The organism is Laspinema olomoucense D3b (genome assembly GCF_025370785.1).
Taxonomy (GTDB): domain Bacteria; phylum Cyanobacteriota; class Cyanobacteriia; order Cyanobacteriales; family Laspinemataceae; genus Laspinema; species Laspinema olomoucense.
Genome location: NZ_JAMXFA010000015.1, coordinates 57,672 through 114,978 on the forward strand (window position 1 = coordinate 57,672; position 57,307 = coordinate 114,978).

The 57,307-nt window shown below is 48.0% G+C and carries 57 protein-coding genes and 1 pseudogene (2 of these 58 only partly in view); 30 read left to right on the top strand and 28 right to left on the bottom strand.

The window, feature by feature from the left end; all coding sequences use genetic code 11:
- Positions 1-1,626, bottom strand: the 5' portion of a protein-coding gene (locus tag NG792_RS13030) for a protein phosphatase 2C domain-containing protein (RefSeq protein WP_261235674.1). 291 nt of this gene lie to the left of the window's left edge; 1,626 of the gene's 1,917 nt are visible here — the first part of the coding sequence; its start codon is at positions 1,624-1,626; the stop codon falls past the left edge of the window.
- Positions 1,627-1,648: 22 nt separating this feature from the next.
- Between NG792_RS13030 and NG792_RS13035 the strand changes: the two genes are divergently transcribed.
- The 3 genes from NG792_RS13035 (at position 1,649) to NG792_RS13045 (ending at position 3,483) form a co-directional block, all read left to right on the top strand.
- Positions 1,649-1,912 (top strand): hypothetical protein, encoded by a 264-nt coding sequence (locus tag NG792_RS13035; RefSeq protein WP_261197049.1) that lies wholly within the window; start codon positions 1,649-1,651, stop codon positions 1,910-1,912.
- On the top strand, positions 1,902-2,375 hold the full coding sequence (locus NG792_RS13040; protein ID WP_261197048.1) for an NfeD family protein: 474 nt from the start codon (positions 1,902-1,904) through the stop codon (positions 2,373-2,375). Before NG792_RS13035 ends, NG792_RS13040 begins: the two co-directional genes overlap by 11 nt.
- A gap of 154 nt (positions 2,376-2,529) precedes the next feature.
- Positions 2,530-3,483 (top strand): SPFH domain-containing protein, encoded by a 954-nt coding sequence (locus tag NG792_RS13045; RefSeq protein WP_261197047.1) that lies wholly within the window; start codon positions 2,530-2,532, stop codon positions 3,481-3,483.
- 113 nt (positions 3,484-3,596) lie between these two features.
- Here the strand turns inward: NG792_RS13045 and NG792_RS13050 are convergent, their stop codons facing one another.
- Positions 3,597-3,998 carry a Fur family transcriptional regulator gene (locus NG792_RS13050; RefSeq protein WP_261197046.1) on the bottom strand — a complete coding sequence of 134 codons (402 nt, stop codon included), beginning with the start codon at positions 3,996-3,998 and terminating at the stop codon, positions 3,597-3,599.
- A gap of 279 nt (positions 3,999-4,277) precedes the next feature.
- Here NG792_RS13050 and purS point away from each other — a divergent pair, with 279 nt between their 5' ends.
- The 3 genes from purS (at position 4,278) to NG792_RS13065 (ending at position 6,827) form a co-directional block, all read left to right on the top strand.
- On the top strand, positions 4,278-4,562 hold the full coding sequence (purS, locus tag NG792_RS13055; RefSeq protein WP_015150774.1) for a phosphoribosylformylglycinamidine synthase subunit PurS: 285 nt from the start codon (positions 4,278-4,280) through the stop codon (positions 4,560-4,562).
- 4 nt (positions 4,563-4,566) lie between these two features.
- A complete protein-coding gene (gene purQ / locus NG792_RS13060) occupies positions 4,567-5,268 on the top strand; it encodes a phosphoribosylformylglycinamidine synthase subunit PurQ (protein ID WP_261197045.1) in 702 nt (233 codons plus the stop codon).
- 542 nt (positions 5,269-5,810) lie between these two features.
- On the top strand, positions 5,811-6,827 hold the full coding sequence (locus tag NG792_RS13065; protein WP_261235675.1) for a tetratricopeptide repeat protein: 1,017 nt from the start codon (positions 5,811-5,813) through the stop codon (positions 6,825-6,827).
- Positions 6,828-6,988: 161 nt separating this feature from the next.
- On the opposite strand, the gene NG792_RS13070 is transcribed toward NG792_RS13065, so the two are convergent.
- A complete protein-coding gene (locus tag NG792_RS13070) occupies positions 6,989-7,744 on the bottom strand; it encodes a gamma-glutamyl-gamma-aminobutyrate hydrolase family protein (protein WP_261197041.1) in 756 nt (251 codons plus the stop codon).
- Positions 7,745-7,943: 199 nt separating this feature from the next.
- Positions 7,944-8,090: a hypothetical protein gene (locus NG792_RS13075; protein WP_261197039.1), complete on the bottom strand. Its 147-nt coding sequence runs from the start codon at positions 8,088-8,090 to the stop codon at positions 7,944-7,946.
- A 276-nt stretch (positions 8,091-8,366) separates the two neighbouring features.
- On the opposite strand from NG792_RS13075, the gene NG792_RS13080 reads away from it, so the two are divergent.
- From NG792_RS13080 to NG792_RS13105, 6 genes are all read left to right on the top strand, one after another.
- Positions 8,367-9,533 (top strand): DUF4336 domain-containing protein, encoded by a 1,167-nt coding sequence (locus NG792_RS13080; RefSeq protein ID WP_261197283.1) that lies wholly within the window; start codon positions 8,367-8,369, stop codon positions 9,531-9,533.
- A 178-nt stretch (positions 9,534-9,711) separates the two neighbouring features.
- On the top strand, positions 9,712-10,515 hold the full coding sequence (locus NG792_RS13085; RefSeq protein WP_261197037.1) for a glutathione S-transferase family protein: 804 nt from the start codon (positions 9,712-9,714) through the stop codon (positions 10,513-10,515).
- A gap of 210 nt (positions 10,516-10,725) precedes the next feature.
- The gene (locus tag NG792_RS13090) at positions 10,726-12,462 is read left to right on the top strand and encodes a helicase HerA domain-containing protein (protein WP_261235676.1); all 1,737 of its coding nucleotides are present in this window, start codon (positions 10,726-10,728) and stop codon (positions 12,460-12,462) included.
- 297 nt (positions 12,463-12,759) lie between these two features.
- Positions 12,760-13,026, top strand: coding sequence for a DUF4160 domain-containing protein (locus tag NG792_RS13095; protein ID WP_261235677.1), 267 nt, complete (start codon positions 12,760-12,762; stop codon positions 13,024-13,026).
- The gene (locus NG792_RS13100) at positions 13,019-13,489 is read left to right on the top strand and encodes a DUF2442 domain-containing protein (protein ID WP_261235678.1); all 471 of its coding nucleotides are present in this window, start codon (positions 13,019-13,021) and stop codon (positions 13,487-13,489) included. The genes NG792_RS13095 and NG792_RS13100 overlap by 8 nt, the downstream gene beginning before the upstream one ends.
- A 619-nt stretch (positions 13,490-14,108) precedes the next feature.
- The gene (locus NG792_RS13105; RefSeq protein ID WP_261197030.1) at positions 14,109-14,735 is read left to right on the top strand and encodes a hypothetical protein; all 627 of its coding nucleotides are present in this window, start codon (positions 14,109-14,111) and stop codon (positions 14,733-14,735) included.
- 120 nt (positions 14,736-14,855) lie between these two features.
- Here the strand turns inward: NG792_RS13105 and cobO are convergent, their stop codons facing one another.
- On the bottom strand, positions 14,856-15,533 hold the full coding sequence (gene cobO, locus NG792_RS13110) for a cob(I)yrinic acid a,c-diamide adenosyltransferase (RefSeq protein ID WP_261235679.1): 678 nt from the start codon (positions 15,531-15,533) through the stop codon (positions 14,856-14,858).
- 407 nt (positions 15,534-15,940) lie between these two features.
- Here cobO and NG792_RS13115 point away from each other — a divergent pair, with 407 nt between their 5' ends.
- Positions 15,941-16,186 (top strand): DUF7219 family protein, encoded by a 246-nt coding sequence (locus NG792_RS13115; RefSeq protein WP_261197026.1) that lies wholly within the window; start codon positions 15,941-15,943, stop codon positions 16,184-16,186.
- Positions 16,187-16,358: 172 nt separating this feature from the next.
- On the top strand, positions 16,359-17,609 hold the full coding sequence (locus NG792_RS13120) for a molybdopterin molybdotransferase MoeA (RefSeq protein ID WP_261235680.1): 1,251 nt from the start codon (positions 16,359-16,361) through the stop codon (positions 17,607-17,609).
- 154 nt (positions 17,610-17,763) lie between these two features.
- Here the strand turns inward: NG792_RS13120 and NG792_RS13125 are convergent, their stop codons facing one another.
- The 5 genes from NG792_RS13125 to NG792_RS13145 all read right to left on the bottom strand — a co-directional run bounded on the left by NG792_RS13125 (position 17,764) and on the right by NG792_RS13145 (position 22,138).
- Positions 17,764-18,546 carry a hypothetical protein gene (locus NG792_RS13125; RefSeq protein ID WP_261235681.1) on the bottom strand — a complete coding sequence of 261 codons (783 nt, stop codon included), beginning with the start codon at positions 18,544-18,546 and terminating at the stop codon, positions 17,764-17,766.
- A gap of 54 nt (positions 18,547-18,600) precedes the next feature.
- Positions 18,601-18,807, bottom strand: a complete 207-nt coding sequence (locus NG792_RS13130; RefSeq protein ID WP_261235682.1) for a hypothetical protein — start codon at positions 18,805-18,807, stop codon at positions 18,601-18,603.
- Positions 18,804-19,640, bottom strand: coding sequence for a DUF4276 family protein (locus NG792_RS13135; RefSeq protein WP_261235683.1), 837 nt, complete (start codon positions 19,638-19,640; stop codon positions 18,804-18,806). Before NG792_RS13135 ends, NG792_RS13130 begins: the two co-directional genes overlap by 4 nt.
- Positions 19,634-20,914, bottom strand: a complete 1,281-nt coding sequence (locus NG792_RS13140; RefSeq protein WP_261235684.1) for an AAA family ATPase — start codon at positions 20,912-20,914, stop codon at positions 19,634-19,636. The genes NG792_RS13135 and NG792_RS13140 overlap by 7 nt, the downstream gene beginning before the upstream one ends.
- 621 nt (positions 20,915-21,535) lie before the next feature.
- Entirely contained in the window at positions 21,536-22,138 is a 603-nt protein-coding gene (locus NG792_RS13145) for a hypothetical protein (RefSeq protein WP_261235685.1), read from the bottom strand.
- A 712-nt stretch (positions 22,139-22,850) separates the two neighbouring features.
- Between NG792_RS13145 and NG792_RS13150 the strand changes: the two genes are divergently transcribed.
- Positions 22,851-23,783: an alpha/beta fold hydrolase gene (locus NG792_RS13150; RefSeq protein WP_261235686.1), complete on the top strand. Its 933-nt coding sequence runs from the start codon at positions 22,851-22,853 to the stop codon at positions 23,781-23,783.
- A 121-nt stretch (positions 23,784-23,904) separates the two neighbouring features.
- Here NG792_RS13150 and NG792_RS13155 read toward each other — a convergent pair whose 3' ends face one another.
- From NG792_RS13155 to NG792_RS13165, 3 genes are all read right to left on the bottom strand, one after another.
- Positions 23,905-24,435, bottom strand: a complete 531-nt coding sequence (locus NG792_RS13155; RefSeq protein WP_261197017.1) for a DUF4330 domain-containing protein — start codon at positions 24,433-24,435, stop codon at positions 23,905-23,907.
- A gap of 356 nt (positions 24,436-24,791) precedes the next feature.
- Complete coding sequence (locus tag NG792_RS13160) at positions 24,792-25,025, bottom strand: hypothetical protein (protein ID WP_261235687.1); 234 nt, start codon at positions 25,023-25,025, stop codon at positions 24,792-24,794.
- Positions 25,026-25,270: 245 nt separating this feature from the next.
- Positions 25,271-25,705: a QcrA and Rieske domain-containing protein gene (locus NG792_RS13165; RefSeq protein ID WP_261235688.1), complete on the bottom strand. Its 435-nt coding sequence runs from the start codon at positions 25,703-25,705 to the stop codon at positions 25,271-25,273.
- Positions 25,706-25,877: 172 nt separating this feature from the next.
- Between NG792_RS13165 and NG792_RS13170 the strand changes: the two genes are divergently transcribed.
- From NG792_RS13170 to NG792_RS13185, 4 genes are all read left to right on the top strand, one after another.
- The gene (locus tag NG792_RS13170) at positions 25,878-27,086 is read left to right on the top strand and encodes a NupC/NupG family nucleoside CNT transporter (protein WP_261235689.1); all 1,209 of its coding nucleotides are present in this window, start codon (positions 25,878-25,880) and stop codon (positions 27,084-27,086) included.
- Positions 27,087-27,481: 395 nt separating this feature from the next.
- Positions 27,482-28,225, top strand: a complete 744-nt coding sequence (locus NG792_RS13175; protein WP_261235690.1) for a DUF1995 family protein — start codon at positions 27,482-27,484, stop codon at positions 28,223-28,225.
- Between the two features lie 123 nt (positions 28,226-28,348).
- Positions 28,349-29,107 (top strand): metallophosphoesterase family protein, encoded by a 759-nt coding sequence (locus NG792_RS13180; protein WP_261197007.1) that lies wholly within the window; start codon positions 28,349-28,351, stop codon positions 29,105-29,107.
- Positions 29,108-29,286: 179 nt separating this feature from the next.
- Positions 29,287-30,279, top strand: coding sequence for a glycosyltransferase (locus NG792_RS13185; protein WP_261235691.1), 993 nt, complete (start codon positions 29,287-29,289; stop codon positions 30,277-30,279).
- A 250-nt stretch (positions 30,280-30,529) separates the two neighbouring features.
- On the opposite strand, the gene NG792_RS13190 is transcribed toward NG792_RS13185, so the two are convergent.
- The 5 genes from NG792_RS13190 to NG792_RS29165 all read right to left on the bottom strand — a co-directional run bounded on the left by NG792_RS13190 (position 30,530) and on the right by NG792_RS29165 (position 33,854).
- Positions 30,530-31,378: a M48 family metallopeptidase gene (locus tag NG792_RS13190; RefSeq protein ID WP_261235692.1), complete on the bottom strand. Its 849-nt coding sequence runs from the start codon at positions 31,376-31,378 to the stop codon at positions 30,530-30,532.
- A gap of 465 nt (positions 31,379-31,843) precedes the next feature.
- Positions 31,844-32,131 (bottom strand): NfeD family protein, encoded by a 288-nt coding sequence (locus tag NG792_RS13195; RefSeq protein WP_261235693.1) that lies wholly within the window; start codon positions 32,129-32,131, stop codon positions 31,844-31,846.
- A gap of 202 nt (positions 32,132-32,333) precedes the next feature.
- Positions 32,334-32,543 carry a hypothetical protein gene (locus NG792_RS13200; protein WP_261197001.1) on the bottom strand — a complete coding sequence of 70 codons (210 nt, stop codon included), beginning with the start codon at positions 32,541-32,543 and terminating at the stop codon, positions 32,334-32,336.
- Between the two features lie 413 nt (positions 32,544-32,956).
- The gene (locus tag NG792_RS13205) at positions 32,957-33,172 is read right to left on the bottom strand and encodes a hypothetical protein (RefSeq protein ID WP_261235694.1); all 216 of its coding nucleotides are present in this window, start codon (positions 33,170-33,172) and stop codon (positions 32,957-32,959) included.
- A 472-nt stretch (positions 33,173-33,644) separates the two neighbouring features.
- On the bottom strand, positions 33,645-33,854 hold the full coding sequence (locus NG792_RS29165; RefSeq protein WP_494337301.1) for a four-helix bundle copper-binding protein: 210 nt from the start codon (positions 33,852-33,854) through the stop codon (positions 33,645-33,647).
- Between the two features lie 353 nt (positions 33,855-34,207).
- Between NG792_RS29165 and NG792_RS13210 the strand changes: the two are divergent.
- Positions 34,208-34,922, top strand: a pseudogene (locus NG792_RS13210) (IS1 family transposase).
- Between the two features lie 465 nt (positions 34,923-35,387).
- Here the strand turns inward: NG792_RS13210 and rbp are convergent.
- Positions 35,388-35,708, bottom strand: coding sequence for an RNA-binding regulator (rbp, locus tag NG792_RS13215; RefSeq protein WP_261199329.1), 321 nt, complete (start codon positions 35,706-35,708; stop codon positions 35,388-35,390).
- A gap of 991 nt (positions 35,709-36,699) precedes the next feature.
- Between rbp and NG792_RS13220 the strand changes: the two genes are divergently transcribed.
- Positions 36,700-37,587 carry a tetratricopeptide repeat protein gene (locus NG792_RS13220; RefSeq protein WP_261199328.1) on the top strand — a complete coding sequence of 296 codons (888 nt, stop codon included), beginning with the start codon at positions 36,700-36,702 and terminating at the stop codon, positions 37,585-37,587.
- Positions 37,588-37,692: 105 nt separating this feature from the next.
- On the top strand, positions 37,693-38,790 hold the full coding sequence (gene cbiD / locus NG792_RS13225) for a cobalt-precorrin-5B (C(1))-methyltransferase CbiD (protein ID WP_261199327.1): 1,098 nt from the start codon (positions 37,693-37,695) through the stop codon (positions 38,788-38,790).
- Positions 38,791-38,795: 5 nt separating this feature from the next.
- Here the strand turns inward: cbiD and NG792_RS13230 are convergent, their stop codons facing one another.
- On the bottom strand, positions 38,796-39,251 hold the full coding sequence (locus NG792_RS13230) for a YidH family protein (protein ID WP_261235695.1): 456 nt from the start codon (positions 39,249-39,251) through the stop codon (positions 38,796-38,798).
- A gap of 107 nt (positions 39,252-39,358) precedes the next feature.
- A complete protein-coding gene (locus tag NG792_RS13235; protein WP_261199325.1) occupies positions 39,359-39,850 on the bottom strand; it encodes a YajQ family cyclic di-GMP-binding protein in 492 nt (163 codons plus the stop codon).
- A 9-nt stretch (positions 39,851-39,859) separates the two neighbouring features.
- Between NG792_RS13235 and NG792_RS13240 the strand changes: the two genes are divergently transcribed.
- Positions 39,860-40,042, top strand: coding sequence for a hypothetical protein (locus tag NG792_RS13240; RefSeq protein ID WP_261199324.1), 183 nt, complete (start codon positions 39,860-39,862; stop codon positions 40,040-40,042).
- A 132-nt stretch (positions 40,043-40,174) separates the two neighbouring features.
- On the opposite strand, the gene NG792_RS13245 is transcribed toward NG792_RS13240, so the two are convergent.
- A complete protein-coding gene (locus NG792_RS13245; protein WP_261199323.1) occupies positions 40,175-40,681 on the bottom strand; it encodes a DNA recombination-mediator protein A in 507 nt (168 codons plus the stop codon).
- Between the two features lie 80 nt (positions 40,682-40,761).
- Here NG792_RS13245 and NG792_RS13250 point away from each other — a divergent pair, with 80 nt between their 5' ends.
- Positions 40,762-42,201: a carotenoid oxygenase family protein gene (locus NG792_RS13250; RefSeq protein WP_261235696.1), complete on the top strand. Its 1,440-nt coding sequence runs from the start codon at positions 40,762-40,764 to the stop codon at positions 42,199-42,201.
- A gap of 84 nt (positions 42,202-42,285) precedes the next feature.
- On the opposite strand, the gene NG792_RS13255 is transcribed toward NG792_RS13250, so the two are convergent.
- From NG792_RS13255 to ebsA, 3 genes are all read right to left on the bottom strand, one after another.
- The gene (locus tag NG792_RS13255) at positions 42,286-42,666 is read right to left on the bottom strand and encodes a hypothetical protein (protein ID WP_261235697.1); all 381 of its coding nucleotides are present in this window, start codon (positions 42,664-42,666) and stop codon (positions 42,286-42,288) included.
- 239 nt (positions 42,667-42,905) lie between these two features.
- A complete protein-coding gene (locus NG792_RS13260) occupies positions 42,906-44,009 on the bottom strand; it encodes a phosphotransacetylase family protein (protein ID WP_261235698.1) in 1,104 nt (367 codons plus the stop codon).
- A 179-nt stretch (positions 44,010-44,188) separates the two neighbouring features.
- Positions 44,189-44,569 (bottom strand): type IV pilus biogenesis protein EbsA, encoded by a 381-nt coding sequence (ebsA, locus tag NG792_RS13265; RefSeq protein ID WP_261235719.1) that lies wholly within the window; start codon positions 44,567-44,569, stop codon positions 44,189-44,191.
- 632 nt (positions 44,570-45,201) lie between these two features.
- Between ebsA and NG792_RS13270 the strand changes: the two genes are divergently transcribed.
- Positions 45,202-46,623, top strand: a complete 1,422-nt coding sequence (locus NG792_RS13270) for a glycosyltransferase family 2 protein (RefSeq protein WP_261235699.1) — start codon at positions 45,202-45,204, stop codon at positions 46,621-46,623.
- An 85-nt stretch (positions 46,624-46,708) separates the two neighbouring features.
- On the opposite strand, the gene dnaX is transcribed toward NG792_RS13270, so the two are convergent.
- Positions 46,709-50,869, bottom strand: coding sequence for a DNA polymerase III subunit gamma/tau (gene dnaX, locus NG792_RS28955; protein WP_317619508.1), 4,161 nt, complete (start codon positions 50,867-50,869; stop codon positions 46,709-46,711).
- A gap of 510 nt (positions 50,870-51,379) precedes the next feature.
- Here dnaX and NG792_RS13290 point away from each other — a divergent pair.
- Positions 51,380-52,684: a tetratricopeptide repeat protein gene (locus NG792_RS13290; protein ID WP_261235700.1), complete on the top strand. Its 1,305-nt coding sequence runs from the start codon at positions 51,380-51,382 to the stop codon at positions 52,682-52,684.
- Between the two features lie 123 nt (positions 52,685-52,807).
- Here NG792_RS13290 and NG792_RS13295 read toward each other — a convergent pair whose 3' ends face one another.
- Positions 52,808-53,215 (bottom strand): PadR family transcriptional regulator, encoded by a 408-nt coding sequence (locus NG792_RS13295; protein ID WP_261199314.1) that lies wholly within the window; start codon positions 53,213-53,215, stop codon positions 52,808-52,810.
- A 540-nt stretch (positions 53,216-53,755) separates the two neighbouring features.
- Here NG792_RS13295 and NG792_RS13300 point away from each other — a divergent pair.
- Both NG792_RS13300 and NG792_RS13305 read left to right on the top strand, forming a co-directional pair.
- The gene (locus tag NG792_RS13300; protein WP_261235701.1) at positions 53,756-53,956 is read left to right on the top strand and encodes a hypothetical protein; all 201 of its coding nucleotides are present in this window, start codon (positions 53,756-53,758) and stop codon (positions 53,954-53,956) included.
- Between the two features lie 608 nt (positions 53,957-54,564).
- Entirely contained in the window at positions 54,565-55,167 is a 603-nt protein-coding gene (locus tag NG792_RS13305) for a DUF3611 family protein (protein WP_261199313.1), read from the top strand.
- A 49-nt stretch (positions 55,168-55,216) separates the two neighbouring features.
- Here NG792_RS13305 and NG792_RS13310 read toward each other — a convergent pair whose 3' ends face one another.
- The gene (locus NG792_RS13310; protein ID WP_261235702.1) at positions 55,217-56,248 is read right to left on the bottom strand and encodes a helix-turn-helix domain-containing protein; all 1,032 of its coding nucleotides are present in this window, start codon (positions 56,246-56,248) and stop codon (positions 55,217-55,219) included.
- Positions 56,249-56,289: 41 nt separating this feature from the next.
- Here NG792_RS13310 and NG792_RS13315 point away from each other — a divergent pair, with 41 nt between their 5' ends.
- Together NG792_RS13315 and NG792_RS13320 are read left to right on the top strand one after the other, a co-directional pair.
- Positions 56,290-56,544 (top strand): hypothetical protein, encoded by a 255-nt coding sequence (locus NG792_RS13315; RefSeq protein ID WP_261235703.1) that lies wholly within the window; start codon positions 56,290-56,292, stop codon positions 56,542-56,544.
- A 262-nt stretch (positions 56,545-56,806) separates the two neighbouring features.
- Positions 56,807-57,307, top strand: partial view of a DUF3727 domain-containing protein gene (locus tag NG792_RS13320; protein WP_261199310.1) — the 5' portion only. 81 nt of this gene lie beyond the right edge of the window; 501 of the gene's 582 nt are visible here — the first part of the coding sequence; it begins with the start codon at positions 56,807-56,809; the stop codon falls past the right edge of the window.

A 57,307-nucleotide genomic window follows, 5' to 3' on the forward strand; every position in this document is an offset into this window, starting at 1 on the left:
AATGCGGCAATAGGAGAGCACCACCGAAACGTTATCGTGACCGTTCTTTTCATTGGCGAGGTCCACCCACCATTGGGCCGCTGTTTCTACGGAAATTGCCCCGCTAAACAGATCCTGGGCGCACTCAAACCAAAATTGCTCCACGCGATCATTATCGCTCAATCCGTCTGAACACAGGAGCAGCAACCCATCTTCTTCCAGTAGAAACCGCTGAATCTGGGGGCGCAGTAAGTCCCCTTCTCGGGTTCCTAGGGCTTGGGTGAGCGCCCCACCATCTCGGCGGCGGATGGCTTGGGAATAAGGGGCGCGACCGAGGCGGACCTCTCGGGAGGCGACGTCATCATCTACGGTAAGTTGTTGGCAATAGTTGGGAGTAATCCAGTAGGCGCGACTGTCGCCAATATGAATAACATAGAGTTCATGGGCGTTGGCAAATTCTTGACCACTGGGGGTGGTGACTTTTTGGGGCAGTTGCAGGGTCATGACTAGGGTGGTCCCCATGCGCTGTCGCAGAGCCCGTCCTTGTTTGTCATTTTGGGCGGCGATCGTGTTGTTGACGACGCGCAGAATAGCTTCTAATTGTTCGCTGACGACTTCAGGCATGGCGAGGCCCGGTTCTTCAGCGATTTCCCGCATGAGGGCTTGAATGGGCAGTTTGAGGGCTTGGACGGCCAGTTGACTGGCGACTTCCCCGCCTTCATGTCCTCCGACGCCATCGCAGACAATGGCTAAATGATTAAGCAGGGGATGGGTATGGGGTTTATCGATTTGGGCGATGTCGTTGAGGGTGGGGTAGCAGGAATCTTCGTTATGGTGGCGATTGGGTCCTGAGTCGCTGACTCCGGCGACGCGCACACGCAGGGGTAATTGGGCAGTGAGTTCGAGGAGGAGTTGGTTGACTTGAGGGGCGACTGCCTGTATTTCGGCATTGGGACGGCGCATTTGTTTGCCAATCTCTTGGAGGCGATCGCCCACTGGGGCAGCCACTTTTCCCGCCCAAGTTAACCAGTGATATCCTAAATCTTGTAAATCCGGTTGGGTAATTAAACTGGCATCGCCATAAAGTTCGCGTAACCAGACGCGCGAACCCTGGACCCGGATATTATCGGCTTTGAGTAAACTGGAGGCGACGCCCAATTCTCGTAAGGGTGTCCAGAGTTGCAGAATTTGCCATAACCAATAGACTTGGCGGACTGGGGGAGTTTGGGACCAGAGTTCCAACATTCCCGGATAGAGGGTGGCGGTTTTGCTATCAATGGGGACATTCTCCAGTAATAACAAATTGGCGGCGTTGGGTCCTTCCCCGAGGGGACAAAACCCATAGACCTCGGGAATATGAAGGCGATGGGGATATAATTTAAGGTAGCTCAGAATCGCCTCGGGTAATGTCTCTGGAACGAAAGGGGCCAAGGCGGGTTGAGTATCGAGCCAAATTTGGGGACTGACTACGCGGTAGCGATCGCCGATGATCTCGCCGATGGGATACCGGGCTGCTGCGGAACCCACCGCCCACAAGTAGCGATACAGCAAGGGGGTTTGACAAGCATCACAGAACCGATTTCCTACGGGGTTTTCGGGCTGGGTACAGGTTGGATTTGGACAATAGAGTGGCTCAGAACTGCTCATAATCTCTGCGTGCAATGACAGTATGAAAAGAAGTCGATCGTTCCTGGCGATCGGTCCAAAGCCAGCCTACACTGGTTGTAGCTACTCCAAACAGCCTCGACAGTTACAGTGCCGCCAGTCGGGGAACGCCAATGGCGAGATTGATGGGATTGGATGGACCAAGGGTCCTGGATTGGCGAGGAAGACGCCATTCATTTTATCCCGAACCCCGTCAAATCGGCGATCGCGACCGGAACACAATCTCGTAATCTATCTTAACCTTGGAAGAAGACGCTATGGCACTTGACCCCATCTCTGCCATTCTCCTGTTTTTCAGCCAGCTTAATCCGGCGGTTTTATGGTTAGCAGTTGGCATCATTCTCTGTGGGATGGAACTGGTTCTCCCCACTGCCTTTGTGGAGTTTTTGCCCGGAGTCAGCGCCTTAATTGTGGCGGGACTCTCTTTATTTATCCCGAATTTTTTCATTCAGGTGGTGTTATGGGTGGGACTCTCTGCTGCCTTTATTGTGCTGTCTAGGCGGTTTTTGTCCCAGCAAAAAATTCCCCGGTCCCTCGCGGAGGCACAGGAGGCGCAAACCTTAACCGCAATTCCTCCAGGAGAGGCGGGACGGGTGATCTACGATGGGAACTCGTGGCGGGCTAAATGTTCAGATCCCGAACAGGCGATCGCCCCCCATCAACCTGTGTTCGTTGTCGGACGCCAAGGGAATACTTTGATTGTCATTCCGGAGCATCTTTTACAGTCATAAATTCAGCGCAAAGGCACAGGCTGAGATTTTCAATTTAACCTGTAGCAATCCGTCCGCACTATTTAGAGGAGAGTGCTTGATTTTATCTTTAATTTTGCCCCTTGTTTGATGTTTTAAATTTGAGCCAGCTTCAACTTTAACTAGGAGGTTTACGGTGGAACAATTCATCTTTATTATATTTTTGGCCCTCGGGGGTTCTGCCCTAGCGGGTAGCGTCAAAATTATCAATCAAGGAAATGAAGCCTTGGTTGAAACCTTGGGGAAATATAACGGCAGAAAACTAGAACCGGGACTACGATTACTCACCCCATTTCTGGACAAAATCGTTTACAAAGGAACGATTCGGGAAAAAGTATTAGACATTCCACCGCAACAATGTATTACTCGGGATAATGTTTCGATTAGTGTCGATGCGGTGGTTTACTGGCGGATTATGGACATGGAAAAAGCCTACTATAAAGTAGAAAATCTCCAGTCTGCAATGGTCAACCTAGTTTTAACTCAAATTCGGGCAGAAATGGGTAAACTAGAACTCGATGAAACCTTTACCGCCCGGTCCGAAATTAACGAGATTTTATTGCGAGAATTGGATATTTCGACAGACCCTTGGGGGGTGAAAGTCACCCGGGTAGAATTGCGGGATATCGTCCCCTCCAAAGCGGTGCAAGAGTCGATGGAGTTGCAAATGGCAGCGGAACGTCGTAAACGGGCCGCAATTTTAACTTCTGAAGGGGAAAAGGATGCATCGGTTAATAATGCCCGAGGCAAGGCAGAGGCGCACGTTTTAGATGCGGAAGCTCGTCAAAAAGCAGTCATTCTCGATGCAGAAGCGCAACAAAAAACAATTGTTTTGAAAGCTCAAGCGGTACGCCAAGAGCAAGTTTTGAAAGCTCAAGCAACCGCAGAAGCCCTGCAAATTATTGCAAAAACCCTCAAAACTGACCCAGATGCCCGGGAAGCTTTACAGTTTTTAGTCGCTCAACAATATATGGAAATGGGGTTAAAAATTGGGGCGAGTGACAGCAGTAAAGTGATGTTTATGGACCCGCGCACCATTCCTGCCACTTTGGAAGGAATGCGATCGATTGTTAGCGAACAAGAACGGTAAGGTTAGAGGGAATAGTTTTGAAAAATAACCCCTGAAGGGGTTACTACGAACAAAGAAGTTAAATTTACAATGTTTGTAGTAACCCCTTCAGGGGTTTTCCCCAAGAATTTAACTTAAACTCCGCCATTTTGTTGCAATACATGACACTTAGTGCACAGACCAAAAAACTCTAAGGTGTGGTAAAATATCTTAAATCGGTGAGCCTTTTGTAGTTCCACTTCTAACTGATGAACCGGACATTCATCGAGGGGAATTGATATCCCACATTGTAAACAAGTCAGGTGGTGCCGGTCCTGCTTTAGGCAGCTATAAAGGGACTCTCCATTTGCCAAGGTCCGCACCTGGACCACCCCTTCCAACTTCAACGCTTCCAAGGCGCGATAGACGGTGGCAAGACTAACGCTTTGGTTGCGATGGCGCAACTCAACATAAATATCCTGCGCTGAAATGGAATCGTTGAGGGTTTTGAGGAAATTGAGAATGCGTTCTTGAGACCGGGTGCGTTTGACTGTCATGATTAGATTAACATCGGTATGGGTTCGTCTGGTCTACATTTCTGAAGTTAGACGAGGTTGAGGGTTTATCCAAGCTTAGGATGCCGGTTCACAATGAGATAGAGAGGACAGGAAACCAGGTTTTTGGACCAGATTTGTTGCTAATGAGCAGAGATTTTCTAAAAAACCCGGGTTTGTAACCTGTACTATACTGACGTCCTCGGGTGTCAGTTTGGGGATTAAAATAAAAGATGCTGTGGCATCTAATGGCATTATCACCAGAAGTTAGGGCGGATTGTTGTGACTTTAAAGAAATATCAGGCTCATATCTATGTTACTCTGCGGCCTTCAGTTTTGGATCCGGCAGGAACTGCTGTGGAGTCGGGACTGCAAAAAATGGGCGATCGCAATGTGGAAGGGGTCCGCATTGGCAAATATGTGGAATTGACGATTACTTCGGAATCCCCTGAAGCAGCAACGAAGCAACTCGATCGCATCTGTGACCAACTTTTAGCCAATCCGGTGATTGAAAACTATCGGTTTGAGTTAGTGGAAGTAGCAACCATGATGAAGGCGGGGGCATAATACGGTGAAATTTGGAGTTGTAGTGTTTCCGGGTTCAAATTGCGATCGCGATGTGGCGTATGTCACCCAAGGATTACTCCACTGTCCCACCCGGTTAATCTGGCATCAGGAAACAGATATTTCAGATTTGGACGTGGTGGTGTTACCCGGAGGGTTCAGCTATGGGGATTATTTGCGCTGTGGGGCGATCGCGCAATTTTCCCCCGTCATGCCGGAAATCATCAAACACGCCGAACAGGGTAAATTAGTCCTGGGAATTTGTAATGGGTTCCAAGTCTTAACCGAAGCGGGACTACTCCCGGGGGCCTTAATTAGAAATCGCGACTTGCACTTTATCTGCGATCGCGTCCCGATGAAGGTGGAAAATACCCGTCTGCCTTGGACTTCTCAATACCAATCCGGGGAAATCATCAACCTGCCGATCGCCCACGGGGAGGGCCGCTACTATGCCGATGCGGATACCCTCGCCCAACTGGAAGACAATGGACAGGTGGTATTTCGCTATTGCAGTCCCCAAGGGGAAAGTAACCCGGAGAGTAATCCCAATGGGTCCTTAAATCAGATTGCCGGAATCTGTAATTCCCGAGGGAATGTCCTGGGGATGATGCCTCATCCTGAACGGGCATCGGACCCCATTTTAGGCGATACCGATGGCATGAAATTGTTTGAAAGTGTGTTATCTGCTGCGATCGCTGGAGTCCGATAACGCTTTGGAGTGAACTAAGGGGTTCTCCGAGCCCTCCCCTGTGTCTTGGGGAGGGTTGGGTGGGGTCTAGCCATTCAGCAACCCAACGACCTTTGATACCCGGATTGGCTTGAAATCCTCATGGGGTAAAGGATTAAACCTTTGAAAATTCCGGGGGACTGGACCCCACCCTAACCCTCCCCAAGAATCAGGGGAGGGAACCGGAAGTGTCTTAAAATTAGAGACTCGATTTTTGTCACTTGGATCTCAATCCTATACTGATGCTTTCAATTAGAATAACAATTCCCCGAATCGTACCAATGGAAATGGGATCTCAATTGCGATAAGCTAGGATTGAATTTCCCTCAGACAGGAATGGGGAAGGGGGTGCATTTGGACCGGGCGAAAAAATAGGATTGTAAACGTCATTTTTACGGGAAACCGCATTCACAACAGATTAAATCGTGAAACAAATCCAGGGAAACCCAGTTGTTCAGACGAAAGAATGGAGGGAGAACGTGAGGTCACCTAAATTAATGGGATGGCTGTTAGGGTTGTGTGTGATGATAACACCTCAGTTAGCTGTGGGACAATCTATTGAAGAACTCTCGCAACAAGGCAATACTGCATTTACGGCGGGAAACTATGCCCAAGCGGAACAGATTTGGCGTCAGGTTGTCCAAAATGATGCGAATAATCCAGCAGCCCATGTCTGGTTAGGGTTATCTTTATTTTATCAGGATAAGGTGGATGAGGCGATCGCGCAATATCAACAAGCGTTGGCATTGGACCCGAATAATGCGAGTGCGTATAATAATTTGGGGAATGCCCTCACCGATCGCCAAAAACCGGAGGAGGCGATCGCCGCCTATCAGCAAGCGTTACGCCTGAATCCAGATCAAGGGCAGACTTATTTTAATCTAGGGGTTGCCCTAACTGCGGTGAAGCGAGGGGATGAGGCAATTGCGGCGTATCGTCGCGCAGTCGCACTTGATCCCAATGATGCAGAAGCGCACGTAAAAATTGCGAATTTGCTGGTTCGGCAGAATAAGTTAGACGAGGCAGTCGCTGCGTATCGGATGGCGATCGGACTCAATGCCAATGATGCGCAGGCATATCTGAATTTAGGGTTAGCGTTAGCGAGTCAGGATAAAGTAGAGGAGGCAGTCGCCGCCTATCGCCAAGCGTTAGATATCAATCCCAATCTCGCCGAAGTGCATAATAATTTGGGCGTGATGTTGCGACGACAGAATAAGTTAGAGGAAGCGATTGCAGCGTATGAACGAGCGATCGCCATCTCACCGAATCTAGCTACAGCGTATAATGGGTTAGCTGGAGTATATCGCGAACAGGGCAACCTAGACGAGGCAATTGCCACTTATCGCCGTGCTTTAGCCTTACCGGATCGACCCGCAAATCCAGCCAGTGCGCATACTTTGGCGCATAATGGATTGGGACTAACTCTGCAAGAACAAGGCAACCTTGCGGAGGCGATCGAGCAATTCCAACGGGCGATCGAACTCTCCCCCAATTACGCCCCCGCGCAATACAATCTCACTCAAGCCCAACAAGCAAATTAATTCACCCTAGGGACGCGGCATTCCCGCGTCCTTTTGAACAGGTGAGATTTCCCTACTTTAATTAAAATTGGTCAACCTTCCCTGATGAGGGGAAGCTATCTTATCAAGTCCGGTTAATTTTATCAGAATTCCTGGCGGTGGTGTTTTCCGGACTTGAATTTTTAGGCGATCGCATCCTGAATCGGCACGACTTTCCGAGTTCCTGCTGCCTTCACCAACGCCTGAAAAATCCGCTGATGAGAAATATCCTCCGGGGACAATTCAGGATGCCACTGGACGGCGATCGCAAAGGAACAGTGCTGATGTTCCACTGCCTCAATCACATAATCCCCCACCGACTCCGCCACCACCCGCCAACCCGGGGCTAAATTTCTCACTGCTTGATGATGCCAGGATACCACCTCAATCTCGGATTTCCCAATAATTGCACCGAAGCGACTGCTTGAGAGAATTTTCACGGGATGCTTTGCGGGATAAAGATGCCCCGGTGCCGGGACTAAGCGATGTTGAACCTCCATCCCGTACTCATCGGGAACATGAGTCACCAAAGTTCCCCCACAGGCAACGATCGCCACCTCCATGCCGCGACAAATCCCCAAAAACGGCACATCTTTTTCCAAGCACAACCGCGCTAATGTGAGTTCAAATTCATCCCGTTCTGAGTCAATATTATAAATACAAGGATGAGACGAACCCTGATAGGCACTCGGGTCAATATCCCCACCCCCCGATAAAATTAATCCGTCTATCCGTTCCAAAACTTCAGCGGGATTGGGTTCTCCCGGTGGCAGGAGTACCGGCATTCCACCTGCCGCGCGGACTGCATCAACGTAAGTCGCAGCGAGGGAAAAAGCGCTGGTCCCGTTTCTGCCATAAGTGCTAATGCCAATTAGAGGTGCTTTCAGAGATTTAGTCATAACAGGAAAGTAGCAACGTAGGAGGGTAGGAAAGATTCTCCTTTTATCTTCAACGTTTTAAGTAAAAAAGCAGTATAAAAAATTGCAGTTTAATTAAATAGGATAGAGCGTCCATTCTCGCCCTCGCGGCCCTCTTGCCACTCCTTAAAATCCGGTTAATCTCCTATTTTCAACCCAGGGGTTGAGGAGAGACATTGATTTAAGGGTCGTAGGCGAGAAGATCAACCGGCGATAGTTGATTCGTCTCTTCTTGTAGTGTACCCAGGAAAAAGCAAGCGATCGCCATCATGCAGAAAAAAATCAAATCCCCTTGATGGGCTTCTTTGCATTGGCATTGAACCAGCAATTTTAATGTTAAAATTGCTATGATATCGCCTTGCCCACTCCGTTGAAGTAGAGATTGTCTGAAGTGCCAGCATCTTGCTTGCGGTGGAGTTTTTCCCTGGGTACAGCCAGTTTTGCAGCAGGTTTGGTAAACTTAAAAGAGGCGATCGCCTTGCTCATCTGGTACCGTCAACCTCTAGGGATAACAACACAGAAAACAGTGGAAAGCGTAACCGATTCAGCACCCCTTAGTCCTAGTCTGCATCCCAGGGACCTGTCATGGCCGTTTTGGTGGGCGATGCCACTGTACCCTTATGGCAGAAGACGCACCCTCTGTCAAGAAGTGGTCAAAGATACCCTCTGGACTTTTGAGCAGATTCAAGGCATTCTTTATGTCGTGGTTCCCATTCGCATGACGGTGGTCAAATTGGAACGGGGGGGATTATTGGTTTATGCACCCATCGCCCCCACTCCGGAATGTGTGAGGCAAGTTCAGGCATTAGAGTTTCAACATGGTCCGGTTAAATATATTATCCTGCCCACGGTTTCCGGACTGGAACATAAGGTATTTGTCGGTCCATTTGCGCGGCGGTTTCCCCTGGCGCAAGTGTTTGTAGCGCCGTCTCAGTGGAGTTTTCCCCTCAATTTGCCCTTGAGTTGGTTAGGGTTACCGCAACGACGCACCCAAGTGTTACCCCATGATAGTAGCAAAGTCCCCTTTGCTGATGAATTTGATTATGAAATTCTGGGTCCGATTGATTTAGGATTGGGACGATTTGGGGAAGTAGCCTTTTTCCACCGATCATCGCGATCGCTATTAGTCACCGATTCTGTTGTTTCTATCCCCGAAGAACCCCCGGCAGTCGTGCAACTTGACCCTTATCCCCTGCTGTTTCATGCCCGGGATAATGCTGCCGATGTGCGACAAGATACTCCCGCTAATCGTCGCCAAGGATGGCAGCGTATATGTCTATTTGCATTTTACTTCCAGCCTAGCACATTAAATACCCTGAAACTCAGACAAGCGTTTCAGATGGCGCGACAGGTTAGCGATCGCTCCAAAAAAGCCTATTTTGGCATCTTCCCTTTCGACTGGCAACCGGACTGGAAACAATCTTTTGACCTCCTGCGCGCCGATGGGCGACTCTTTGTCGCCCCGATCCTCCAAACCTTGATTCTCAACCGTGCCCCCCAAGAAACTCTCACTTGGGCCGATACCGTTGCCCGCTGGCAGTTTGAACGAATTGTTCCCTGTCACTTAGACTCGCCCATTGCCGTCGGTCCCCAAGAGTTTCGGCAGGCATTTAATTTTTTGGAACAGCCGTCCGAGGGAAGTAACGACAGAATGGGCGAGAATTCATCTTTGAGCGATCGCGACTTTGCCACCTTGCGAACCATCGAGGAACTCCTCGATCACTGGCGAATTACACCCCCTCGTCAGCAGAATCCCTCTATTCAAAGCTGAAATGGCCAGCCGTCCCTGTCATCTATCTCAAGAGAGAGTTCCCCTAAAGCGCCGGAATTCTTAAGGTGCGATCGCCAAAAAATCTGCTTCTGACCCTATGGATCAAAAAACTTCATGAAGAATTGTAAAATTTTTAATACACTTTAGAGGGACAACAAAACAGCCAGAGGACCGTCTCATGCTAGAGTTATATCAATTTGAACTGTCGCAATACAGCGAGAAAGTCAGGCTCATCCTGGATTACAAAGGATTAGAGTACCGCAAAGTGGAAGTCACCCCAGGGGTCGGGCAAATCGAAGTTTACCAACTTTCCGGGCAATCCCAAGTCCCCATTCTCAAAGATGGGAGTACCGTGATTGCCGATTCCACCAAAATCGCCAAATATTTAGACGAAAAATATCCCGATCGCCCCATTATTCCCACCGATCCCAAAGCACGAGGATTGTGCCTGATGATGGAAGAATGGGCAGACGAATCCATTGGCACCAAAAGCCGAGTCGTCCTCTTCCAAGGAATCAGTCAGGATCAAAGTTTCCGCAGTGCCCTGCTGCCATCGAGTACCCCCGATTTCCTCAGAAATCTGATTGAAGCAGTGCCATCGGACCTCCTCCGAACCCTCGGTTCCGGTCTCGGGGCCTCCTCTGATGCGGTAAAATCCGCTCAAGACGCTATCAAGCAGGATTTAGAAGCCCTCTGCCTGATTTTGGAAGATCGTCCCTATTTAACCGGCAATCAGCCCACCCTGGCCGATTTAGCCGTGGCTGGATTATCCCTCCTACTCAAATTCCCTGCCGGACCTTATCTGGATATTCCGGAAAAATTGCGAGGCAAAGGCGTGATGGGAATTGCAGACAATCCCCTGTATGAACCCTTTTTCACCTGGCGCGATCGCCTTTACGCGGAATTCCGCAAACCCTTACCCTACGCCCCGGCTACTCCTATTGGTACAGGTCAAAAACCCACCTCCATTGAGATAGAATAAGCCATAACTCGGCTCAAAAAAGTATGTATGCTTTCAAAGCATACATACTTTTTTTGTGGCTTTTTAGGGGAGGCTCCATAAATTCTGTGCTATTTTTTTTTAAGGATGAACCATAAACTAACCTTGACGAGACTAAATAATGTAGAATTTTTCATCAAGGTGTTGAAATAGCAGCATTTCCTTTCCCTTTCCCTTTATAAAAATTGCCTTATGAATCCCGATCGCCCACTAGGTTCTGTTATCCAAGGTTCTCTGAGTAAAGGTTTAGAAGTCAAATTACATCCCGATGTCTCCGTCGAAGAGATGCGAGTCGGAAAATTTTTAGTCGTCCGAGGCGTGCGATCGCATTTCTTCTGTTTACTCACCGATGTCTGTTTAGGAACCACCAACGACCGCATTTCCATGAATCCTCCCCACCCGGAAGATACCTTCATGCAGGAAGTGCTTGCAGGCAGCAGCACCTATGGAAAAATTGAACTCTCCCCCATGTTAATGCTCACCCCAGAAGCAGACGAAGGGGGATGGAGTCCTAATTCCCTGCTTAAAACCTCCGCCAATAACGGACTTAAAACCAACGGATTGGCCTCTTATCAAGCCAATACCACCGGAGAAATGCAGTTAAGGCCGGTTAAAACCATTCCCAGTCACTTTTCCCAAGTTCACGACGCCAGCGAGAGGGATTTCCGCCTTGTTTTTGGCTGGGAAGATGACCCCCATCGCCGCAACTTTGCGATCGGTCAACCCCTAGATATGGAAGTTCCCGTTTGCATCGACCTCGATCGCTTTGTCGAACGCAGTAACGGCGTTTTTGGCAAATCCGGAACCGGCAAATCTTTCCTCACCCGCCTCCTCCTCTCCGGCATCATCCGCAAACAAGCTGCCGTGAATCTCATCTTTGATATGCACTCGGAATATGGCTGGGAAGCTGCCACAGAAGGCAAAAAATTCAGTACCGTCAAAGGCTTAAGGCAACTGTTTCCCAACGAAGTCGAAGTTTATACCCTTGACCCCGAATCCACCCGTAGACGAGGTGTCCGCGATGCTCAAGAATTGTATCTCGCCTATGACCAAATCGAAGTCGAAGATATCCGGTTAGTCTCACGAGAGTTAAATCTATCCGAAGCCAGTATCGAAAATGCGATTATTCTGCGCAATGAATTTGGCACCACTTGGATTACCCAACTCCTAGCCATGAGCAATGAAGACATCCAAATGTTTTGCGATGAAAAGCGCGGGAATAAAGCCTCAATTATGGCATTACAGCGCAAACTCGGACTGTTAGACGAACTCAAATATATTCGGAATAGCTGCCCCCAAAATTACGTTAAGCAGATTTTGGACAAACTGAATGCCGGTAAACATTTAGTCATTGAGTTTGGGTCACAGTCGAATATGCTGTCTTATATGTTGGTGACAAATGTCCTGAGTCGGCGGATTCATCGTGCTTATGTGGAAAAATCCGAGATTTTTTTACAAACCAAAAACCCCAGCGATCGGCCCCGACAATTAGTAATTACCATCGAAGAAGCCCACCGTTTCCTCGATAGCGCCACCGTTCGCCAAACCATCTTCGGCACGATCGCCCGCGAAATGCGGAAATACTTTGTCACCCTCCTCGTAGTGGATCAACGGCCCTCGGGAATTGATAACGAAGTCATGTCCCAAATCGGCACCCGCATCACCGCCTTACTCAATGATGAAAAAGACATTGATGCCATTTTCACCGGCGTTTCTGGGGGACAAAATTTAAAATCCGTTCTCTCCAAGCTAGATTCCAAGCAACAAGCCCTCGTCCTCGGTCATGCCGTTCCCATGCCCGTCGTCGTCCAAACTCGTGCTTATGATGCCAAATTCTATCAAGAAGTCGGCGATATGGATTGGGAAGGCATGGAAACCGACTTACTATTAACTGCTGCCGAATCAGCTAAATTGGATTTAGGGTTTTAGCACCCCAAGGGTTGAAAATTCAAGTCGTGAGGATCTGGAGTTTTTTCACTCCCTTTGGTCTTGCATCTACTGTACCGATGATTTATCCCTGTTCTGTCAAACCCGCTTGAAAGCCTGATCCCTCGTTGCCTGAAACGACGCTAAATCGTTCAAATCCGACGAGAGAGCTTTCCTATGTTGTCATTGACAAAAACCCAAGCGATGGGTTAAACTTGATTAAACTGAGATATTGCACCTGACGCAAGCATCCACAGATTAATCAATTATTTTTAAAATTTCTACTTATATAGAAATTTTATGCCCAAAATCTTCACGGATTCGCAACAGAATCTGAATGTCTATATTTACACCAACGATCACGATCCAGCCCATGTTCATGTTTTTCTCGGTACAAAACGTGAGCGTAAACCGGATATTAAAATTGCGATTGGCTCTGAAACTGAGCGACCGAGGATTATCATGAAACATCCAAGTATTGCTAATAAAGATGCAGTCGCTGCATTAAAGCTTGTGGCAAAACATCAAGAGCAGTTTTTAGAGGAGTGGTATAAATATCATGACTAAACCTTGGACAAAACAGTGGGAGTTTGATTTCACCGAAGAAGCCTTAGCTGAGGAATTAAAACACGCTGAAAATGCCGCGCTCGCCGCTGCGGAAAAGGGTCCTTGTGCTGAGAAAGTCTCCTACAATGTTGAAGAACATTTAATCACAATTCATCTGACCAATGGCGCGACTTTCTCCTTTCCCCCTGATTTAGCTCAAGGCTTAAGGGGAGCCAACCCAGAGCAACTCAGGGATGTTTGGCTGGATGCTGATGGCTTAAGCGTACATTGGGAAAGCCTTGATGCTGATTTTAGCGTCTTAGGACTATTACATGGCATTTTTGGCACCCGAAAATGGATGTCTGAATTAGGACGCCAAGGCGGAAAAATATCAACCGAAGCCAAACGGGAAGCAGCCCGTAAAAATGGGAAAAAAGGGGGACGACCTAAAGGTTCTAAATCATCCGCATCTCCTTCGTCCTAGGATATTAAGCCGAGCGGAAGTAAGGGAGCCAGATTAATTCCTTAGCCCTACAGCATCGCTTTGGTATGGGTTAGAAAGCGGGTTTCTTGTCCTATGGATTGAATCACTGTACCGCTGCACTAGGGGCCACTTAACCTATAAATGTTGTGCATTGAATCGCCGAGGGGATGACCCCCATTGGCAAACGCCCGATCGCCAGGATCTGTTAAGTTTTGCGATCGCTGGGCTGTAAGTTCTGGACTCTGGGCTCGATCCGGTCTACACTGATTCTTATAAGTTTGCTTGTCACTCCTCAATTTCACCGCTGTATTTAAAACAGTCAAACCGGGCATTTTTGTCGTGTTTTGGCAATCCTAACTCAATTAGAACTGTCCAATCAATCAGTTACGGCGATTTCACCCGGTTTAGAATGACTCATCTTCCTACAGAGGGATAGGCACTGGCCTGCTGCCTGTTTAGTATGGAAATTAAGGCGATCCCGAAGATTGTAAACAATTATAAACCAATTCGGTAATCCAGGAATGGGGTGCTGGATCTACTCAGTAGGAAATATCAATTCTTTTCTTTTCTCAAAAAAAATCATCGATTTAAAATTTCAGTATTTAGGGGGAAATGTAGGGTGCTTAATAAAATTTTTGGCTCGACTATTTCAGAAACTCAGCAGAACCCATCGACCCAAACCCTAGGGGTTCAATGCCTATCTGCATTGAATATGTGGGCTGCTGGCAGCGTTTGTACGTTAGTGGCTACAGCTTATTCCCTCTTTGGCGGAGGAAATCTTGCTGCAGTAGCCAACCCGGTAGCAGTGACAGAACAATCCGGTCCTTCTGCTACTTGGGTTGCGGATGCGGCGACGGTGACGAGAACCCACAATTTACCCGATGGGGTTTATCTCTATGGTGAATCCTCTGAACCGGACCAACTGGGACGAGCTTATCTGATTTTTGAGGTGCGTTCTGCTCAACTGATTGGTGCATTTTATATGCCCAGTTCATCCTTTGATTGCTTATACGGTACGGTGGAACCGCAACAGTTAGCCCTGACGATTGTGGATACTTACGAGAATAGTGAGTATTCTTACGCAGTGGGAATTGAACATTCTCCGATCGCCTCTGCTCAGAATCCAGCCCGAGATAATATCGTGCGCTTAGAAGGATTGCAATCTATCTCCACGGTTAGCGAGAATGATCAGCGGATTTTGAATGTCTGCAAAGAAAATTATCAGGAAAAAGTTTGGCCCCAATAATCTTCGGGAAGCAAAAAAACTGACACCCGATGGGGTGTCGTTACCGGAACTATGCTCTGCCTCCAGGCACAACCGTTCAAATAGCGGTTTCAAAGCCCGCTGGGTTGGATTATCGTGGGATTAATATTCAATCCCCGGTTGAGCTTTAACGCCTTGTTCCCGGAACGGATGCTTGATGAGAGTCATTTCGGTTACTAAGTCAGCGCGTTCGATCAGGGGTGCCGGTGCGCCTCTGCCGGTGAGGATAACATGAGACTCGTGGGGTTTTTGCTCTAAACCGGCGAGAACCTCCTCCACAGGCAGATAACCCAGCTTAAGTGCGACATTAATTTCATCCAGCAGCACCAGTTTATAGTCTGGGTTGGTGATAAAACTTAAGGCTTTTTCCCAAGCTTGACGGGCTTTTTGAATGTCCCGATCGCGGTCCTGGGTTTCCCAGGTGAATCCTTCCCCCATCGCGTGGAATTCCAGGAGATCGCTAAAGTGGCTTAAAATTTCCTTTTCTGCCGGTTCCCAAGCGCCCTTGATAAACTGAACGATCGCCACCCGGAATCCATGTCCGAGGGATCTCAACACCATCCCTAACGCCGCAGTGGTTTTTCCCTTGCCATTCCCGGTATTGACCACAATTAATCCCTTCTCAACCGACGCCAGGGCCACCCGTTGTTCTTGGACCTCCTTGCGGCGCTGCATCTTTTGTTGATACTGACTGTCACTCAACGAAGAGGAGAGGCGATCGCCCCGAGTCTCTCCCCCGGCTAAATTTTCCCCAGGCACTAAATTAGCTTTGGTTTCCATTGCTCATTGCTCCCTTGACTACCCCTCTTGCAGACTTGAGGAAACTCCCTCACCGGGTTACTCACCCGGACCCACGCTCCTCATTCATTAAAATGATGCAAGAAGTTTAATCTCTAGGGTAGATCCCTATGGGGAGATTTCATCGGAAGATTTCTAGTTGAAGCCCCTGATCTAAGGGCTCCACTGTATCATTCTCGGATTTCTGAGGTGGAAACATGGAGAAATGACGTTGAGTTTTTCTAAGATTAAGAATAGGTTAAAGGATGTAACTTAAAAAATAAACAGGTTAAACGGGGCTCAGAGGTTTAGACCTCTATCCCAGGATAACCCCTCACCAACGGCCCAGAAGAACACCCACCTGGATCCGCTTGGGTCAAAGCTGCTAATTGTTGATTCCGGAGGAAGCTATGACAGACAAATCGGATTTTCTCTATCCGCGCAGTCGATACTATGGTAAGTTTTCGCCTGAAAACTTGGCCTTTGATGCAAATTTACAGGAATTTGCTCAAAAAGTGAACTACATCTGTGGTTTGGAAACCGGCGGCAAAATCTCCCCGGATCAAGCCTACGAAGACATTAAGGGCCTCTGGAAACAGCTTAAAAAATCCAAAAAAGAGCTAGGGATCGGAGAACCCCCGATCCAACCGGAGTAAGACTGCCTGAGTGAAACAGAGGAATTGAGAATTAAATGTTAAAGAGTTAAAAAGTATTAATGATTAACAATTAATTCTTGATTCAGGTTTCCCTGACCCTGACTTGGGCAGGCATGGAGTCCCCAAACCCGATAAACTGACTTCATCCGTTTGAAGGGGTGATTGATTGTCCATGTTGCCGGTTAAACAAGCAGAAGAAGTCATCTTAGGGTTAGTGCAACCGATGGATCTGGTTCAGGATCAGGAACAGGTTGAGTTGTTATCCGCCCGGGGGCGAGTGTTGGCAGAATCCGTGGTGGGAACCTTAGATTTTCCCCACTGGGATAACTCCGCAATGGATGGATATGCAGTGCGCTACGAAGATGTCGCGGAAGTTCGTGGCGATCGCCCCATCCAATTGGAAATCATCGAAGAAATTCCTGCCGGGAAACCCCCCCAGAAAACCATTAACAAGGGACAAGCAGCCCGAATTTTCACCGGGTCCATGATGCCACCGGGTGCGGATACGGTGACAATTCAGGAAGACACCCAGCGGAAAGGCGATCGCGTGGAAATCTTATCTGCCCCCTCGCAACGGGGAGAATGGGTGCGCTATCAGGGTTCCTTTTACCAATCGGGAACTCCCCTCCTATCCCCAGGAATCGTCTTGAGTGCGCCAGATATTGCGGTTCTTGCCACGGCACAGATTACCCAAGTGCCGGTGTATCGCCGTTGTCAAATCGCTATCTTATCCACAGGGGATGAGTTAGTTGCTCCAGGCCAACCCTTAAAACCGGGACAACTGGTAGACTCCAATCAATATGCTTTAGCCGCTGCTGTCAGTGCCGCCGGGGGGGAACCCTTGTTGATGGGAATTGTGGGAGATCAACCCGAGGCACTGCAAAAGGCGATCGCCCATGCCTTAACGGTTGCCGATATTGTCCTGTCTACCGGCGGCGTCTCCGTTGGCGACTATGATTACGTCGAACAAATTCTTACCCAATTAAAGGGAACAATCCACATCAAAAAGGTGGGGATTAGACCGGGGAAACCCTTAACTGTTGCCAGTTTCCCTCGGGAAGAGTCTACCCACTCAGTCCTTTATTTTGGTTTGCCGGGAAATCCCGTTTCCGCCTTAGTCACCTTTTGGCGCTTCGTACAACCGGCTATGCGGAAATTCGCGGGATGGAAGCAGGGATGGGAACCTCAGTTTTTAACAGCGCGATCGCAGCAAGAATTACGCGGAGGAGGACCCCGAGAAATCTATCTCTGGGGGAAAATCCACTGCATCGATGGCATTTACGAATTTGAACCCGCAGGCGGCAGTCACAGTTCAGGAAATTTGATTAATCTAGCCCAAACTACGGCCCTAGCGGTGATTCCGGTAGGAGTCACCACCATAGCACCCGGTGACTCTATCCAAGTTCTACCTATCAACAGTTAAGGCGGTTTGGGACAGACAACAGGCGGGGGTTCCAACCCCCTGATCATAGCTAAAGTCGGTTAAAACCGACTTTAGCAACAACCTGTATTTGTTCGCTCTATTGTTCGTAGTAACGACTTCAGTCGTTCCCTCCCCCATAAAAAAACCGATCGCCCTATTCCTCGTATTCATAAACCCGAGGGCGTACTTTAACCGAAGTGCGCTTTTTCAAAGGGACTGCTAGAGGTTCCATTCCCACGCCTAGCTGTTTACCCGGTTCAATCGCTTGGAGTCCATCGAGAACCGCATCACGAACCAGGGGTTCAGTTTCCCGGGACAACAGCAGGCGAAAATAGTCAGCGATCGCCCGTCGTTCAGCAAGGGGGGTCATGGGTAGGGATTTAGTAATTTGTCGAACCGCAATCAGACGCTTGAGGGGGTCCGAATCGGTCAAATTCATCACCCTGGCATTGAGGTGAGTTGTCTGCGAACTCACTTGACGATTTAGCGCTTGCCAAACCAGTAATATTAAAGTTGCGAAGGTCATGATTCCCTGGGCGATCGCCGCTGTTGCTAACCAGGGACTGGGGGATTCCAGCCAGATCGAGACTGCCATGTAACTTCCTAGGGTGGCAAGTCCTCCTGTCCCCACAGCGATCGCCACCTGACGGTTTGCACCGCCAAGAGACTGATTCAAGCGCGATCGCACCTGATGCCAGTTCCATCCTTGGATCATGTAAGTCGCCAACATCACCAGGACCCCGGCCCCTGTTGCGACTAAGAGTTTCCAGTTCCAAATCAGCAAGGCGATCGTCACCGTCCCCCCCAACAGCCAAGTGCCGTTTAAGCGGATTCGCATCGGTGCGCCAGTTTTGTCAACAAAGCCCTGCTTCAGTAGAGGGGATGCCCTCCATAACTCGTTGACCCGTTGTTGCCACTGCGATAACCCCTTTGCCACGTTATTTTACCTATTTCGTCTGAGTCACAGAAACAAGATGGATATAGTTTACGCTCATACGGCATTTCTGGGAATATCTTTGGATAGAGATTGGGGAAATTGGGGAGATTGGGGGGATTTAATCCGACAGAGGAAAAGAAGCAGGACGGGTTTTCGTCTGACCCAATGCTGCAAGAGGCGATCGAGTCTTAGATTGTAGCGAGGTTCACAGAACCCGTGAGTTGCCAGTTTGAGGAGCAACCCGCCCCCTAATTGCTTCAATTGCCTAAACGTTGCAAAGACTGGTACATTGCTTTAAAAAGGGGGCAGATTTCTTGCACTCTTTGACCGGATATTTTTTCCAAAATTTCTGATGAATGTCGCGCTTTATTATAGCGAGAGGGTTGTTGAGCCTCTTGAGAAATCTGGGCTTGACTTGAGGCTTCGACAATTTGTTCCGAGAGCTTTACTTGACAGACTCCAGTTTCAGGATTAAATCCGCCATACAGTTCCGGATTTTCAAAATCTAACTGAGCAACGTCTCGCAACCATTGCTTCATCCGAATCCATTGGTGTTGAGGAAAATCTCGGTGCTGACAGTTTCCCCAGTCGGCAATAATCCAAGACTCTATTTCTGGAGATGCAAATCCTACAATAATTTGGGGGTTAAATTGCACTTCATCTAATCGATTTTTCATCCGCTCGTCCAACGGTTCTTTAGCCTGAATCAGACTCTGGGTGACTTGTTGAATATAATTATTTTGGATATGATGAAATCCTGGGGATTCTATATCATTACAGACTAACCCGTGCCATCGGCGGCAATCTAAATCATCAATGACGAGAATGGCGTCACATAAGCTATTCTTGAGCAATCGCTCTTCCAGCGATTTACGAGTTAAGAGAAACGATAGGCGTTCCGAGATAGCTCTGAGCAAATCACTTCCTGTGGTTGACCGGACTATAGGAACAGCACGATTAGGTTTTCCAATGGGTTTGTGAGCGAGTTGAGGAAGTTGCCGCTCAAAATGATAGTCAGGAAATTCCTTTTGCAAAAGTTTGACTAAGCCGCTATACTCCGGTGGTCCGCCTCCAGCAAACAACCAAATTACCACGGCCAGCCTCCAATGCTAGGATCCCCTACTCGATACAAATCACCTAACTCCCATCCTTCTTGCAAACGGGCTTTGAATTGCTCTTCTTGAATGCGATCCAGGGAGACCAATCCATCCGCCCTTAAGTTAAGAGAGATTACACAGTCAGAACGATCTGTAAAACAGTCTAATAAATCTGGACTATGAGTGGAAACAATTACTTTAGTTCGTTGAGCGGCATAGTGAATCCATCCTGCCAAGATTTTCATCCAAGCTACATGAATCCCCAATTCAGGTTCATCAATGACCAGTAGGGAGGGAAGTTTCGGTGACAATAAAATGACAGCCCAGCATAACATCCGCACGGAACCATCGGACATATCTCTGAGAGTCAAGCCCTTGCCTATCCCCTGGACCGACCACTCAATGGTTAGATTCAAAAGCCCTGCTCGCGTCGCACGAATGCGTCGCGTCATTGGAAATAATTGCTTGACTGCCTCGTTAAAGCGCTCCTCAAAATCAACACTGTCATTAGAAAGTTGCTCTAACACTGCCGCGAGATTTTCGCCGCTTTCTGATAAGTAAGTATTCAAAGAACCTGAACTTACCTTGGGTTCAGCGTTACGAATTTTTTGGGAATTCATGTGGTTGGCATTATAGAAACGCCACCCTTTAATTTCGTCGAGTAAGTGTTGACGGACTGCATAGATACTTGATTTGAGAAGTAGCTCCCGCACTTCTTCGTCTTTTTGAATGCGCTCATCGATACTCAAGAGTCCAAGGGAATCAACGGGAATATCAGAAATTCGTTGAAACCTCTGACTGCCATCGGGTTGTAAAATGGAAAGAACACCAGATCCGATGCTATGATCATGAAATTTATAGTAATAAAAAGGCTGATCCTCATCACCTCTTACAGGTGAATAGAGAAAATCTTCAGAAAGTTCTATCCGATTGCTGGATTGACTTACAAATAATTTAATATCTAAATGAATAGGCTGATTTCGGGTTTCTTCAATTCCAGTGAACTTGTATTTTACACTAACTTCTGAGGGTCGCTCTCTATTAAAATAAAGCAGATGAGAACCCCCTAAATAGTCACAAGCATATTCCAAACCTTTTATATCTTCCGAGTTTTGAAAAACCGAGAGATGGATGAGATTTAATAGACCCACTAAATTACTCTTTCCTGAACCGTTTGGACCCACCAATATATTGAGCGGCTTGAGTTCTAAGGGAGTGGAGTAAAAATTTAAGTTTTTATAGTCTTTTGCCCAAATTGAGAGAAGAGACATGAAATAATTTCATCCTTTTAGAAAAGTCTGGCAGCATCGAATTTTGGGGTTCCTGGGAGAACCGGAATATCCAAGTAGGATTACCTGAGGAACGCTGATATAGAGTAATTGCCAGATGAGAGCAGACATATTATATCCTTAAAAAGGATATAGTTTTGGATTTTTACCATAGTACCCCAAAAGGTGACAAGTCACCAGATTGAGCTTTACCTGGGCTATTTCTGGGACGCGGTTGCTGAGATAGTGATGAGGTTCCCATAGCCGCTTTGTCCTCGGGATGTTACACAAACCGGCTGTCCGGATTCCCCTGAGTCGGCGATCCTCTCCCCGGTTTCGGAAAGGATGGGCCTCACGCCAGTCCAAGAGGGGTTATCGATGGTCTGTCGCTACAAAATACACCGATTCGGGGCGTTGAGTAGAGGAGGAATTGGTTAAGATTTAAAAATCTAACTTCTATTCAGGGAAGGTTAACAATTAAACTCTCCCGAATAGATGGCTCAGTTTCAAGAGTATCATGCCAATGGGTTGGTTGGGTTAACGCCTGATAATTCGGGTTAAAAAACCGGGTCAAACTCAGAATAAAAGGGGCTAACCGACTCCAATTGAGAGGATTTTTCCCGACTAAACAGCAAAGGAAAATTCCGCTAAGGTGAGATGACCATCGAAGGCATAAAAGGTAACCCGATGAATGTTAGGAACATTGATGATGAGTTCAGCATTCGGGGGAATTAACGAGGGGGAACCGGCTAAATTTGGTCCGAGGGTTTCGACTTCGGCAATTTGTTCGCCTTTTTCATTGTAAGCGCAAAGAACAGTGCGGCGGGAACTGGTGACGAGGCTATTTACCAGGTGAACGGGTTGGAGGAAGGAGACTTCGATCGCCCCGCTTTTGGGTGCACCCATGATGACAATCCGGCCTGATTTGCTGGGAAAAGCCGGGTTAGAAGGGGCCAGCGCGATCGCATTGCTGAAAATGACTCCTTGGTGCTCAAATTGCCGTTCTACGACTTCAAAGCAATTTAAGGCTTCTAAATCTAAAATGATGCGCCCCAGTTCCGGTTCAACTAGACTCAACTCTACTGTTCCTGACTCTAACTTATCGGGAAAGGAGGTCAAGGTGGAAACTTTATTCAACTCGATCGCCGAGTCATGATTCCTCTTTTTCGGGATATCACGGCTATAGGAATTAAATTGCTCTACCATCACTGCACGTTGACGCATCATCTTATCACTCCCTATTAAAGTTACTTCTGGCTACTTCAGATGAACCCACCCTTGAGTGTTTGAACCCTAATCGGGAGATCGCCATCGTTTCCGCTGCGATCGTCGAACCCAATTAAGACATATCCCTGCAGTGACGCCCTTGCATCCCTTCACAAGGGACTCCATCACCCGTTGGGTTGCCACCAGGACTTTTCCCCTGTGGGGATTTGCCCGGTTGGTAAAGATGTTCACCCCAGAAATATTCTTTCGGGAAAAAATTAACCCTAATTTCCCAAACCGATCGCATGAGCTAAAACTACACCCTATATCCGTCTTGACTGGATAGCCCCATCCAGCCCTCGGTCATCAGAAGATTGGGTTACCGACAGTCCCGAGCAAGCATGAGGGGTGACACCCCACACCGTAAATTATGTATGATTGCGGCGATTTTAACAGCGCCCTGGGAAAATTATATTCAGAACTCAAACATCAACCAAATCCTTGCATGACAGGCGTTTTCACCCGATATAGCCGGACTCTAGCGGATCCGGAGCTTTATGGAAACTTTATAAAATTAGATTAGGCTTGATAAATCCTTTGCATTTGAAACCCGTTTTCAGAAAGATAGCCCAGGAGGGAGGGCCTAACTTAGTCAGGCGCGATCGCCTGGGGACGGTGGAGATTGTACAGTCCCAATGGAAGAATCATCATCTCGATATGAGGAGGTAAATTGATGTTTATACCCCCCGGTTTTGACCAGGGTTCAATTGTGACCTCCCTGGGTCGCATGGTTTACTATACCAACCGCCCGGAGTTTTGGCAGGGTGGACCCGGTGAAAGTGGCGATCGCCCCAACCAACCCACATTACTCTTCCTGCACGGATTTGGTGGGGGGTCCTCTGCTTATGAGTGGTCCAAAGTTTATCCTGCCTTTGCCCCAGACTACCGGATCCTCGCCCCAGACTTAATCGGATGGGGACGTTCGGAACATCCTGAACGCAATTATCAAATTGAAGACTATCTGAGTACCCTCACCGAATTTATCCAACAGACTTGTCCCGAACCTGTAGTGGCGATCGCCTCTTCCCTAACCGCTGCCTTCACCATTCGAGTGGCGATCGCCCATCCCGAGTTCTTTAAAAGCCTAATTTTAACCACCCCCTCGGGACTCTCCGACTTTGGGGAAAATTACAGCAACAGCTTTTTCGCCCAACTGGTGAAAACGCCCTTTCTAGACCAACTGTTGTATCGGACGGGAATCGCCACCGAAACTGGAATTCGCGGGTTCCTGCAAAGCCGACAATTTGCCAATTCCGACTTAATTTATCCCGAAATCGTCCAAGCGTACCTACAGTCAGCCCTAGAACCTAATGGCGAATATGCGGCCCTCTCCTTCGTGCGTGGGGACCTCTGCTTTGATTTATCCCGGGATATCCCCCAACTGACCACCCCCACCGCCTTTATTTGGGGACGCCAGTCCCAATTTACCGGACCCGAGCTCGGCAAGCGTCTCGCCAGTCTCAATCCCTCGGCAATCCGCGAGTTCATCCAGCTTGAAATGGTGGGATTAACGCCCCAATTAGAAGTTCCTGCGGTTACCATCGGTCTCATCCGCAGATTGCTGTTAGAACTAATTGAGCGATCGCCAGAATCTGCCCGGACTTAAGACATCAGTTTGAGGTCCCCAAACAAGAAACCGGGTTTCTGACCCCGATTTTTGACAGATTGTCAAAAATGGGGTGAAGAAACCCGGTTTCTAACCTTTTTAAAATTGAGGCGATCGCAGCTTATGGAATCCGCACGTCAATCACACTGGCATTAAAGTTATAAGTGGTGCCTTCTAGTTCCATCGGCGTGCCGATTTTGACTTTGCTATTGCCTAGAACTGGACCATCCTCGGTAATTTTGGCATTTCCCGCCACGGTCATCAGCAAATTAGCGCTAAACGACTCTTCCTGCCTCGGGTCTGGTAATGCCTTAACGGAACCATCAGGTTGAGGAACCGCTAGGGTTCGGGTGAGAAGCTGTACCGATTTGACGTCAACCTGACCATAAGGCTGATTGCGGATAATCACATTCGTTTTACCCTTTTCTTGAAATTCCCGAAGCAGGGCTTCCGGGTCCCGCACACTCAGTCCCCGAACAATCAAATCAACTTCAACAGGTTTCGTGGTTACCCCACCAATTTGGGCAACGGAACCGGAAGTACCGGGAAAGAAAAAGATGCCGATGACAACCAGGAGAATGACCAAGGCAGCACCCAGGTCAAGAATGCTGATTTTGCCAAATAAGCGGCCTTGGCGATCCAAAATCTTCATAAAATCAAGTCGTCCTACTTTAGCGAGACAGAACTGAGGGCTGAACTATTTTCCCTTTTCAACGGTTTGAGCCATCCTTCCGAATCCACTGGACAGAAAGATGGGGATAGGTGGATATCTGCTGTCAGATTATCATAAGAGTTAGAAGTCTATAACAGTTTTAAATAGCTTATGGAATGGGTTTTAGGTTGAAACCCTTGTAGGGTGAGCATCTGGCTCGCTTAATTTGTTACAACTAATTTGGGATTGCTAGAGGCGCGATCGCCTAGAATCTTTTACCCCCCGGATCATCAAAACAGGGCACAGGTAAGGGTTAAATTTCACCAGCTAGGGCGCAGGTTCTGCGCCCTTGGGGATTACGGGCGACAAGTAGCCCTAGGGAAGTGGACAATGGAGATAGCACTTAAATCGGTGGTATCTCGGCGATCGCCCTGGAGTTGGTCTGGCAGTCCAAACATTCCCGCCAGGGTAGTCTTGGCGCTATTTTTGGCGGCAGTGAGGATAGATTCAGCGAGTTTGTCCCGCGCCGAATTGGGAATAGATTGATTCGGACTGGCGGTGGAACAACCGGCTGGATCTAACGGTTGCATGAGGACTGGTAGCGAAAAAAAGAATAAAAATAGGCTAACCCTGCCTAAAAACTGGAGGTGCATCCCTGTTCTCCTAACTCGTTGGGTAGGCATGAACGCTATACGGATCCTCCTCTACAAAGTCGGGATTAATACAGGGAAATTTTTAGGCAGGGCGATCGCCTTTTGCGGCTCGTTGTTTTCCCCAGTTCAGGGATATCCATTGCCATGAATCGGCGTTGGAGTTGCAGCAGTAAACCTAGCTTTTAAATCGCTTGAACTAACACTTGAGCTCCTTCTATTTTGACTAAATACGGCGGGAGATTTTCTTGAGCTGGACCTTTGATCACCGTGCCATCGGGAGAATATTCGGCCCCATGACAGGGACAGATGTATTTGCGTTCGGCGGCATTCCAATCTACCAGACAGCGGTTATGAGTACAAGTCGGATTCACGGCATAAAGGAGTTCAGAATCTTCAGGATTGCGCGTTACCGAAATGGCTCCATTTTTAAAGTTTTCATTCAGAATTTGACCCTCTGCCTCTAATTGCGAGACTGTCCCGACTGCTTCAAAGCTATCTGGGGTATTGGGTACTTCTGCTGTAGATTCTCCTGCAGGGGTACAGGCAGCGATCGCCATTGGCAAAAAGCTGGCAAGCCCACCAACACCCACCCAGCTTAAAAACTCTCGACGCTTCATAGGCTTAACTCTTGAAGAGATAAAGAATATTTCTATAATAGACCTCTTGACAAAATCTACCCAGGTCCTCGCTTTCTAAAAGAGGGTTTTGGGGATCACGATTTCTGGCGATCGCTTTTGTCTAGCCGACTTGATATGATTTGACTATTCTGGCGCTTTGGGGGGGACAGTCATGGAACGCTTAATTTCTCTGTTGGGATTAATTACATTTGTGGGGATCGCTTATGCTTTTTCGGTCAACCGCCAAGCCATCCGATGGCGAACGGTCCTCTGGGGAATTGGGTTGCAACTGTTCTTTGCTCTGTTTATTCTCAGGACGAGTCCCGGTTTCGTCTTATTTAAGTTTTTAGGCGATCGAGTCAATAACTTTCTGAATTTTGCCGATGTGGGAGCTATTTTTGTCTTTGGCGAAAACTTCAAAGAACACTTTTTTGCCTTCAAAATTTTGCCCACCATCATCTTTTTTTCCGCCTGCATTAACCTGCTCTATCACTACAGAATTTTACAGCGGGTCGTCGAGGGTATTGCTTGGGTGATGATGCGAACTATGAAAACTTCCGGGGCCGAATCCCTCTCCTCTGCGGCGAATATTTTTGTGGGACAAGTTGAAGCCCCGCTGCTGATTAAACCCTATATTGCTGCTATGACAAATTCCGAACTTCATGCGGTGATGACTGGAGGATTTGCGAGCATTGCCGGAGGTGTATTAGCGGCCTATATTTCCTTTGGAATTCCGGTGGAACATTTGTTGTCGGCGTCGGTGATGTCTGCACCGGCATCTTTGGCGGTTTCTAAGTTATTGTATCCGGAAACTGAAAAATCTTCTCCTGTAGGGGAAATAGAAGTTGACAGAAAAAGTCCTTATGTCAATGCCATTGATGCCCTAACTTCCGGGGCAATAGAAGGGTTACAATTAGCGTTAAATGTAGCAGCAATGTTGATTGCTTTTTTGGGATTGGTCGCTTTATTAAATGCAGTATTGGGATGGATGGGTAGTTGGGTGGGAATTCCTTCCCTGTCTTTTGAGTTGATTTTATCCTATTTAATGGCTCCGGTGGCTTGGTTGATGGGAGTTCCTTGGGCCGATGCGGAAGCGGTGGGAATGCTGCTAGGGAAAAAAACAATTTTAAATGAGTTTATTGCTTATTTAGATTTAAAAAAATTGATTGAAACTCAGGCAATTTTCCCGCGTTCCGTGGTGATTGCAACTTATGCGTTATGTGGATTTTCTAACTTGGGGTCGATCGCCATTCAAATTGGTGGCATCAGCGCGATCGCACCCAATCGTCAAGGGGATTTAGCTCGATTAGGAGTAAGGGCCATGTTCGCCGGTTCCATCTCCTGTTTTATGACGGCTTGCATTGCCGGATTGTTGATATAAGTCCCCGGTGGACCCCACCCTAACCCTCCCCTTGCAAAGGGGCGGGAACCGGAAGTGCGGTTAATTTAGTGAGGCAAATGACCCGGAACGTAAGAAAGCTACTCTTGTAAGGGGTCACGGCGGGGGTGAAACGGGAAGGAATGGAAGGCAGGGGAGTGCAGGAGGAATCAAACCCAATTCGATTTACAATGAGGGGGACTGGGGCATCGGTACAGGAGGTGATTCCCAGGACCAGAAACCGGGTGTTTTGCCTAAATTGGGGCAGATCCCACAGAAACTTTGTGAAAAAACCCGGCTTGTCTTGCCATGACTGTCCCGATCGCCTAGACAGAAGAACCCGTGATTCTGTCGAACCCTGAAGCGTAAACACAAACCCGTTGACAATTGAAAGATTAATGCCTGAACTACCCAAAGATTTAGATGAGGCGATCGCCCAAGCGAAAACAGCCACGAAAGCTGCCCTAGAGGATGGATACCGGCTGGTGCAAGTCGAAATCGGGATTCCGGAACTGAAAGTTCAACCGATCGCCGAAGAATTTCTCCCCATATTTGAGGACTTGTTTGGCGATCGCTTTAAAGTGTACTTTCCCGATGCTGGGGCCGCTGCCTTAGCCCGTCGTGATTGGGGAGAAAGACCCTATATCATTCGCGGATTGAGTGAACCCAAAGGTCAAATGCAACCGGAAGACGAAGGATTTCTCTTTGTGGAACCTTCGGCGGTGGAAGTCAATACCCTGGAGAAAATGTGCGAACAAGCAGGCGATCGCCCGACGGTGATCCTGCTGCCGAAGTTGGAAAATGTCGCAATTATTGGCATTGGTTTAGCCGGAAGACAACTTAGAGAACGATTTCTCTCCACCATTGAATCCTGCTACTACATCCAACCCAGCGAAGGATACGCTGTCTTTCGCTGCTATCCCAGTCCCTGGCAAGTCTGGCTGGAAAACGGCGACACCTACGAACTCATTTCCGAAACGGCTACTAAACCCGTGGGTGACGACTTAGAACGGTTAATTACTCAAGCTACCAGTCCGGCTGAAAAATCGCCGGAGGAAGACACCCACAAGCCTTTAGCTGCACCGAAAAAACCCGGCTTAATGACAAATATGAAGCGCTTTTTACGGGCATTAAGTCAATAATCGGGGAATAATAGGAACATGACTCCAGTGCGTCCGAGTCTTAATTTATAGATAGGGACGGACTGGCGTCGTTTTATTTACCCTACAGCAGGAATAGCCCAGCTTGTTTACCCAGGCAACTCCATGAGCAAAATTAACTACCGACGCATTGCGATCGGGGATGTCCACGGTCATTATGACGCACTCGTGAAACTCCTAGAGGCGATCGCCCCCACCGCAGACGATCGCCTCTACTTCCTCGGCGACTTAATCGATCGCGGTCCCGATAGTGCCTCCGTGGTTAAATTAGTCCGGGACAATAAATTTACCTGCCTCCTAGGTAACCACGAACATCTTCTCATCAACGCCTGTGGTAACGGCAAAGTCAATCAAGCCGCACTCCAAGCTTGGCGCTACAGTGGTGGACAAAATACCTTAACCAGCTATCCCAAACTCTACTCCCATCCCAGCGAAGCACTGTTAGAGGATGTCGCCTGGATGCAGACTCTCCCCCTCTATATGGATTTGGATGACGCCTGGTTAGTTCATGCAGGAGTTCATCCCGATCTTCCCCTACAGGATCAAGGTGCCGAAGACTTTTGCTGGATTCGCGCACCCTTCCACAATATCCGCAAGCCCTACTTTCCCAATAAACTCATCGTAGTCGGCCATACTATCACCTTTACCTTTAAAGGGATCAAACCCGGACAACTCGCCAAAGGGAACGGTTGGCTTGATATTGACACTGGGGCTTATCACCCCTTGAGTGGCTGGTTATCCGCCTTCGACCTCACCCACCGTCAAGTTTACCAAGTTAACCTGTTCAAAGGCAAAGTGCGAAAACTGCCTCTACAAGATGCGGTAGTTTCCATTCACCCCAAGCAAGGGGCTATTTGTCCCTAATCTTCACCCTTTGATCCCTTTGCGTCTTAAAATAAATGAACCGATGAAGGGATGCCCCCATTAGGACTTTGTAAGGTTTTAGCCCCCAAGGACAAGAAACCCGGTTTCTAGCCCGTCTGTACCAACGCCCTAGGCGGGTTACTCCTCTTTAGTTCTCCCATCCATTCATCGATGCTGTAATGGACTCTCGATTTTCCGATAACATGACGCAACCCAGTATCTATTTTGTCTGCTACCCAGACACCAACGTACCGATTGGCGGGGTAAAAATGCTCTATCGTCACGTTGATGTTTTAAATAAAAATGGATTTTCCGCTTTTATCATGCATGATGATGAAGGCTTTCGCTGCGATTGGTTTGAAAATAAAACCCAAATCGCTTATCTTTCCAACATCAAACTTAAAGCTGATGATTTTTTCGTAATGCCAGAAACGGCAACGCCCAAAAGTGGCAACCTCTTACCGGGCATCCGCAAAGTGATTTACAATCAAGGATGCTATAATACCTTTTATGAATATTCTTTCGACAAACATCAATTAGAAACACCCTATCGCTCTCAAGACGTGGTTGCAGTCCTCGTCGCCTCGGAAAATAGTTTGAATTATTTAAACTATGTCTTTCCCCAAACCCGACTCTTTCGGATTCATCATTCTATCGATGCGGACCTGTTTTACTATCATCCTGTTAAAAAGAAACAAATTTGCTGGATGGACCGAAAAATGCAGCGAGATGCTCAACAGGTCATTAATATCTTAAAATTTAGAAATGCTTTAAATGGATTTGAGCTAATCCCCATCGAAAATAAACCTCAAAAAGAAGTGGCCCAAATTTTTAGAGAGTCTTTAATGTTTTTGAGCTTTTGTTATGCCGAGGGCTTTTCTTTACCTCCCGCTGAAGCAATGGCTTCGGGCTGTTTAGCAGTCGGATATCATGGATGGGGTGGGAAGGAGTATTTTTTACAGGATTTTGCGTTTCCTGTAGAAAGTGGAGATATCCTTGGATTTGCTCACCGGGTGGAAAAGCTAATTGCGACTTATAATACTCAACCCCAACTTTTAATGGAAAAGCATAAAAAAGCAGCGGATTTTATCAAACAAAATTATTCGGCAGAACAAGAAGAACGGGATATCGTTACGGCTTGGCGGGAGATTATTAAACTCCACAAAGGATAAGCTGTTGGGCATTTACATGGGGTACTCTCAACGAGCAAGCTGACCGTGAGCCTCTATCCTGGAAAGCGTCGTTTTTTGCTGCAATAAATTATTCTAATTTTGGGTGTTCAAATACCTGTTAATTTAGAGGAGATTGATGAAATAAAGGGAAAACCCTACGGGCTTAATCAATTTTTTTCAAGGATTTTTTTAGAAAAAACCGGGTTGCAAAACCCGGTTAATCTGAATTGAAAAATAAATAATTGGGTGATTAGAGCAGCGGACGGATTCTTTCTCGATAGGCTGCTCCATCTAACCCCATTCCTTGATTAGCTTGAGCTGCAGGAATCATTTGTTCGAGTGCTGCAATGCGATCGCTACTGGCGGGGTGGGTACTTAAAAAGGTCGGTGGAGAGGGTTTGTCGAGGAGTTTTTCAAAAAATTGAACCAGACCCAGAGGTGAGTAACCTGTGTTCAAAAGAATAGCTAAGGCCCCGCGATCGGCCTCATATTCATGTTGGCGACTCCGGGGTAAACGGAGGGCTAATTCTACCCCAAGTTGGACCGCAATATTGCTATCCACACCGGCAGCACCTGCTAACCCTCGGGCGATGATTACTTCACGCATTTGCCGGATGGAATGTTTGGAGACAATATGGCCGATTTCATGACTCATCACCCCCGCTAATTGAGCTTCATTGTCCATAGCTTGGAGGAGACCTGTGGTAACATAAACAAAACCGCCCATTGTGGCAAAAGCATTAATGCTGTCATCCTCCACAACCTGGAAGGTATAGGGAAGGTTTGGGCGATCGCTTTGAGCCACTAACCGATCGCCTACCTCGGTCACGTAGTTATTAATTTGAGTATTTCCATACCGCCTAAATTGACGACTGAGAATTTGTTGGTTGATTTGTTGCCCCAGGGCAACTTCCTGGGCATCGGACATGGTACTGAGTTGGAGCACCTCAAGTCCTGGCCCAATTAACCTCCGGACGCTAAATGCGGAGCTAGGATAGGAGGAACTGACAACTAAGGCGATCGCCATAATTGCAGAAATGAGCGGGTAAATCCAGCGACGATTAACTCGATGAGAAAGCCAAGCGTAAGGGTTGAACATACTAAATGTGAGCAATGATGGAACAAATAAGACTGATATTTAATTGAGCTAAGGTATTTTAACCCCGATCGCAATGCTCCCCGCAGTGAGATATCCCCTTGTCTGCTCCTCTCAGCAATTCATATACTGCCCTGTATGCAGATGGGGTTACATCTTAAAAGATCCGGCGTAAGTCCTGTCTCATCTATTTTTCAACTCAACCAAAGACCCTGATATTTTCAGGACTCCGGGACGGTTTAAGTCGGGTTGATTCAGTCTACTTCCAGCATAAGCGATCGCCTCCCTCCTCATCCCGATGACGAATCTGGACAGAGGCAGGTTGCCATTCACAATCCTTCAGAATCCTCGTAGGGGGTTTGTAGAACGTCCGGGTAGGGTTCAGCTCAAAAGGACGGTGACTCGGAATAGGGCCATAGCTAGGTACTCAGAGGTTCCAGGAGTAGAAAAAATAGCGATCGCTCGGGATTAACAGGGTTCTTCAAAAGCTCCAACAGGTTGGACTAATAGGGTAATACAGTGAATGCCGACAATGCGCACAGGTTCTCCGGGTCCGATGACAATTTCAAGCTCGCACCGGGCGGGCCAATAACTGCCTCTAAAATGGACTCTCCCAGCTATATAGGGGCCTCTAATCATCTCATCCACAATGCCAATTTCTCCGGGCCTGCCGAGAGTATATTTTAAGTTGGGGTCTTGATATTCTTTGAGTTTCGAGGGATGGGGAGGAAACAGTTTGTTTAAAAAACGGAACATGGGATTTCGGTTGAACGCGACAATCCCACCCTAAAATGCTTGCTAATTTCTTGGGGATACTCCCGTGTCACTCTGTGAAGTGGTAGCTGGACCCGGGTGTTTGGGGGGCGATCGCACCCAGTTTAATCCCAAATTCATGTAGATCCTTAGAAATCCCGTAGTACATTTCCCTAACTGCCACATTGCACAGAAGGCGATCGCACTATTGCTCCTTAACACATCCTTCAATATTGCGGACCGATGGACTCGACTGCGGGTCAATCACTGGACAATCATCCTTGACCTGCCCAAATCGCTCCAGAGTGTAATGAAGGACAATCACCCAAAATAAAATCACAAATGCTACCAAACCCAACTGTTCAGGAGAGATAAATCGTCGCAGAGGTTCTGATTGTAGCTTCTTGTCGTCCATAAGACCTCCTAGTTTGGGTCATCTGCGATCGCCCTGCACCTGTTGGATTCATCCCAGGGGAATAGAGCGTTCAATGGAAATCGAACGCTTTAGTTAAAAATTGCCCTCTTCAATATTTTATGCTAATTTTCCAAGTTTGGGGTATCAAAGTCGTTTCCTTGACCCACTAAAATTTAACCAGTTTTTCACAGTGAATGCGCCCGGATATAGGGGATGGCTTCAGCGTTTAAATCCTAGAATAGATGAGGCGTTCCCCTTACAGGGCTTGGCCTGAAACCAAATCGATGAGACCGGGTTGAAACCCGTTGGTCAAAATTGCCATCTCCAAGAAGCGATCGGGCCTCGATCTAGAAATAACAGCGTATAAAATAACCTGAAGCGTTCCCCATTCGCCAATTTTCATCAGCTTCCCGTCACTGCACTTGATTGTGGAGGGATGGCGTTTTTAATGAAGAGACTAATCCCGGATTAGAAACATCTTCCCCGGTAATGTGGGGAAGTCGCTTACTTTGCCCCTTAAGTTGACTGAAAATCTGGGACCAATTTAAGGTGATAACTCTAGGCAATAATACACAAAACGTCGCATTAAATAAGGTCAAAAGGATAAATTCAAACCAGTTTGATAGCACCGTAACACTCTCCTTGCTGAAGCTGATTAGATAGTGAGTTTAATTATAAACGCCAGCTCAAGCGAAAGTGTAAAATTTGATCACTTTCCATAATGAGAATTTCTTCTAGTTCCTATAAACGATTCTCAAGATAAGATTGATTACACAAGTGGGCTTTCGCTCTGAGCAAGTTTCTATAGACAGCAAGCGTTTCAGGGTTTTTATGATTTTTTTGTCCTCTTGGGTTATAATCTAAATTGGAAGTTCCGTGCCTTCTTTAACGAATGTCTGCCTCTGAGTAGAGAGGGAAAAGAGGAGTCTGTCTCACTCATCAAAAAACCTTTCACATTAAGTATAACATAACCGAAAGATTCTGGCCTTTGCTTTCTTTATGTGAGTTAGCTCAGTAATACAGGATTAGATCCCAGGGACAAGGAACCGGGTTTTTGACCCAGATGGGGAGTTAGATGGCAAAGTATGATGAAAAATCCGGTTATTTAACCCAATCCTTTACGCAGTGCTCCCTTGAACTCTTGTTAAATACCTCCAGGAACTGATGACAGACCTTCGCACACCTTTGACAAGGTGGGTTGTAATGTCTCACACATTGTTCCCAACAAGCTGCGCTGAGGCCCATGCAGGCGCGAGAGCCTTGTGCAATAAAGTGAGGATATGAGTCATCAAACTGGCAATACTCCAGCATATTTAAGAGCAATCGGGGAATAAGTGAGCGCAATCGGGCCTATTTCTAATACATTCCTCGGCCCACGGCTCACATCAGCTTGCACATAAGCCAACCAAACTTAATAGTTAGGCAATTCTTGGGGTATGGGTCGTCCTAAATATGTAATGACACTCATAAATTGCTGATAAAAACTCAGCAGTTTTGTAAAAGACAAGAGTAAAAACAATCTTTTTTAATAACCTAAGCTTAGTAAAATTCTTTAAAAGAATATTATTGCCCAAGGTAAAATGTTAAATTAAAGTCACGAATTTTAGAGGAATTAAGACCTAAAAAAATTGATAAATTCTCAACCCGCCCCAAAATTTAATGACATTGAAGACTCTAACCCAGTCTGTCTTAAATGGGACTCTCATAACATCCATAAAAATGGTCATATTCATAATGGCAACCCAAACAATGTAAAGATAGCGGGCGACAGTTTGTAGAGGGAAACACCAAAAAATATATTCCTAATTCCCTCCAAACTCTGGTTAATAAACTCTTACTTGAGAGAATATCTTTGGCTGGTATATGTAGAACTCTTGAAATTTCAGGAACTTAGCTTCAAGAATACGTGAATACCAAGTATGGCAAGGTTTCTCGACCACTTAAAGTATCAGCTAAAACCCCATGAAACGCCAGTAATATGATGAAATTGGGTCTGATTTTCAAAACAAAGAAAATCAACAATGGGTTTGGCTTACTCTAGATTTAAAAGCCCGAGAAATTGTTGGATGTTATGTAAAAGATCGCAGTGAAAACTCAGCACAAAAATTATGGGAGTCCTTACCCCCTGTTTATCGCCAATGTGGTGTTGGTTATACCTATTTTTGGCAAGGATATGAATGTGTATTGCCTAAAAAACGACATAAAGCTGTGAGCAAACGTAGCGGTAAAACTAGCCATATTGAACGCTTTAATAATACCTTGAGACAGCGAACTTCGCGGCTTGTTAGAAAACCTTTATCTTTTTCTAACAAATTAGAAAATCATATTGGAGCTTTATGGTATTTTATTCATGATTATAACGAATCATTACATATTTAGGACTACCCCCTAGAACTACCGTATGACGAAACGGGGGAACATTATGCCACTTTTTTGCCTGCGGAAGTATCTGGGGAATATAAGGTGGCAATTCTCACCGATATTCAGGGGAAAAAAGTTAATGGGCGGTTTACGTTCAATCGGGAGTAGGGGTGATCGGGCACCCGACGGGGAGATGTTACGGTTGACTGGAAATTAAATTAGACTAAATCCGGTTGTCTCCAGTCCGTTTTCTCTCGAATTTCCTCCCCACCCGTGAGGGTGCAGGTTAAAGCAAATAAAAAAGCTCAGATATTGAATATCTGAGCTTTTTTGGTTTAAGCTATCAGACGAAAAGGTTTCGTCTTATGGGTTTCCAGAAAAAAACTCTCCGATTGTGAGTATAGGATACAGGTACTGAAGGTTTCACTGCCTCTATCCTTATCGTTCCGGAGGTTTCATCGTTTGGAGTTCCACTAATCTAGCTTAGTAGCCTTTCGAGAAGTTGTTGCGACGACCACCGCGACCACCGCCGCCACCGCCGCCCCCAAAGGAGCCTCGGTCTTCACGGGGTTTGGCCTTGTTAACTTTCATATCGCGGCCCATCCACTCAGCCCCATCAAGGGCTTCAATGGCAGCGGTTTCTTCAGTTTCAGTGGCCATTTCCACAAAGGCAAAGCCGCGCACGCGACCTGTTTCCCGGTCGGTGGGCAGATTCACGCGCTTAACAGAGCCGTATTCTGCAAATACGGCGCTCAGATCTTCTTGGGTAACTTCATAAGAAAGATTACCAACGTAAATAGACATGGACTAACTCCAAAATTCAACGGATGTAGAGGTCAAGTTTTCGGAGAGAAGCCTGTCCAGACGAAAGGGAGAAATACCTATCAATACTCGAAACAAACACTGCAACCGAATTTCAATCTCATCCATAAGAATAACACAGTTTTTTGAGTTTGGGTAAAGCTATCGGTAGTTTTTGCTAAAATTGGCTGAAACCCTTTACCCGGGGTATTTTATACTATAAAAATTCCCTGACGATCGCCTCCTTTTTGGGGGCAAATGTCGCCGCATCAATCCCTCACCCCTCAACATCCCAGAAGGGTTCTTGAGTCATTTTAGGAATCTCTTACCCCTGAACCCTGAGCAAGTGACGATGGAAAATGCTGGCAACAGGACAGGGGGAGACCTGTAGATCGGCGGCCCTTTGAACTTTACAACTGTGCGATCGCCTCTCTAGGGAGGTGGGTCAATTCATGTCCTGCCCTTCATCATTAGGATCTAGTCCCAAGGCAGTCGATAGGGTGGGCTTTCCCAAGCAATACCCAGCGGGCCCCTTTTTCGGTGCAACTGTTTTCTGTTTTCGATGTTGGTTCTATATATATAGCGTAGCGGGGACATCTTCTATGCACTCTATGATCAAATGCATCTCGATAGGTATAAATCTATAGAGATGCATTCGCGACCGGATCAGCGCTGAGCCTCTTTTTTTTAGGGCTAAAAAATTTCTACCCAACGCCCTTGACATTTATCCCACCTTTATGATTTTTTATGACTCCCTCGGGAGGAGCCGTCCGGGTTAACCCTTCATGTCCCGGACCGGGTGAGTGCAAATTTTCTGCAAAAATCTGGCCCAAACCTGCCTATAATCAAGAGTAGAGCGGTATGGACAATGGGGGGCTTCCAATTTCGAGACCCCGGAATTACTTCGGTAAATTTTACGATTAAAGTTTTACCAACCACAGAAAAATATGGTATTCTGGCTAACATCATCTTAAAAACGTCTCCCAAAAGAAAGATGTCAAATTTCATAACTTGTGCTAGGGGCCTAGAGGTTGAGTTTTTCTTTCGGAAAGGATTAAGCCTGAGTGAAGCGGGAAACTATACAGGAGCGATCGCCAGCTACGACAAAGCTCTCGAACTAGAACCCAATACAGATGAAATCTGGTACTGTCGCGGCAATGCGCTGTACAACTTGGGGCGGACTAATCCTGCCATCAAAAGCTACGACATGGCGCTAGATCTAAATCCGGGCTGTTACCAGGCCCTGATCAATCGCGGCAACGCCCTGGATGACAGCGGACGCCACCAGGAAGCCGTGGAGAGCTACGATCGCGTCTTACGGCTCAAACCCGATCATCATCGCACCTGGAATAATCGGGGCATCGCCCTCGGGAACTTAGGTAAATATGACGAAGCGATCGCCAGCTATGATCGGGCGATCGAATTCAAACCGGACTATTCCCGCGCCTGGTATCATCGAGGACTGGCCCTCAAAAGCATGGGACTGACGGAAAAAACCTTAGCCTGTTATGACAAAGCCTTGGCCTCACAACCGGACTTCTACGAAGTGTGGAACAATCGTGGGAACACTTTATACTTGTTAAAGCGATATTCCGAAGCGATCGCCAGCTACGACAAAGCGGTACAAGCCTTCCCCAACTATCATTGGGCGTGGTACAATCGCGGTGTAGTTCTTCAAGAACTCAACCGCAATGAAGAAGCGATCGTCAGTCTAGACAAAGCTGTCAATATCAATCCCAAAAACGCCGAAGCCTGGTACTACCGTGCCTTGGCCCTAGAAGCCTTAGACTGCGCCCGTAGCGCTGCCGCCAGTTATGATAAAGCCTACGAACTCAAACCCAACCTAAACATCGACTCCTCTGTTAGCAAAAATCTCCCGTAATTCCAGAGCATTCCCAGCAGCCAACTGCGATCGGGCTTGAACAATCCCTGATCAACCCCGAATAAAACCCTCGAATCAATTCTCTCGGTCCTTGGCCCTCTTAACATGGCAAAAACCGGCTACACCCTACCCGTTTTCGCCGTGGCTGCGGCGAAAGCGGCCCTGATGGTGCTTTCTCCAGGTGCAGAGGCCCCAAAAACTGTCACCCTTGACCTGATTCCCGAATCCGGCGAGATTCCCATCCACCAAGTGGCCCCACTCGATGCCACCTGTGCCCTAGGTATCACCCTCAGCGATCCGGGGGATAATCTCGACTTGACTCGAAATACTCCCATTTGGGCATGGGTGAAATGGACCCCCCGGCAAACCCAACCCTTAATCTTAGAAGCCGGTGAAGGATTAGGCAAAACCCTAACAGGAGAACCCGCCATTTATCACTATGCGCGGCAACTGTTTGAGCGCAATTTATTCCCCTTAATTCCCGACGATAAAACCCTGAGTGTCTCCATCATTTTACCCGAAGGACGGCAACTCGCCAGCCGTACTTCTAACGCGGCTTTTGGTATCTTAGAGGGCCTCGCCTTACTCGGAACCAGTGGAATTTCTCAACCCCTGTCCTCTGCGGATCATCTCGATGAATTTCGCCAAGATTTGCAGTGTAAAGTTAAAAATTCCCCTCATTTAACGTTCTGCATTGGTAATAATGGTCTAGTGGTAGCCCAACGATTAGGAATTCCCGAATCAGCGATCGTCCAAACGGGAAACTGGATCGGGGCGCTGTTAGTTGAAGCAGGATTGCAGGGTGCAGAATCTATCCGGTTACTGGGATATCAAGGAAAACTGATTAAATTAGCCGGGGGAATTTTTAATACCTCCAGCCATATTGCGGATGGTAAATTAGAAATTATCAGTGCCGCAGTTGTTCGGGCGGGGGGAGATATGGCGACGGTAGAAGCGGTTTTAAATGCTAAAACGGCTGATGCTGCTTATTTGGAAATCAAGGAACGAGGACTGGCGGAGTTAGTTTTTAATAATTTGGCGGACAAAATTAGTCAGAATGCTAAGAATTATGTTAAAAAATATGCTGATTCCGCTTTAGAAATTGTCACGATTTTATTTGACCGGAAAGGGGAAATTATTACTCAAAACAATCCCTCTCTGGGGTTAGGGAAGGGGACTGGAAGTAGAGGGAGTGGGGGGTAAAGAACTTACAACCGATCGCGATCGCCCATCCTAGTTTCCCGACTTTGGGGTTCCAAGGGGGGGATCGGTTCCCGGGAAGAGTGTTGCAACAACACAAATGGAATCGTGAGAACCCCGACAATCATCACCGTTGCTGCAGTTAACCAAACCATCCAGCGACTGGGTTCATAGGCGCTAAATTCGATTTGTTGAAAGACTCGATTGTAGCGCCAGACGGATAAGGGAATAAAAATAATTCCCATAATGACCAATGCTACACCGAGGGTTTGGGAATTCATGGCGATCGCCGGTCCCGACTCCGGTTCACCCGTCACACTGGCTTGTAACTCTTGTAAAAATAAACCAAAACGAGCGATCGCAAATCCAAAGCCAATCATGCCAATAGAGGTCCGCAACCAAGCTAAAAACGTGCGTTCATTCGCTTGATGTTCTCGCTGTCGGTCTATTTTGTCCTGAGTCATCGCCACTCCCCTGCACTTGAAGTTCCCTTCAACAGTGCGAGTCAGATCAAATGCAAGGCGATCGCACCGTTTCTCCTGAATTTTTCGGAACTTCTCACCCCACCCTGTTACCGATAGTTGGTAAACTGTAAGGCTACCGGCCAATCTGCTTGTTTAATCAACTGCATCGCTTCTTGCAAGTCATCTTTCGACTTACTAGAAACCCGCACCGCATCCCCTTGAATTGAGCCTTGAACCTTCTTCAATTCATCCCGAAGTAACTTCGTGATTTGTTTCCCCACCTCTTGGGCGATGCCTTTTTTGAGCTTAATCACCTGACGGATTCGGTTACCACTGGCGGATTCCTCCTTGCCATAGTCGAAAATTTTTAAAGATAAATTTCGCTTGACCGCCTTTTGTTGTAGAACCGAATGCACCGCATCCAGCGTCATTTTACTATTAGTATTGATGACAATTTCATCCTCCCCCAGTTCAACCGTCGTATTGGTATCTTTGAGGTCGTAACGGCTGGTAATTTCGCGATTTGTTTGGTCTATGGTGTTAACAAGTTCCTGCCGGTCAAAATCGCTGACAATATCAAAAGAATAGGTTGAAGCCATGAATAAAACGTGACTAATTATCCGTACAACTACAAATTACTAGAACATCAAACCACTCGAAGAGGGGGACAAACTGCCAGTGCCAAACATCAGCGATCGCCTCCGTTAGTTCGCCTTGCAACGTTCTTCAGGAAATTGGACGAATCGAGTAGCCTCGGGGCCATTGCCTGGGAGTCTTTAAACAATAACTGACCTAGGCAACGGCAGTTTCATCTCTTCTTCGCGGGGGGAATTTTAGAGTAAAACGGGAACAGACACAAGCGGATCCAAACGCCAAATGGGAAATCCGATCGCAGGGTCAAGCCTAGGTGAACGAGGATGCCCTTAATCAAAATAGAACAACGTCACCAGTCGGCGTTGTTCCTCCGCATCCTGACAAGTTTGCAGCAGCGTGTGGCTATCATGGAATGCAAAGCAGATTAACTGCTGACAGCGAGAGACAATTTCCAAATTGCACAAAGCACTGGCTTCGGCTAAGGATAAATGGTCATTCGCCGGATTTTCCACCAAGTGGATCACCTTTTCGAGTTGCTCGCGCGACTCGCGGGGTTGACGATCCAGGCTTTGGGGCAGAATCACCGTCAGCATATTGGGATCTGCCTTCATCGCGCCTTTAATCGCAGCAGAATTGGTGCCGGTGGCACCGGAAGTCAGAATTCGATTCCCTTCCAAGACCAAAGCATAGGTCATCCGCTCAATCAGAGCTTGATGGGTAATCGGAACGTGACGGGAACCCAAGAGGGAAATCCGTTTAGAACCCGTTTGCTGGATCGAGGCCAGTTCCTGTGCCAGAGTATCGATCCCGGGTGATGTGTCTATTGATTGACTCAAAGACGGTAAGAAATAACTAGAACAACGCAGTTATTTTAGCAAAGATAAGACCAAGTACGATAAATAGATTGAAAATAGCCATGAAAAGTATTAGTAAACCGGAAATCCGAGAGAAAAGTTGGACAAGGGCGATCGCCACCCCCGCCCAAGAATTTCCCCTAACTCCCCTCAAAATCATCGCCGGAAACCTCCCCCCCGGATTGCGCGGAACCCTGTACCGCAATGGTCCAGGGCGTCTGACCCGAGGGGAAACCCGCGTCGGACATTGGTTTGATGGGGATGGAGCAATTTTAGGCGTTCACTTTACCGGCACAGACAGCCGCGCCCTTTACCGCTACGTCCAAACCGCCGGATATCAAGCCGAAGAAGCCGAGGACCGCCTGCAATTTGCCGGATATGGCACTCTTCCCCCAGGACCCTTATGGAAACGATTTGGCAAGGGGGTCAAAAATGCCGCCAATACTTCCGTAATTGCCTTACCCGATAAGCTGTTAGCCCTTTGGGAAGGGGGACATCCCCACGGATTAGATTTAGAAACCCTAGAAACCTTCGGACTAGACAACTTAGAGGGACTGGAACGCGACTGGCCCTATTCCGCCCACCCCAAACGCGACCCCCAAACCGGGGAAATCTATAACTTCGGCGTCTCCCCGGGAAAAACCGCCCAACTGCACGTTTACCGCAGCAACAACCAGGGGCAAATCCAACAACAGGCCGCATTTGACCTAGAGGGAATGCCCCTGATTCATGATTTTGTGATGGCGGGACCCTATTTAATTTTTGTGATTCCCCCGGTACGGATGTCGGTATTACCCGTCCTGTTGCACCTGAAAAGTTTTAGCGACTCCTTAACCTGGCATCCCGAGTTAGGGACTCAAATATTAGTGATTGACCGTTCTAGTTTAGAACTGGTGAGTCGGGGGGAAGCGGAACCCTGGTATCAGTGGCATTTTGGCAATGGTGCCGTGAATGGCAGTGGAGAGATTAGCTTAGATGTGGTGCGCTATCAGGATTTCCAGACGAATCAATATCTCAAAGAGTTTGCCACCTTGGAGACGGAGACAGCCGCCAAAGGGACCCTCTGCCGAGTCCGAGTGAATCCCAAAACAGGAAAGGTGATAGCCACAGAGACAATAATCGATCGCCACTGTGAATTCCCCTCCGTAGATTTCCGAGAAGTGGGACAGGAGTGGCGCTATACCTATTTATCCTTGCATCGAGAGGGAGTGGAGTTAGGGCGGGAACCATTAGGGGCGATCGGACGGTTCGACTATCAAACCGGCCATCTAACCGAGGCCCCTATTCCAGAGAACTGTTATCCGAGTGAACCGATTTACGCACCAGATGGCGATCGGGCAGAACAAGGGTGGGTTTTAACGGTGGTTTATGATGCGAACCAACATCAGAGTCAAGTCTGGATTTTTGATGGCGATCGGTTGGATGAGGAACCGGAATGTCGGTTAGCGTTACCGGGGGTGATTCCGTTAGGGTTTCATGGGACTTGGAATGCGGGGAGTTAGCGACAACCGGCGGGGGTTTGAACCCCCGCCGGATCCCGCAACTTGAGGGGGCGGGTTTTTATTTTGAAAACCAGATTTCCTAGTTTATTCCTGTTCTTGTTCTTCTTCTATCCACCATCGAAATAATGTAGGTTCTTCCTCGTTGTTAACAGTCACCAGAATTAAACTTTCACCATAAGCATTCACAAACGAAGCCCGACAAAACCCCATCCCAGTTCCCGAACAGTCCTCAAATTCAGGATAGTCTAACTCATTTACCAGTCGCTCTAACGCCCCCGATAATAAATCGTTTGAGTTGGCATTTCGGTAATTAATCTGCCATCCCTCGTCTAAAACAAATTCTCTTGCTTCGCTGTAAGGCATAGACTGACTCAAATCCGTAGGGACTTCTTGTGTGACTCCATTCAAGGGCAGAAACACAATATTTAGAGCCAGTGCAATTCCTGAAAAAAGCGCGTGACGCATGATATTACTTTCCTTTTACTGGACAACATGACAAAAGAAATTCTCCCTCTGCTAATCGTGGAAGGCGCAAAAATATGCGCCCTAGAGCTTCAAAAGGAGAATTTATTAGGGTTTCGGTTAACGGTTACTGCTGAATCTTTTTCTAAACTAAAACCCTACAATTGATTGATTCGCTTTAGATTAGCCCGCGCAGGCGGGCTTTGTCCGTATAGACCCACCCTTCAGGGTGCGGTTAATTTTTACCGCCCAGAAAGTACAGGTTCTAAACCTAAAATAGACAGCAAACGGTCTACATCAAAATGCTCTGACATGAGTTTTCGCATAAATTCCACTTTAATGGGTTCATGTAAACGAACTTGACCGAAGGTTTCATCGATAATTTCTACGGTTTTCAGCGTATCCAAATCAACGGATAAAACCGGAACCTCGACCTCTTCAGCGCGATTCAGAATCATCTGACTCGGTGGCATATGTCCGGTGAGAATCAGGCATTGGGTTGAGGTTTCCAGGGCCGCCAGTTGCAGTTCTGAGCGATCGCCTCCGGTAATCACTGCCATGTTTTGAGCTTGGGAGAAATACTTTAAAGCCGAGTTAACATTCATCGCCCCAATTTTCAGTGTTTCCACCATCAAATCTAGGCGATCGGGACGACAGAGCACCTCCGCATTCAGCCGTTGCACCAACTCTCGAACGCTGACACTACGAAGCAGATTGCTTCTTGGCAGCAACCCAAAGACGCGAATCCCCTGTTCTTCCAAAAACGGACGCAGAATCGTCGAGGCACTGGTCCAGGTTTCTTCCGGGATATCCGTGAGGACCACCCCCAGGAGGCGATCGCCCAAGCGGTCCTGAACCGATAGCAGTTCCCCCACATCTAACATCGAGTGGAAGCGCGCCACCAACAACACCGAAGCATCAATCCGAGTGGCAACTTTAGGCACCGACAAATTAAATAACCGGCCTTGATCTAAAGTCCCAGCCCCCTCTAAAATCGTTAAATCTCCCCCGAGTTGTTCCAACGAATTCACCAGACTCTCAGAGTAGTCCGTTTGTCCGATTCCTTGCAGACGTTTCTCCAGGGTCGGTCCATCTAAAAACAGCAGCGTCTCCCCTAGTCGGTTATCCGGCAGATTCAAAGTTTTAGCTAAAAATCGATGATCCTCGTCTATCCCATCATTATCTGATTCACTAAAACAGGTTCCCAGCGGTTTAGAATATGCAATGTCCAGCCCCTTGGCTTGGAATTGCTGCACCATGCCCAGGATAATCGAGGATTTACCGCTATAAGGCCGAGTTGATCCGATCGCGAGATATTTAGATGTTGGTTTGGCAGATGTTGGCACGCACTCACTCCCTATTCTCTTGTGTGGACAGTCTGGTTTGGGTCGTCAGAGTTAGGTCTTATCCCAAATCCAGTTGTAAAAAGTCAGTTTTCTCTCTTAGCCTGCGTAGGCAGGCTTCGTCCGCAAACGCCCCACCCTTCAGGGTGTGGGTCTTAGCTGGCTAATCGTTAGTCTTTATTCTAGTCATCTAGTAACAGCAACTTCCGATAGAACCCTTTAGAAAAATCCACCAAGTGGTGTCGCTTATGGCTGATAATCACATCGATTAAGTGGTCAATAAACTCAAAATTTGCCATCGTCACCTCGTAGCTGAGGTCAGCATTCCCATCAAATTGGATGCGACACCGGGTGAGGTCAGCAGGGAGAGAGGAAACGTGCCAGCTTGCTACAAATGGAATGTTTTCACCCCCCTCTATTTTCCGCTCACCCTCCAAATTCCCTTGACGATAAAGGCTAATCGCTCTCGGTAACACCGCTCGTTTATTGCCTTGGTAGTAAGGGATATAGACCCCTATTTCCCGATTATCAGCAGGCTGAAGTTGATCGAGGTTATTACCCATGCTCGCTGCTCCTTCTAGTCCAGTATCAATAAAAAGTGTAGTGGAGAAGGGGGTGGGGAATTGAATTCTTCCGGTCATGATTCCCCTATCCTCGTCAATTGGGGCAATTTTTATTGAGTTGCTATTAGGGGGGGACCCCACCCTAACCCTCCCCTTGCTAAGGGGAGGGGACCGGAGGTAGTTTTTAAAGGTTGGTTTTCGCTCCCTTGCTGAGGGGAAGGGAGCGGAGGTGGTTTTTAAAGGTTGGTTTTCGCTTCTGTAGCCTGCGTAGGCAGGCTACCCTTCACCGAAGCCGCTAGCGCGTCTACGTCTGTGTAGCGCCACCCTTGAGGGTGTCGGCTTTCCTAGTTCCCAGAAGACCGAATCCGGCTCAATTGCAGCAACGAGTTAGAAAAATAACAATCAAGGATACAATAAAACAACATTAAGGTTTCTCTAAGCTCCCAGTAATCCAGTTTCGACTTGCTGTTAAGCGGTAGAGACCGGATCCCTAGGATTCCCCGAGGGAATAGCAGTCCGGGGGCGATCGCCTGCTCGTCCTGACTGGCATTTCCCACTGAATCCCTGTCATGTCCTGGGGTCTAGGGGCTGAGAAACCACTAAACCTGTATTACTTTTTACCTAAGTAAACTATGCCAGCGAATTCCTGGCCCGAAAACAATTCCTTCGAGGAATTCGAGCCTCTTCATTTGATTTTGTCTGCTTTTGGAGATTCTGATCAGGTCGAAGACTTGAACTATCCGGGGTATCTGGGTCGCCGACTCAAAGCCGCAGTATTGCTATTGGGGATTACTATTCTCACCCTCGTCCTGCATTTCCTCTCTTGGGGATATTGGCTGGTATTGGGTTTTACGGCAATCTTAGCACTCCATGCGATTCGGATTGTCCGGGCGAAAGCATTCCCGACCCCACAACCCCTGGACCCGGAAGACCAGGAACACTGGCCCCAAGTTTCCTTACTGGTAGCGGCTAAAAACGAAGAAGCCGTGATTAGTAAGCTGATTGATGTGCTGTGCAATCTGGATTATCCGCGCGATCGCTATGAAGTCTGGGCGATCGACGATAACAGCAGCGATCGCACCCCGGAGGTGTTACAGCAACTTGCTGAAAAATATGACAACCTCAATATTTTTCGACGTTCTGCCGATGCTACAGGGGGAAAATCTGGGGCACTCAATCAAGTTATTCCCCTGACTGACGGAGAATTTATCGGGGTCTTTGATGCCGATGCTCAAGTCTCCCCGGACTTCCTGCAACGGGTCCTCCCCACCTTCAATCCGCCCCAAGTGGGGGCCGTGCAGATGCGGAAGGCGATCGCCAATCCTGGAGTCAATTTTTGGACTAAGGGACAGGTGGCAGAAATGGCCTTAGATACCTATTTCCAACAGCAACGCATCGCCGTCGGTGGCATTGGGGAACTGCGCGGGAACGGTCAATTTATCCGGCGTCAAGCCCTCGATCGCTGTGGCGGATTCAACGAAGAAACCATCACCGATGACCTGGATTTGACCCTGCGCCTGCATCTGGACCGTTGGGATGTCCAATTTATCAGCGTCCCTGTCCAAGAAGAGGGCGTCACTCGTCCCCTGGCCCTCTGGCATCAACGGAATCGCTGGGGAGAAGGAGGATATCAGCGGTATTTAGACTATTGGCGGCTAATTTTCAGCGATCGCCTTCCCGGGTCCAAATCCTGGGATATGTTTGCCTTTTGGATTATCCAATATTTCCTCCCCGCAGCAGCCATCCCCGATTTAATCCTGGCGATCGCCTTCAAACATTTCCCCATTTACAGCCCCTTAACCACCCTTGCCATGAGTCTTTCCTTGGTGGGAATCTTTACAGGGCTCCGGCGCATTGACCGCCAAACTGTTCAAACCGCCAAAACTCGCCCTACCTCCCCCCTCCAGACCCTCATCCAAACCGTGCGCGGTATCATTTACCTCCTGCACTGGGTAGTGGTGATTTCTAGCATCACCCTGCGGATTTCGGTCCGTCCCAAACAGCTCAAATGGGTGAAAACCGTTCATCAAGGCACCAGCGAATTACCTGCATAATTCTCCCGCCTGACTATTAGGGGCGATTCCCGAATCGCCCCTAAATTGTGCGCTTGCTGGAAAAAGAGGCGTAAATCCAGTCGTCTCAAAAATCCAACCCCCCAAAGGGATCATCCTCTACATCCACATCATGGGGACTCTCTACAAATCCCCCCATTTCCTCCTCAGAACTGGGAGTTTGCACATCCCAGGTGTGGCTAAATTCTGCCTCAATTGCCCGACCCGGACGCACAGCCTCTGGGTCATCGGGAAGGCTGATTAAGGTCCCATTAAAATGGTTACTAAATCGTTGAGCCGCCCGCATGACCTCATCATCATTAGACTCTTCACCCCGGGGGATATCCCGTCTCCCTGGCGCTCCAACGGACAGCGGAGGGCGGTTTTCCGGCGCACTACCCGTTTCAAATTGGGGGTTTTGAGGGGGGGATTGATAGGGGGAGTTTTCGCGATTTACCGGGCTTTGTGGCGTCGAATTCACCTGTCCATTGCCCGCAGGAGTAGCCGGGGGTTCCATCCGGGTGGAGGGGGTTTCGGAATGGCTAGGGGCGATCGCCCCAGAAGCCGGAGGAGGTCCGTCCCCAGACACCTGTATCACCACCTTGACTCGGATATTAAACGCCTTAAAAAAGGCTGCTTCCACCTCCGACACCTTACTTTGCGCCATCTTAAACAGGTTCGGTGAGCGAATGGCAATCTGAGCTTGATGGTTACTGAAGCCAATCAGCCGTCCATGTTGCTGCAACAGCGCTTTGCAGCTCAAAGACAGGTATTCCACCAAAGTTTGCCAAGTTTGTTCCAGATTGCCACTCGGTTCTAAAGCCGATGGTTCCGGGTTCCCAGACCCCTGAATCGATGGCGATGGCGGGGGAGAGGCAGGGCGATTTTCCTCGGGAGAGACTGCGCCAACGTTCCTCCCCTCGTTCCTCCCCTGTACTGGGGGAGACTGAGGGACATTCTCAACAGAGGGAGGACGTGCAGAGGTTCTCCCCGGTGATGCCGCATTCCCAGCGCCTTGACTGGATGTTTCTTGCCGTCCCTGAGTTGGTGTAATTAAAGCCGAGGGTAATAATCCCAACAGAGTTACTTCTAACCATAAACGAGGCTGAGTGGTATTTTTAATTTGGGCCTCGCTGCTGCGTAAATGTTGTTGTCCAGCTAAAATAGTCGGCATTTTCCATTGTTGAGCCACTGCACATAACTGTTCCCAAGTCGGAGGGGTAACGGCGACTAAATCCGGGCGATGGGGTGCCGTGTGAGCAATTAATAAATCCCGATAAAACCCGGCCAAATTTTGTAAAACAATCAGGGGTTCTCGACCCCGATTCATCAATTCTCGTGCTTTATCCAGGACTTGTTCTGCATTATTTGCAGCGATCGCCTCTAACAACTGAATCAAATCTCGCTCCGGGACCGACCCCACCAAATCCCAAACCCGCTCTACGGTAACCTGTTCTTCCAATAACGAAAGCTGATCCAGCAGACTTTCTGCATCCCTGAGTCCCCCCTGAGCAATTTGAGCCACAGTCAAAACCGCTTCATCGCTGATATTAATAGTTTCATTGCCTGCAATATGCTTCAAATGCTGAACCATTGAAGCTACAGGAATCCGGCGAAAATCAAATCGCTGACAGCGAGAAATAATCGTCGGTAAAACTCTTTGGGGGTCGGTTGTGGCTAAGACAAACACCACGCGATCGGGTGGTTCTTCTAAAGTTTTGAGCAATGAATTAAAAGCAGCCGTACTCAACATATGGCAATTATGAACTAACAGTCCATTTGCCACAAAGTTATGATGAGTTTCTACTTCAATATCGTAAACTTTAGCTGGAGATGCCATTTCGACTGATTCGACCTTCTCCAAACTTGTAATCCATTGATGGGATTGAATAGCTTTGGAGTTCGTCCACGAACTTTCGGGTGGTATCTGCGTTGAGTTTAATGTAAGGGTATGTTTTACTTCCATCATCTTTTCTGGAAGTGTAAAACATGATTTTGGCTGGATATCCGCAGTCTTTAAGCCAATCGGCAATGAGTTGATTTTCTTCGACAGAGTATCCTTCTGTATGCAGTTGAATGGATGGGCTGCCTTGAGAAATACTGAGGGATCCATCATCCATATAGAACCAAGCCAACCCTTCTGGTGTAATTTGCTTGAGCCACTCATTAGAAACCCGCTTTTTTCTACCTTGGGGTCTAACTGATTCAAAAACTGCTGGGAGTTGGGGATGACAACGGGTCTGGCAACAGACGGAGAGATATCCATATCCTTGGTTGGGTGCCATTCGGATTTGGGGTTGCAGTGCTGCAAGACGGGAGGCTTTGTATTCCATCCATTCTCGTTGAGGTTCTCCATGAGTCCAAGACAATCTAGGAAATCGACTGTATTGGTTGGGGTAGGTAATGCAGCCATCTCCAAGCAAGGTTCCGTAGATAAGCCCCAGTGTGTCGGCTGACAGAAGTTCGGCATTAGCCAAAAACTTTTCCGTTCTTTTATCCCACTGCCCATGTCCTTTTTTGTATGGATGTCTCTTCCAGTGGGAATTGATTCCGACAACAGTTGAGGGAGTTTTGCGAGTAAGCAGGTAGTTAGGAATATCGAGTTGTTCTCCACAGCCGCAGGCACAGAATGGTCTACAGTATTCCAGTTCTGCGAGCTTATCTGCCAAGGTTGCGAGCTTGTAATGGTTTTGCTTAGTTGGATGCTTTTCCCAGTAGCGTTGGACGTATTCCACGCTGGTTTTTTTGGCCAGATTTGGTATTTCCAATTTTTCCCCGCATCCACAGGCACACAGGGGTCTAAGTTCTTCCAACGCTGCGAGTTTGCTATTCCAAGGGGTGGATTTACAGCGGGGGTGATGGTTCTTTTTGTAGGTGTATTGATTCCAGTATTTTTGGATAGTGTCAATACTGGCATTATTTTTGAGGTAAGACTCTGGAACTGTAAGTCTGGCTCCACAGCCACAGGCACAAAGGGGCCAGATAGATTCAAGCTGGGTGAGGGTACTTTCGCGGCGATCGCGCTGTTTAAAGTTTTCTGGCTCAGGGAAGGCGCAAGAATGTTCATTCCCGGTTTCACTTTCCCGGCAGCTATCCAGCCGTTTTCGGTCCGAATCAGATGGTTGGCGGTGCATCGGATTTCTCGATTACCTGTTTTAATAATCAGTGTTTGTCGTTCTCCCCGTTCTAGCCAGCGGAGGACTTTTTTCCATTCCCAGTTCCCGTTCGATTCGTTATAACTGAGAACCTGTTGGTTTTGCAGAGAAGGGTCATCAATTCTCATCAACCCCTCAGCAGTTTGCACCAGGGTATCACCCGTTAAACATTCATCAATAATGTAAACTTTTTGGCGACATTGTACGGGGGCAAATTGCGCGCGTTCAATGAGTTCACGGATGTTATCAACCCCGGTATTGCTGGCGGCGTCAATCTCAATGGTGTCTAACGAAGTGCCTCTGGCAATGGTGCGACAGACTTCGCATTCACCGCAGGGGGTCTCGGTGGGACCGTTGGAGTTGAGGCAGTTGAGGGATTTGGCGAGAATCCGGGCGCTGGACGTCTTGCCGGTGCCTCTGGGTCCAGTAAATAAATAGGCGGGTGCGATTCTGTTTTGGCGAATCGCATTGGTTAGGGTGGTGGCGATCGCCTCTTGTCCCACCAAATCCGCAAAGGTTTGGGGGCGATATTTGTGATGTAGCGGTTCGTATGGCATGGATGGGGCGAAAACTTTTTGATTACCTGTTAAACTTTTGCTGTAGGATTCCTGACTAAGCTCTCCAGAATCCCCTTCAAGTGGGGGGTCAAAAATTTTTGTACTACTCTGATTCTTTTTTCCCTTGGCATAAGCCTTCGCTAGCCTGTCAGCCCGCTCATTTTCTGGATGTCCAGCATGAGCTTTGATATGCTCCCAAGTGACGTGATTTCCCGTAATTTTTTCCAATTCTTCCCACAATTCTTGATTCGCTACTGGTTTTCCATCTCCAGTTTTCCATCCTCTTCTTTTCCAACCGGGTAACCATTCAGTTATGCCTTTAAGGAGGTAGTCACTATCTGTTTGGATATGGACTGGTTTAGTAGTCGATAGGTGGCGCAATCCTTCGATAGCTGCCATTAATTCCATACGATTAGAAGTAGTCTGAGGATCGTGACCCCCAATTTCTTCTACTGTGCCGTCACGAATAATAATTGCAGCCCAGCCCCCAGGCCCTGGATTACCCATACATGAGCCATCAGTAACAATGCGAATCATAGGATTTTAGACTTTCTGGGATATCTATGAACAAGAATAGGGGGGGAAGCGAACAGACTTTTTTAGACACTACAAAAGCAAGCAGGAGGGTTATCACGGTAAAGGTGTGATGGTTGCTGAGTGTTCAGGGGGCTTCCTAGGGCGCGATCGCCCCTCCAGGGTTCCCCCTTTCTACGGGTTTCCCTCTGTGGTGAAAAATTTGCATTTTTTTACCGTAGGAAACAGGCTCCCCATCTGCAATTTAAAAGGGAAAAGCGCTAATCCCCACTCTAAAATAGAATAGCACTGGCCTATTCCCTTCCTAACCCCATAGATAGATATCTGTCCCAAAGGACGCGGTTTAGGATTGGGCTGGAGACCCTCCCCATTGACGGGGGTAGGCTCTGGCAAGGTCGGAGGCAGGTTTGACGAACAAGAAGGCAAGACGCTGCCAGCATCGGAAAAATGCAGCAATGGGGTAGGACTCGGAATAGAAAAGAAATCCGTAGGGACAGAGGGATGGATTTATAAATGATGCAGTTCATGCAACGGGTTGTGAAAACTTTGGGCCGAATCTGGCACCAGCTTATCCACTTGTGGAAACGGTGGTTTCGCCGATCGCCGCCTCAATCGTTTCATAAAAAGTCAAACCCCAAAAGCTCAGAACGTCGAGTTCAGCAACCCACCAAACCTCTATCGGCGGCAGAGTATGAGTTTCTCTTTTCTGAATTGCTGGAGGGGGTACATCGGGGCTGGAGTCAAGCTCAGGTTACCCAATTTCTGGAGGAAATTGGGCCAGAATCGGCGGTTAATCTCAAGGATTCGCCGATTGAGAGTGCCGCTGCTGATGCTTATGTGCTCTGGTTACAGCAATTTGGCACTCGTCTGCTGAATTCCCCAGTCCCAAATCAAGAATTAGCAAGGCGGATGGTGCAGTTAGGGGAGTTAAACTGTGGCAAACTCTCAGCAGTGGCAGGGGAAATTGGTCAAACGTTGCTCGATCGCGAGGCAAATACCCCATCTCCATCTGCACCTACACCCGCCTCACCAGTTGCCTTGGAATTTACCCTCGAACACTATTTACAACTGGGACAGATTCATCTCGATCGCCGTCAATATCCCTCGGCGCTAACCACGTTTGAGCAAGCAGCAACCCATTCCCCGAATCACCCCGAAGTGTTGTATGGATTAGGGTTGGTTTGTCATCGCATGGGACTGTATCAAGAGGCAGTCGCCCATTTGACCGAGGCATTAGCCCAAAAGCCAGGGTTTGTGGCGGCCCTGACTCAGCGGGGGTTAGGCTATAAAGGTCTCGATGATTTAGCGGCGGCAACGGCGGATTTTAAGTCGGCGGTGGGGATGAAACCGAATACGCCCGAGGAATGTTGTGCCAGAGGCAAGGCCCTGATGCAGTTAAAGCAACCAGAGGAGGCGATCGCCGCTTATGAAGAAGCCCTGACAATCAATCCCGAATCTCATCAGGGGTGGTATGACTGGGGCAATGTATTTTATGACTTGCAGCGGTATGACGAGGCGATCGCCGCTTATGATAAAGCCCTGGACCTGCAACCGGACTATGCTGCTGCTTGGTTTAATCGGGGGGCCGCCTTGGGGAATCTGCATCGGTATGGGGACGCGCTTGCCGCCTTTGAGAAACTCCTGGAAATCCAATCCCATGACTATCATGGCTGGTTGTGTCTCGGTCAGACCCTGGAACGGTTACATCGCATAGACGAGGCGATCGCCTCTTATGAACGAGCCTTACAACTGCGACCGGATGACCCCACCGCTTGGAGATATCGTAACGCCGCACTGCTGGACATGAAAAAAAGCTAGGACGGCGACTGGCCTAACCTAGCTTTTTCCGGGATAACAGGGACCTATTATTTAACCGGACATGACCGATGAGGGCGATGCCAGGGCCGCACCCATCACCGGAGGAATCACAGTCATTCTGATTTAACCCATACTCTGATTCTTATTTTCATGGGAATGGACGTGACCTGGGGGAGAATTCGGTATGCCGTGATTTTCTTGAGCATACTGTTGCCAGAGGAGAGCTAAATCCTGCGCTTGTCCCTGGAACTCCGGATGAACCTGATACATTCGTCTGGGTCTTCCCCGGCCTTCAACCTTTTTCCAGTAACCCTTAATGACTCTTTCATTTTCTAAAAATTTCAGAGCGCTGTAGAGTACCGTATCCGAAAGTCGATAGGCTGGATATTCCCGCTCTAATTGCTGAATCAGTTCTGTGCCATAAGAGTCACCCGCCAATAAAACTGAAAGAACATAACAAACCGTTAGTTCTTTATTCAGATAAATCGGCGGAGGGTTTTGAAAAAAGTCATAGATCTCTTCAAAATTCATTTGAGTTACCCGCTGAATACCCCTTAAAATACCAATTGATACAGGAATGGACGCCCTGAAAGATTGACGTTTCGTGGCTTGCCCGCTCTCTGGAGGGGTGAAAAATCTACAGTTCAAAGTCAACTCAAAGTCAACCCCGATACCGTCCCGAGCGTCGGGAAGATTTGTGATTTGTTTCCCTTCGGTAGAGATGCGTTGCTGGATGAAACTGCAAGAGAATTGGGTTTTACGGCCAGCTTGAATGAGACTTAAGCTCTTTCTAATTGCCTGCTTTAAAATCGCAGTAACGGAAGGAATTACCTCAAAATTTCCAGGAAATTTGTAGGGGAGAAAGTTTAAATAAAACTTCCATAACCACCTAACAAAAGGAGCGTAAGACCGGCTGATTACCGCACTCCGGTTCAGGCAAATTTCCTTGAGAGTTAAGCCGGAAAATTTTCCGACTGACTCGCAAAACACCGTCTCTCAAATTTTTTTATACAGACTCCTCCTGAGGAAATCAGCGAAAGTCAGCACCCAAATAAAATAAATACAACTTCTGTGGACTTGAACGTTGGAAGACAAGGGGTTAAAAATCATCTCCGACGGCAAGCCAGCCCTGATTTATTAGTAGTAATTTGCACCCCTGTTGAGACCCACATAGACCGAGGGATGGATGAGCAACACCTGCGATCGCTCCGGTTGGTTTGTCCTTCAGTCGGCTTAATTGACTCAGGCAGAAGACGCCTTGATTCTCTCTAACCTGAGTGCACCCTTTCTCTTAAGTAGGCCGACTATAGCAATCAATCCACAGCTCAATCAGAACCTTTTGGAGTCTTAATCTGCTTAAGCTATGGATTGGGACTCAGGGAGGGAGGGTGATGCCGTCCAACCCCGGAAGCTTGTAGAAAAGCTTGTAGTCATGAACCCTTGGGGCATTTTACCCCGATTTTCAAAGGAAAATTTGGGCTGTCAACCGCGACTGGGTGAACCCGGTTAGCGGCGATCGCCATCCTCTCCCCCGGTTCCAGTCAAGTTGGCCTAAAACTTGGCCTGAGTTGCACCCCAATTTTAAGCACGGATTATCAGATAGTGCTGACACAAATGGCTAAAAAAACCCAGATGCTTGGACTTTCCCCAAACCAATGGGGCGATCGCCTGCCGAAAAGATGCATTCTTAATGGGCTGACGCGCATCGGCGTTTTTTTGTTCTCTATTTTTCTTTACAAGTTAATTTAAAATAAACAGGGCAAAGACAGCAATTGCACCTCAATATCACCGGGCAACGGCAATCAGGAGGTGCGGTGGTCTATGATTGAGCTTTGAGCCGATCAATCTCAACGCTCCAAAACGGTAACTGCGTTCTCCGTATGTCAAATCAAACAGACTTAAAAGCACTTCCACCCCCCGTCCAGCGCGTCATCCCTGCGTTACGCAGAATCGGCTGGATCAGTTTTTGGACACAATTAGTTCTAGCAGTTGTTGCAGGACTGATTTTCTTATTTGCAATTTTGATTGAATCTCCGGCACCTCGGGAAGCGGCCAGAAGCAGTAATGTCGGCATCGGTCCGGGCATTTTTTTTGCAGTTCTGGGACTGGTTTCCCTGGGAGTGAGTATCTATTGGGCTTATCGCTATACTCGCCTGTCTCAACAGCTTAGTTCTGTAAATCCTAAGCTGCGCCCCCGCAGAGCAGATACCCTACAAATGGTGCGTCGGGGTTTAATGGTCAATTTAGCCGGGATGTCCTTTACCCTAATTGCCGCAGAAGCCATTGGCGGAATCCTCCTAGCCAAGGCTCTCCAGTACCAGGGCGGTGCCTCCCTGGTGACGGGGTTGCGCCCCCAAGATTTTATCCAAGCGTTGGATATTTTTGTGGTGTTGGCGAATACGCATACGATTGTGGCCCACTTTTTCGGGCTTCTCACGGGGCTGTGGTTGCTCAACTGGATCGATAACCAGGCTCAGGGGTAACCCTGAAACCCTCGTCCAGGGGGTGGGGTCGAGGTTTCCGCAGATTGGTTTACCACTCTAGTGCTTCGGGTGGGGCTATCTCGGAGACGGCACAGGCGATCGCCTGTGAGGTAATGCCCGGTGTTTGCATCGGGAGCAATCCTTGACGAGAATCCCTGGCGGGGGCGGTTAAAGTTGGTTCCAGTTCCGGCACAGATGTGGAAGCAGATTGTTCATTCATCCACCCCAGTCCCCCGATCGCCCCAGCCATGAGCGCGGTGTAGCCCACATACAAGTGCAGGGGACTGACGGAAAATTCTAGGTTAAAGTCCTGATGATGCCAGGACGGGATGGGTGCATTCTGTTTCGGGGGAACGGGTAAGAAATTCGCCATTCTCGCCCCGTCTAAGCCTAAGACATCCCCAATTTTATGAATAAAACTCCGCACATAAACATCTTCAGGCAGCTTGGATAGACAGCCGTTCTCGATCGCTTCAATATGACGGCAAGGAACCAAGGTCTGTTTATGCAACTCCAGTATCGATAACCCCCGATCGCAGCGTGCCGCTTGGAGTTCTTGCCCAATTTGAGTCAGGCGATCGGCCCATTGTTGTTGATGGGCGATGATTTGAGCTTGCTGTTGAGCTTGCTGCTGTTTTTTGTGACGGTGAAAGGGGTTGATTCTAGCTTTTGGCAACAACGGAGTGGAAGTCGTCTTGGCGATCGCGGCTGGATCTGAATCGCCAAGGGATGGGGAATGGCTTTCCGGTGTTCGGATCTCCTCTAATGCCTGGGACTCTTGGCGATCGCTGGACCTTTGAGATAAATCGAGGTCATCCACGACCAACTCAGTCTCATTTAGGGGTTCAGGTTCGTCCTGAACCGGGGAGATCCATTGCTTAAGCGTCAGCCAAATTGCTTTTTTAGCCACCGCTTGCAGCAGCATGGAGGAACCATCAGCAGACTCACCGAGTCTCTGCTTGAGGATTCCCAACGCGGTCCGGTAAACTTTTGTTCGATACAGTTCCGACTCAATTTGAGTCAGGATAGCTGTCAGTTCCTCTTGAGGAAGTGTGGCCTGGGAGATGGTTTCAAGTGCCATGATACTCGTTAAATCGGGGGACTTCAGTGATGAGTAACTGAATGAAAGAACAGTTAACCCGCGCTCCTGTCTTGGCCCAAAATGTGGAGTTGAACCCGAAGTTAGACTCACGTCGGGCTAGACAGGTATTCCGGGAGAACCTATATCTGAGTATCTTCATTCCGGTCATTTGTACCCGTTCCGGATGGAACCTTGCCTCCCGAGGTGACAATCAGCACATGGGAAGGGCGACTGCTGCAATGGATTCCTACGGAGTGGTATCTTCGCCCTCAAAGGCTTCCCCTGAAGAAGGGTGAGTTTCTGCTTGAGGGGAGCATGATTGCTGAGTCCGAATCTGCCCCACCCGCAGGGGGCGATCGCCAAGGGTCCCACTCGAAAAAATAGAAATCGGATCAGCTCCCTCCCGTGATATTCTGGTTTTGCCCTAGGATTTGCTCTTCCTGGGCTCAGGGGAATTAAAAACCTGTACGCCTCGACCGAAATCCGGTAAGGGCGTTTTCCGGTTTTCAGATTCCGTTTTGCTCCTCGCTAGTGCTCTTTATCTTCCTATTATCTGTCATGTCCCGATCGGAATCATCAAAAGAGAATGGGCAATCCCACACTTCATCCACAATTTTGACGGATGAGTCCGGGCGATCGCTATCTTGTTACATCGAACATTCTGTAGAAGTAAACGACAATACTTACGTTTTACTCACTCCCATTGATACGCCGGTGGAAATTTTCGCATGGCAAGCTGAGGATGAGGATGATGAACCCATTCCTATTAGTGAGGAGGAAGTGGATACCATTTTTGATACGGCTAAAGCGGTCCTCGAAGAACAAAACCTCACCCTCAAACGCAGCGCAATTACTCTGACGGTTAGTGGCGAGCTTCCGGAATTTACGGAAGAGGAAATCAGTGATGATGAGCTGGGTGAAGCTGCAGAATATGAGGAACTTCAGTGGTTAGCCAGTTTTTATCACGAAGAAGCCGAGTACGCCATCTACTCTCCTTTGGATCCCGTATTCATTTTGGCTCGCCTCAATGAAGACGGAAACCCTGAATTACTTTCTGAT

What these genes read in the sequence shown, in the direction of transcription:
- NG792_RS13195 (WP_261235693.1), bottom strand. Translation starts at nt 32,131, where the DNA reads ATGTTCCGTTTTTTAAACAAACTGTTTCCTCCCCATCCCTCGAAACTC.
- NG792_RS13200 (WP_261197001.1), bottom strand. Translation starts at nt 32,543, where the DNA reads ATGGACGACAAGAAGCTACAATCAGAACCTCTGCGACGATTTATCTCT.
- NG792_RS13115 (WP_261197026.1), top strand. Translation starts at nt 15,941, where the DNA reads ATGACAGACAAATCGGATTTTCTCTATCCGCGCAGTCGATACTATGGT.
- NG792_RS13035 (WP_261197049.1), top strand. Translation starts at nt 1,649, where the DNA reads ATGAAAAGAAGTCGATCGTTCCTGGCGATCGGTCCAAAGCCAGCCTAC.
- NG792_RS13095 (WP_261235677.1), top strand. Translation starts at nt 12,760, where the DNA reads ATGCCCAAAATCTTCACGGATTCGCAACAGAATCTGAATGTCTATATT.
- NG792_RS13310 (WP_261235702.1), bottom strand. Translation starts at nt 56,248, where the DNA reads ATGGCACTTGAAACCATCTCCCAGGCCACACTTCCTCAAGAGGAACTG.
- NG792_RS13190 (WP_261235692.1), bottom strand. Translation starts at nt 31,378, where the DNA reads ATGTTCAACCCTTACGCTTGGCTTTCTCATCGAGTTAATCGTCGCTGG.
- NG792_RS29165 (WP_494337301.1), bottom strand. Translation starts at nt 33,854, where the DNA reads ATGCTGGAGTATTGCCAGTTTGATGACTCATATCCTCACTTTATTGCA.
- NG792_RS13250 (WP_261235696.1), top strand. Translation starts at nt 40,762, where the DNA reads ATGAAAAGTATTAGTAAACCGGAAATCCGAGAGAAAAGTTGGACAAGG.
- NG792_RS13220 (WP_261199328.1), top strand. Translation starts at nt 36,700, where the DNA reads ATGTCAAATTTCATAACTTGTGCTAGGGGCCTAGAGGTTGAGTTTTTC.
- NG792_RS13185 (WP_261235691.1), top strand. Translation starts at nt 29,287, where the DNA reads ATGGACTCTCGATTTTCCGATAACATGACGCAACCCAGTATCTATTTT.
- dnaX (WP_317619508.1), bottom strand. Translation starts at nt 50,869, where the DNA reads ATGATTCGCATTGTTACTGATGGCTCATGTATGGGTAATCCAGGGCCT.
- NG792_RS13080 (WP_261197283.1), top strand. Translation starts at nt 8,367, where the DNA reads ATGCCACTGTACCCTTATGGCAGAAGACGCACCCTCTGTCAAGAAGTG.
- NG792_RS13085 (WP_261197037.1), top strand. Translation starts at nt 9,712, where the DNA reads ATGCTAGAGTTATATCAATTTGAACTGTCGCAATACAGCGAGAAAGTC.
- NG792_RS13315 (WP_261235703.1), top strand. Translation starts at nt 56,290, where the DNA reads ATGAAAGAACAGTTAACCCGCGCTCCTGTCTTGGCCCAAAATGTGGAG.
- NG792_RS13255 (WP_261235697.1), bottom strand. Translation starts at nt 42,666, where the DNA reads ATGCGTCACGCGCTTTTTTCAGGAATTGCACTGGCTCTAAATATTGTG.
- NG792_RS13040 (WP_261197048.1), top strand. Translation starts at nt 1,902, where the DNA reads ATGGCACTTGACCCCATCTCTGCCATTCTCCTGTTTTTCAGCCAGCTT.
- NG792_RS13295 (WP_261199314.1), bottom strand. Translation starts at nt 53,215, where the DNA reads ATGAATTTTGAAGAGATCTATGACTTTTTTCAAAACCCTCCGCCGATT.
- NG792_RS13145 (WP_261235685.1), bottom strand. Translation starts at nt 22,138, where the DNA reads ATGATGCGTCAACGTGCAGTGATGGTAGAGCAATTTAATTCCTATAGC.
- NG792_RS13070 (WP_261197041.1), bottom strand. Translation starts at nt 7,744, where the DNA reads ATGACTAAATCTCTGAAAGCACCTCTAATTGGCATTAGCACTTATGGC.
- NG792_RS13090 (WP_261235676.1), top strand. Translation starts at nt 10,726, where the DNA reads ATGAATCCCGATCGCCCACTAGGTTCTGTTATCCAAGGTTCTCTGAGT.
- NG792_RS13180 (WP_261197007.1), top strand. Translation starts at nt 28,349, where the DNA reads ATGAGCAAAATTAACTACCGACGCATTGCGATCGGGGATGTCCACGGT.
- cbiD (WP_261199327.1), top strand. Translation starts at nt 37,693, where the DNA reads ATGGCAAAAACCGGCTACACCCTACCCGTTTTCGCCGTGGCTGCGGCG.
- NG792_RS13175 (WP_261235690.1), top strand. Translation starts at nt 27,482, where the DNA reads ATGCCTGAACTACCCAAAGATTTAGATGAGGCGATCGCCCAAGCGAAA.
- ebsA (WP_261235719.1), bottom strand. Translation starts at nt 44,569, where the DNA reads ATGGGTAATAACCTCGATCAACTTCAGCCTGCTGATAATCGGGAAATA.
- NG792_RS13120 (WP_261235680.1), top strand. Translation starts at nt 16,359, where the DNA reads ATGTTGCCGGTTAAACAAGCAGAAGAAGTCATCTTAGGGTTAGTGCAA.
- NG792_RS13140 (WP_261235684.1), bottom strand. Translation starts at nt 20,914, where the DNA reads ATGTCTCTTCTCTCAATTTGGGCAAAAGACTATAAAAACTTAAATTTT.
- NG792_RS13065 (WP_261235675.1), top strand. Translation starts at nt 5,811, where the DNA reads ATGATAACACCTCAGTTAGCTGTGGGACAATCTATTGAAGAACTCTCG.
- NG792_RS13170 (WP_261235689.1), top strand. Translation starts at nt 25,878, where the DNA reads ATGGAACGCTTAATTTCTCTGTTGGGATTAATTACATTTGTGGGGATC.
- NG792_RS13160 (WP_261235687.1), bottom strand. Translation starts at nt 25,025, where the DNA reads ATGCAACCGTTAGATCCAGCCGGTTGTTCCACCGCCAGTCCGAATCAA.
- NG792_RS13305 (WP_261199313.1), top strand. Translation starts at nt 54,565, where the DNA reads ATGTCAAATCAAACAGACTTAAAAGCACTTCCACCCCCCGTCCAGCGC.
- NG792_RS13290 (WP_261235700.1), top strand. Translation starts at nt 51,380, where the DNA reads ATGATGCAGTTCATGCAACGGGTTGTGAAAACTTTGGGCCGAATCTGG.
- NG792_RS13050 (WP_261197046.1), bottom strand. Translation starts at nt 3,998, where the DNA reads ATGACAGTCAAACGCACCCGGTCTCAAGAACGCATTCTCAATTTCCTC.
- NG792_RS13235 (WP_261199325.1), bottom strand. Translation starts at nt 39,850, where the DNA reads ATGGCTTCAACCTATTCTTTTGATATTGTCAGCGATTTTGACCGGCAG.
- NG792_RS13270 (WP_261235699.1), top strand. Translation starts at nt 45,202, where the DNA reads ATGCCAGCGAATTCCTGGCCCGAAAACAATTCCTTCGAGGAATTCGAG.
- NG792_RS13155 (WP_261197017.1), bottom strand. Translation starts at nt 24,435, where the DNA reads ATGAAGATTTTGGATCGCCAAGGCCGCTTATTTGGCAAAATCAGCATT.
- NG792_RS13230 (WP_261235695.1), bottom strand. Translation starts at nt 39,251, where the DNA reads ATGACTCAGGACAAAATAGACCGACAGCGAGAACATCAAGCGAATGAA.
- rbp (WP_261199329.1), bottom strand. Translation starts at nt 35,708, where the DNA reads ATGTCTATTTACGTTGGTAATCTTTCTTATGAAGTTACCCAAGAAGAT.
- cobO (WP_261235679.1), bottom strand. Translation starts at nt 15,533, where the DNA reads ATGGAAACCAAAGCTAATTTAGTGCCTGGGGAAAATTTAGCCGGGGGA.
- NG792_RS13165 (WP_261235688.1), bottom strand. Translation starts at nt 25,705, where the DNA reads ATGAAGCGTCGAGAGTTTTTAAGCTGGGTGGGTGTTGGTGGGCTTGCC.
- NG792_RS13100 (WP_261235678.1), top strand. Translation starts at nt 13,019, where the DNA reads ATGACTAAACCTTGGACAAAACAGTGGGAGTTTGATTTCACCGAAGAA.
- NG792_RS13150 (WP_261235686.1), top strand. Translation starts at nt 22,851, where the DNA reads ATGTTTATACCCCCCGGTTTTGACCAGGGTTCAATTGTGACCTCCCTG.